Origin of the sequence: Pseudomonas sp. Irchel s3f7 (genome assembly GCF_900187615.1) — a bacterium.
Classification (GTDB): domain Bacteria; phylum Pseudomonadota; class Gammaproteobacteria; order Pseudomonadales; family Pseudomonadaceae; genus Aquipseudomonas.
The window spans coordinates 1-57671 of record NZ_FYDO01000028.1 but is presented as its reverse complement, the minus strand read 5'-3'; the positions used below and the strand labels follow the sequence as shown (position 1 = coordinate 57671).

Below are 57671 nucleotides of genomic sequence, written 5' to 3'. Positions count from 1 at the left end.
GCTCTCCGGCAACATCTGCCGTTGTGGCACGTATCCAAGGATTCGTGCGGCAGTCAAGCGCGCGTCCGAGCTGGGTTGAGGGATCGAATCATGAACGACATCAACGCTGTCTCGCGCCGTGGTTTCCTCAAGGGCGGTGCCGTGCTCTGCGGGGGACTGGTGGTGGCCTTTGTCATTCCCGGCGGCCACCGTTTTGCCCTCGGTGCCGAGAATCAGGGCAATGTGTTCGCGCCGAATGCCTTCCTGCGCATCGGCAATGACAACAGCGTCACCGTGTTGCTCGGGCATTCCGAAATGGGCCAGGGCATCTGGACCGGCCTGACCATGCTGATCGCCGAGGAACTGGACGCCGACTGGTCGAAAATCCGTGTGGTGCATTCACCAGCATCGGCGGCCGATTACGGCATGGCCGGGTTTGGCGGGATGCAAATCACCGGCGGCTCGACCTCGATCTGGATGGAGTTCGATCGCTACCGCCAGGCCGGTGCGGCGGCACGCCTGATGTTGATCGACGCGGCGGCCAAGCGCTTCAACGTTGCACCCTCCGAAATCCACACCGAGCCGGGCGTGGTCATCGCCGGTGAACACCGCGCCACGTATGGCGAATTGGCCGATGACGCGGGCAAGCTTGCGGTCCCGGCTCCGGCGTCGATCAAACTCAAGGAGCCGAAGGACTGGCGACTCATCGGCAAACCCACCCCGCGCCTGGACACGCCGGAAAAAATCACCGGCCGGGCGAAATTCGGCATGGACGTGCAATTCGATGGGCTGATGACTGCCATGGTTGCCCGTTCGCCGGTATTCGGCGGCACCGTCAAATCCTTTGAAGGCGCCGAGGCGCTGGCGATTCCCGGGGTGCACAAAGTGGTGCAGGTGCCGACCGGTGTGGCAGTGATTGCCGATCACTATTGGGCGGCGAAACTGGGGCGCGATGCGCTGAAAGTCGATTGGGAACCGGGGCCGAACGCTGGACTCGACAGCGAGACATTGTTGGAAACCTTTCGCAAACTCGCCACGACGCCCGGTTTGAATGCCGGGCAGGCGGGGGATACCAAGGCTGCACTGGCGAAAGCGACGAAGACGATCGACGCCGAATACAGCGTGCCGTACCTGGCACACGCGCCAATGGAACCGCTCAATTGCACGGTGCGCATCACCCAGGACAAATGTGAAATCTGGACCGGTACGCAGTTCCAGACGCTGGACCAGATGATCGCGGGGAAAATCACCGGGCTCAAACCCGAGCAGGTCGAGATCCACACCGAGTTCCTCGGTGGCGGTTTCGGGCGGCGGGCCAATCCGACCTCGGACTTCGTCAGCGAAGCGGTGTACGTCGCCAAGGCAGCGGGCGGGCCGGTGAAAACCGTGTGGGCGCGGGAGGACGATATCCGTGGCGGTTATTACCGCTCGGCATTTTTGCACCATGCACGCATCGGTTTGGGCGCCGACGGGCTGCCGTTGGCCTGGAAACATGTGATGGTCGGGCAATCGATCATGGCCGGGACTTCCCTCGAAGCGACCATGGTCAAGGACGGCATCGACAAAACCTCCGTCGAAGGCGTGGCCGACAGCCCTTATATCGTGGGGTTGGCTAACCATCAGGTCGAATTGCACTCGCCAACCACCGGGATCAGCGTGCTGTGGTTGCGCTCGGTGGGGCACACGCACACCGCGTTTGTCATGGAATCGTTGATCGATGAGCTCGCAACGGCGGCGGGCAAAGACCCGGTCGAGTACCGACGAGCGTTGCTCAAGGACCACCCTCGCCATCTCGGCGTGCTGAACCTGGCCGTGGAGAAAGCCAACTGGAAGGCACCGCTGCCGGACGGCCACGCATTGGGCGTGGCGGTGCATGAGTCCTTCGGCAGCTACGTGGCGCAGGTGGCCGAAGTGTCCCAGGACAACCTGCACATCCGCGTGCACCGCGTGGTGTGCGCGGTGGACTGCGGCATTGCGGTCAACCCGCAAAGCATTGCCGCGCAAATGGAGTCGGGCATCACCTTTGGCCTCAGCTTCACCTTGCACAGCAAGCTGACCCTCAAGAACGGGCAGGTGGAGCAGTCCAACTATCACGATTACCAAGTGCTGCGACTGAACGAAATGCCGGTGGTCGAAGTGCATATCGTGCCCAGCAGTGACAAACCCGGCGGCGTCGGCGAGGTCGGCGTGCCACCCACGGCGCCAGCGGTGGCCAACGCGGTGTTTGCCCTGACCGGGCAGCGCTTGCGGGAGCTGCCGCTGCAACTGTCGGGGGTGTGAGATGAAACGACATCTGGTTCTCGCTGCCGTGGTGTTGATCGGCCTGGCCGGCTATGCCTCGGACCTGTTTGCGGATGACCGGGAAGCCTTGAAGGCATTCGATACCGTGCAGAAAGTCTTCCAGAGCCCGCGTTGCCAGAACTGCCACATTCCCGGGGATTCGCCGCTGCAATTGGATGCCGGCGTGCCCCATGCCATGAACGTCGTGCGCGGCCTCGACGGTAAGGGCTCGGCGGGATTGCCCTGCGCGACGTGCCATGCCCAAAGCAATCCACCGGCCAGTTACGGCCCCAACGCGCCACCCGGCGCCCCGCACTGGAGCCTGCCACCGGCCGCCCATCGCATGGCCTGGATCGGCCTGCCGCCAGATCGCTTGTGCGCGATGATCAAGGATCGCTCCAGCAATGGCGATCGGGATTTTGCCGCCCTGATCAAGCACGTCAGCGACGACAAACTGGTGTTGTGGGGCTGGAACCCGGGCGGTCATCGCGCACCGGTGCCGGTGCCCCACGACATTTTCGTCACACAGTTCAAACAATGGGCAGACGCGGGAGGACCGTGCCCGGTGGCGGGAAGCTGACCAACGGCGCGTGAACAGGGAGTCAATACGGTTATGGGCGACTCTAAAGTGCATAACCGCCAAGGGAGTCAACGATGTTAATTCCAGGCAAACCGGGCAAACCCGGTCGATATGCGACGCTGTTGCTCACGCCGCAGCAGGCGCGTGAACGACTGCGTGATCTGGCGCGTCAGGCCGAGCAGGAATTGATGGGCGTGCAGATGGCGAGCATGGACGAGCTGACGCTGCTGTCCAATCGCCACGGCTTCATCGCACTGGCCCAGCTGGGGCTCGACGCGTGTGAGCAGCTGGAAATTCCGGCAACGCTGATGTACTTCACCCTTGATGAGTTCAAACACATCAACTACCTCTATGGGCGGGTCGAAGGCGATGACGTGCTCAAGACCTTCGCCGATGTGCTGCGCATCGGATTCCGCGAAAACGACGTTGTCGGACGCCTCGGGGGCGACCGGTTTGTTGTGTTGTTGACCGGTTCCAGCACCGTGGAGATCGAATCGATAAAGACGCGACTCAAGGAAATTCTCGACGAACGCAACGCCACGGCGAGCCGCAGTTATGACATTCGGTTCAGTGTGGGGCAGGTTGAGTACGATTCGGCGCTTCAGGGTTCGGTGGAGCAATTGTTGGCCGAGACGGAGCGGGTGATGGGCCTGTAGTGCGATGCTGTCTGGGCGGGCCTCTTCGCCGGCAAGCCGGCTCCTACAGGGGTACGCATTTCAAATGTGGGAGATTCTATGTTGTCCGGCAACCTTGAACTCTCAGGCTGACAGGTATTTGCTCTGATTTTTCATAAGAGCAAATGCCACCCACGGCATTGGTGTGAGCGGCTTCCTGGGACGCGTTCTTCGGCGCCAGGTGAATCACCAGCTGATGGCCGAAGAAATTGAAGTCGACCCAGTGGTCGCTGGACCGTCCTTCTTCCAGGCCGAATACCGAGCCGTAAAAATGTCGCGCTGCGGCCAGGTCGTAGACGGGGATGGCCAAGTGAAAAGGGGATAGCTGCATTGTGCATGCCTCGACGATGGATTGAGTTGATAAAAAACAATAGTCGATCAAACACAATTCCTGTAGGAGCAAGCTTGCTCGCGATAGCGGTGTCTCAGCCACCACCGAGGGTGAATGTGCTGACATCTTCGCGAGTAGCTTGCTCCTACAGGGATTCCACAGCGTTCAATAAATCACAGGCATAAAAAAACCCGCCAGGCTTGGCGGGTTCTTTATTTGGCTAGCCGAAGATTACTCTTCGATGTTGCCCATGGCCGTGGTGTTGAAACCACCGTCCACGTACATGATTTCACCGCTGATGCCAGACGCCAGGTCCGAGCACAGGAAGGCGCCGGCGTTGCCGACTTCGTCGATGGTGACGTTGCGGCGCAGCGGAGTTTGCGCTTCGTTCGCGGCCAGCATCTTGCGGAAGTTCTTGATGCCAGAAGCGGCGAGGGTGCGGATCGGGCCAGCCGATACGCAGTTGACGCGGGTGCCGTCCGGGCCCAGGGAGCCGGCCAGGTAACGAACGCCAGCTTCCAGGGAAGCCTTGGCCATGCCCATCACGTTGTAGTTCGGCATGGTGCGCTCGGCGCCCAGGTACGACAGGGTCAGCAGGCTGCCGTTGCGGCCTTTCATCATTTCGCGGCCGGCTTTGGCCAGGGCCACGAAGCTGTAGGCGCTGATGTCGTGAGCAATGCGGAAACCGTCGCGGGTGGTGGCTTCGGTGAAGTCGCCGTCCAGTTGGTCGCCCGGGGCGAAGCCGACGGAGTGCACGATGCAGTCCAGGCCGTCCCACTTCTTGCTCAGTTCTTCGAAGACCTTGGCGATTTCTTCGTCGCTGGCCACGTCGCACGGGAAGCACAGCTCAGGGCTCGAGCCCCAGCCTTGTGCGAACTCTTCGACACGACCCTTGAGTTTGTCGTTCTGATAAGTGAAGGCAAGCTCAGCGCCCTCGCGATGCATGGCGGCAGCGATGCCGGATGCGATGGACAGCTTGCTGGCGACACCGACGATCAGTACGCGCTTACCGGCGAGAAAACCCATGTGTTGCTCCTCTTTTCAGGTTATTGCGCAGTGGCTGGTGCCAAAAAAGCGGCTTCCAGCAACTGCTGTGTATACGGATGTTGGGGGGCGGCAAAAATGCTTTGCGCGTCTCCCTGTTCGACCACTTGGCCATGCTTGACCACCATCAACTGGTGGCTCAGCGCTTTCACCACAGCCAGGTCATGGCTGATAAACAGATACGTCAGGTTGTACTTGGTTTGCAGTGAACGCAAAAGCTCCACCACCTGGCGTTGTACGGTGCGGTCGAGGGCCGAGGTCGGCTCGTCCAGCAAAATCAACGCCGGTTTTAACACCAATGCCCGGGCAATGGCGATTCTCTGCCGTTGCCCGCCGGAAAATTCGTGGGGGTAGCGGTGCCGGGTTTCCGGATCCAGACCTACCTCCTTCAATGCCGCAATAATCGCCGCTTCCTGTTCTTGCGCGGTGCCCATCTTGTGAATCCGCAGGCCTTCGCCAACGATGTCGCTGACGCACATCCGCGGGCTCAGGCTGCCAAACGGGTCCTGAAACACCACCTGCATCTCCCGACGCAACGGGCGAACCTCGTTCTGCGTCAGGCAGTCTAGCTGCTTGCCCTCAAAACGAATGACGCCTTTGCTGCCGATCAGCCGCAAAATCGCCAGGCCCAGCGTCGATTTACCGGAACCGCTTTCTCCCACAATCCCCAAGGTCTGACCCTGGGGCAGGCTGAAATTGATGCCGTCGACCGCTTTGACGTAATCCACCGTGCGTTTGAGCAGGCCTTTCTTGATCGGGAACCAGACTTTCAGGTCCTCGACCGCCAGCAACGGCGGGCCAATCACATTGGTCGCCGGCGTGCCGCTGGGCTCCGCCGCCAGCAGTTCTCGAGTGTACGGATGCTGCGGCGCGCGGAACAACTCTTCGCACGATGCCTGTTCGACGATGCAACCTCGCTGCATGACACATACGCGATGCGCAATTCTTCGCACAAGGTTCAAATCGTGGCTGATCAGCAGCAATGCCATGCCCAGGCGAGCCTGCAATTCCTTGAGCAGTTCGAGGATTTTCAGCTGAACGGTCACGTCCAGCGCGGTGGTCGGCTCGTCGGCGATCAGCAGTTCCGGCTCGTTGGCCAGGGCCATGGCGATCATCACACGCTGACGCTGGCCACCGGACAACTCGTGGGGCAGGGCCTTGAGGCGCTTGTGGGGTTCGGGAATGCCGACCATCTCCAGCAACTCCAGCGTGCGTTTGGTCGCCACTTTTCCCGTCAGACCCTTGTGGATGCCGAGCACCTCGTTGATCTGCTTCTCGATCGAATGCAGCGGATTGAGCGAGGTCATCGGCTCCTGGAAGATCATCGCAATCCGGTTACCGCGGATATGACGGATGGTCTTTTCGTTCAGGTCCAGCAAGTTTTTCCCGTCATATTCGATGGTGCCGGACGGGTGACGGGCCAGCGGGTAGGGCAACAGGCGCAGGATCGAGTGCGCAGTCACCGATTTGCCCGAGCCACTTTCGCCGACCAGGGCCAGTGTCTCGCCACGCTTGATGTCGAAACTCACGCCTTCGACCGCGCGTTGACAACGTTTGCCGACGACGAATTCGACGGCCAGGTCGCGCACTTCAATCAGATTGTCCTGATTCATTTCACTTCCTCGGGTCGAAGGCATCGCGAGCGGACTCGCCGATGAACACCAGCAAACTCAACATCAACGCGAGCACCGCAAACGCGCTGATGCCAAGCCACGGCGCTTGCAGGTTGGATTTGCCCTGGGCCACCAGTTCCCCCAGCGACGGGCTGCCCGCCGGCAAACCGAAACCGAGGAAATCCAGGGCCGTGAGCGTGCCGATGGCGCCGGTCAGGATGAACGGCATGAAGGTCATGGTCGAGACCATCGCGTTGGGCAGAATGTGGCGGAACATGATCGCACCGTTCTGCATGCCCAGGGCGCGGGCGGCGCGCACGTATTCGAGGTTACGCCCACGCAGGAACTCGGCGCGCACCACGTCCACCAGGCTCATCCAGGAAAACAGCAGCATGATCCCCAGCAGCCACCAGAAGTTGGGCTGCACGAAACTCGCGAGGATGATCAGCAAGTACAACACCGGCAACCCGGACCAGATCTCCAGAAAGCGCTGCCCGGCCAGATCGACCCAGCCACCGTAGAAACCCTGCAAAGCCCCGGCGATCACACCGATGATTGAGCTGAACACGGTCAGCGTCAGGGCAAACAATACCGAAATCCGGAAGCCATAAATCACCCGGGCCAGCACATCGCGACCCTGGTCATCGGTGCCCAGCAGGTTGTCCGCCGAGGGCGGTGCCGGGGCCGGGACTTTCAGGTCGTAGTTGATGCTCTGGTAGTTATAGGGAATCGGCGCCCACAGCACCCAGGCGTCCTTGGCCTTGAGCAATTCGCGGATGTACGGGCTCTTGTAGTTGGCTTCCAGCGGAAATTCGCCGCCGAAGGTGGTTTCCGGGTAGCGCTTGAGCGCCGGGAAATACCAGTTGTTGTCGTAGTGCACCACCAACGGCTTGTCGTTGGCGATCAACTCGGCGCCGAGGCTGGCGCCGAACAGGATCAGGAACAGCCACAGCGACCACCAGCCACGCTTGTTGGCCTTGAACAGCTCGAAACGCCGGCGATTGAGAGGGGACAGGTTCATCTCAATGCTCCCGGCTTTCGAAGTCGATGCGCGGATCGACAAAGGTGTAGGTGAGGTCGCCGATCAGTTTCACCACCAGCCCCAACAGGGTGAAGATGAAGAGGGTGCCAAACACCACCGGATAGTCGCGGTTGATCGCCGCTTCGAAACTCATGAGCCCGAGGCCGTCGAGGGAGAAAATTACCTCCACCAGTAACGAACCGGTGAAGAAGATCCCGATGAACGCTGACGGGAACCCGGCGATCACCAGCAGCATGGCGTTGCGGAACACATGGCCGTACAACACGCGGTGATTGGTCAGGCCTTTGGCCTTGGCGGTGACCACGTACTGCTTGTTGATCTCGTCGAGGAAGCTGTTTTTGGTCAGCAAGGTCATGGTCGCGAAGTTGCCGATCACCAGTGCGGTCACCGGCAGCGCCAGGTGCCAGAAGTAATCGAGGATCTTGCCGCCCATGCTCAGTTCATCGAAGTTGTTCGAGGTCAGCCCGCGCAACGGGAACCAGTCCAGATAGCTGCCCCCGGCGAACACCACAATCAGCAGGATGGCAAACAGGAACGCCGGGATCGCATAACCGACGATGATCGCCGAGCTGGTCCAGACGTCGAAGTGGCTGCCGTGTCGCGTGGCCTTGGCGATCCCCAGCGGGATCGACACGAGGTACATGATCAACGTGCTCCACAGCCCGAGGGAAATCGACACCGGCATCTTTTCCTTGATCAGGTCGATGACCTTGGCGTCGCGGAAGAAGCTGTCGCCGAAATCCAGACTCGCGTAGTTCTTGACCATGATCCACAAGCGTTCCGGCGCCGATTTGTCGAAGCCGTACATGTGCTCGATTTCCTTGATCAGCGCCGGGTCCAGGCCTTGGGCGCCGCGATAGGCCGAGCCGGCCACCGAGACTTCGGCACCGCCACCGGCAATGCGGCTGGTGGCGCCTTCGAAGCCTTCGAGCTTGGCGATCATCTGCTCCACCGGACCGCCCGGCGCGGCCTGGATGATCACGAAGTTGATCAGCAAAATACCGAACAAGGTCGGAATGATCAGCAACAGTCGCCGAAAAATATACGCCAGCATCTGATTACTCCGTGCCCGCAGGATTGGCCTGCAATGTGGTTTCGACTTCTACCGCAGGTTTCGCATCAGGCTTGACCCACCAGGTGTTAATGCCGATGTCATAGTCGGGAGAATTTTTCGGGTGACCGATGTGGTTCCAGTACGCCACGCGCCAGGTCTTGATGTGCCAGTTGGGGATCACGTAGTAGCCCCATTGCAGCACGCGGTCCAGCGCCCGGGCGTGGGCCACGAGGCCTTTGCGCGAGTCGGCATTGATCAGGTTTTCGACCAGTTGATCGACGACCGGATCCTTCAAACCCATGGTGTTGCGGCTGCTGGGCTTGTCGGCGGCGGCGCTCATCCAGAATTCGCGCTGTTCGTTACCTGGTGAGTTGGACTGCGGAAAACTGCCGACGATCATGTCGAAATCACGGGAGCGCACACGGTTGATGTACTGCGAGACATCGACACGGCGGATCACCAGATTGATGCCGAGGTCACTGAGGTTGCGCTTGAATGGCAGGAGCACGCGTTCAAATTCGGTCTGGGCCAGCAGGAATTCGATGGCCACCGGTTTGCCCGTGGCGTCGACCATTTTGTCGTCGACGATCTTCCAGCCGGCCTCTTGCAGCAATTGATAGGCCTCGCGCTGCTGATTGCGGATCATGCCGCTGGCGTCAGTCTTCGGATTTTCGAAGGCTTCGCTGAACACCTGAGCGGGCAGCTTGCTGCGAAACGGCTCGAGGATCTCCCGTTGATCGGCGTCCGGCAGGCCGGTGGCGGCCATTTCCGAATTCTCGAAGTAACTGCGGGTGCGCACGTAGGCGCCGTTGAACAGTTGCTTGTTGGTCCATTCGAAGTCGAGCAGCAGGCTCAGCGCCTGGCGCACCCGCACATCCTGAAACACCGGACGGCGCAGGTTGAAGACAAAACCCTGCATGCCGGTCGGGTTGCCGTTGTGAATCTGTTCCTTGATCAACCGACCTTCGGTGACTGCCGGAATGTTGTAGGCGTTGGCCCAGTTCTTCGCGGTCATTTCCAGCCAGTAATCGAACTGCCCGGCCTTCAGCGCTTCGAGGGCGACGGTGTTGTCGCGGTAGTAATCGGTGGTCATCGTGTCGAAGTTGTAGAAGCCACGATTGACCGGCAGGTCCTTGCCCCAATAGTCCTTGACCCGCTCATAACGCACTGAGCGACCGGCCTTCACGTCGGCCACTTTGTACGGGCCGCTGCCGAGCGGAATTTCCAGATTGCCCTTGTTGAAATCGCGGTCGACCCACCAATGCTTGGGCAGCACCGGCAACTGGCCGAGGATCAGCGGCAGTTCGCGGTTGTTGCTGTGCTTGAACTTGAACAGGACTTTGAGCGGGTCTTCGGCGATGACTTCGGCCACATCGCTGTAGTAGCCGCGAAACAGCGGCGAGCCTTCCTTGGTCAGCGTGTCGAAGCTGAACACCACGTCTTCGGCGCGCACGGGATGACCGTCGTGGAAGCGCGCTTCGGGGCGCAGGTAAAAGCGCACCCAGCTGTTGTCCGGCGCTTTTTCGATCCTGCCGGCGATCAGTCCGTACTCGGTGAAGGGTTCGTCGAGACTGTGCCGGGTCAGCGTGTCGTAAATCTGGCCGATGTCATCGGCCGGTACGCCTTTGTTGATGAACGGGTTGAGGCTGTCGAAGCCGCCGAACCCGGCCTGGCGGAAGATCCCGCCTTTGGGGGCGTCCGGGTTGACGTAATCAAAGTGCTTGAAATCGGCCGGGTATTTCGGCGGCTCGTTGTACAGGGTCACGGCATGTTGCGGAGCGGCGCAGGCCAGTCCGGCGAACAGCAGACCGCTGGCCTGCAGGAGCAGGGCGCGTACGGGTTTCATCGATCTTTCTCCGAAGACTTCAGCCACCACGCGCTCAGGCCCAGGGTGTAGGGCGGCGTCGTGACAAAGGCCAACCGGTTGCGGTAGGCCAGTCGGTGATAGTTGAGGTACCAATTGGGAATGATGTAGTGCTGCCACAGCAGCACACGGTCGAGGGCCTTGCCGGCGGCGACCTGGTCATCGCGGGTCTGGGCGGCGAGCAGTTGCTCCAGCAGGTGATCGACCACCGGGTTGGCGATGCCGGCGTAATTCTTGCTGCCCTTGACCCCGGCCTGGCTGGAATGAAAGTACTGCCATTGCTCCAGGCCCGGGCTGAGGGTCTGGTTGAGGGTCATCAGAATCATGTCGAAATCGAACTGGTCGAGGCGTTGCTTGTATTGGGCGCGATCGACCGTGCGCAGGTGGGCGTCGATGCCGATACTGGCGAGGTTCTCGATGTAAGGTTGAAGAATGCGTTCCAGGTTCGGATTGACCAGCAGGAGTTCCAGGCGCAACGGTTGCCCGGTCGCGTTCTGTAAACGCTGGCCATTAAGCTTCCAGCCGGCTTCAGCGAGCAGGCCGAGGGCTTTGCGCAGGGTTTCCCGGGGGATGCCGCGCCCGATGGTCTGCGGCAGGCTGAACGGCTCTGTGAACAGCCTGGCCGGTAATTGTTCCCGGTAGGGCTTGAGCAGCAGCCATTCATGTCCGACCGGCAACCCGGTCGCGGAGAATTCGCTGTTGGGGTAGTAACTCATGGCGCGTTTGTAGGCGCCGCTGAACAGCGTGCGGTTGGTCCACTCAAAGTCGAACATCAGCCCCAGGGCTTCGCGGACCTTGGGATCAGCGAACGTCGGGCGACGGCTGTTCATGAACAATCCCTGGCTCTGGGTCGGGATCTGGTGCGCAATCTGCGCCTTGATCACCTCGCCGCGACGTATCGCCGGGAAGTTGTAACCGGTGGCCCAATTCTTTGCCTGATGCTCGATGTAAATGTCGAATTCGTCCGCCTTGAAGGCTTCGAATGCCACGTCACTGTCACGGTAATACTCGACTTCCATGCGGTCGACATTGTATTTGCCGCGATTGACCGGCAGGTCCTTGCCCCAGTAATCCTTGACCCGTTCGAAGACGATTTGTCGCCCTGGCGTGACCGATGTGATGCGATACGGTCCACTGCCCAGCGGCGGTTCGAAGGTGGTGGCTTTGAAGTCTCGGCCCTTCCAGTAATGCTGCGGCAGCACCGGCAACTCGCCCAGACGCAGGATCAACAGCGGATTGCCGGCACGCTTGAACACAAAACGAATGCGCTGCGGATTGAGGATGTCGACCCGCAGCACTTCCTGGAGGCTGGTGCGGTACAGCGGATGACCTTCCTTGAGCAGCAACCGGTAGGAGAACGCGACGTCGTACGCGGTGATCGGCGTGCCGTCGTGGAAGCGCGCTTCGGGGCGCAGATTGAACACCACCCAGCTGCGGTCTTCGCTGTACTCCACCGACTGGGCAATCAGGCCGTAACTGGACGCCGGTTCATCCCCGGATGGCGCGTACTGGCCGGTGCCGACCATCAGCGGTTCGTTGAGCTCGTTGATGCCGTACTGCAGGAAGCTCGGCGTGGTGACCGGGCTGGTGCCCTTGAACGTGTAAGGGTTGAGCGTATCGAACGTGCCAAACGCCATTACCCGCAACGTTCCGCCTTTGGGCGCTTGCGGGTTGACCCAGTCGAAATGGGTAAATCTGGCCGGATACTTGAGCGTGCCGAACTGCGCATAACCATGGCTTTCGCTGATCGTCGCGCTTGCGGTGGAGCTCAAGGCCAGGCTGATCAGGAAGAGGAGGGGACGCTTCAAATAGGGGATCCGATCCAGGCGGCTTGGGCTTTGTGGACCGTACAGTAACAGCTTGTCAGGACAGGAAAAAGACAGGGGATCAATCAGTCATTTCGGCTGGACGACAATCCCTGTAGGAGCGAGCTTGCTCGCGATGACGGTGTGTCAGTCGCCATCGATGCAAACTGACAAGCCCTCATCGCGAGCAAGCTCGCTCCTACAGGTTTTGTGCTCGCCATGAAACTGTGCAGGCATAAAAAAGCCCCTGAATTCAGGGGCTGTTTTTTTAGCGCGGATTGGCAACCGTCAACATTTGTCCGGGCTTCAACGCCTGGCCGACACGAGGGTTCCAGCGTTTGAGATGCTGCATCTCAACGTTGAAGCGCTTGGCCACGATGTACAGCGAATCGCCTTGCTGGACCTTGTACTTGGTCTGCTGCTTGTTGCTTTTGGCGGTTTTGCTGTTGGCGGCGACCACGGTATTGACGCGACCGGAGCTGTTTTTGCTTTTGCGGGTGTCCTGCATGACCAGGGTCTGGCCGGCCTTGAGGTTCTTGCCGCTGAGGTTGTTCCAGCGTTGCAGATCCTTGACGTCGACGTTGTTGGCCTTGGCAATGGAGCCGAGGTTGTCGCCGCGCTTGACCCGGTAGTTGCGTTTGGCACTGGCGACGACCGTATCGTCCGCACCGTCGAAGACAGGCTTGAGTGGCTTCTTGCTGATCAGCTCTTCAGGGCGCATGGTCTGCAGGCTGGTGGTCAGCAGTTGTGCCTTGGAAGTCGGCACCAGCAAATGCTGCGGGCCATCCAGGGTGGTGGTGCGCTGCTTGAAGGCCGGGTTCAGCTGGAACAGTTCGTCTTCGTCGATGTTGGCGACTTCAGCGACTTTGGACAGGTCCATGCGCTGATTGATTTCGACAGCCTGGAAGTACGGTTCGTTGGCGATCGGGTTCAGGTTCACGCCATAGGCGTTGGGAGCCATGACCACTTGCGACAGCGCCAGCAACTTTGGCACGTATGCCTGGGTTTCGGACGGCAGCGGCAGGTTCCAGTAATCGGTTGGCAGGCCGAGCTTTTCATTGCGCTCGATGGCCCGGCTGACGGTGCCTTCACCGGCGTTGTAAGCCGCCAGGGCCAGCATCCAGTCGCCGTTGAACATGTCATGCAGGCGGGTCAGGTAATCCAGCGCGGCGGTGGTCGACGCGGTGATATCACGACGGCCATCATACAGACGGGTCTGGCGCAGGTTGAAGTAACGCCCGGTGGAAGGGATGAATTGCCAAAGACCCACCGCGTTGGACCGGGAATAGGCCATCGGGTTGTAGGAGCTTTCAATCACTGGCAGCAGCGCCAGTTCCAGCGGCATGTTGCGCTCTTCGAGGCGCTCCACGATGTAGTGCATGTAGAGACTGCCACGTTCGCCGGCGTTTTCGAGAAACGACGGGTTGCTGGCGAACCACAGGCGCTGTTGCTCGATACGTGGGTTGACGCCCAGCCCGTCCTGCAACTGGAAGCCCTGGCGCATGCGCTCCCAGACGTCCTGTGGAACTTGCGGGCTAGGTTGTTCAGTGAGCCAGATCGGCTTCTGTTTGGCGCGTGCAGCGATGTTCTGGGTGTGCGTCGCATCAGTCTGCGGCGCATTGCTGGAACAGCCCGCCAATGTGGCGGACACAGCCACCGCGATGGCTTGAGCCAAGCGGGTCAATGCGTCTGAATTGATGGCTTTACGAATAGGTGACGACATTGGCTGGAAGTTAGTTCCGGGCAAAAATGTCGGGCGATTCTAGAAAGCGTACCCCCTGCGGTCAACCATTCAGCGATATCAGACCCGCGAGCAAGCTCTTTAGAACCCGTCTTTCCAAGCCCTGAGCGCAGCAAAAACCATATCGGGCGCCAAGTTATCGCTGCCGGTCCGTTCGTCCATTTTTTCTTTAACAGATGTTTCACTGACACGCAAAAACGGATTTGTGAGATTTTCCAGCGCCAGTGTCGAAGGCAACGTCATGATCCCGGATTCCCGTTGTCGGGTGACTTTGGCCAGGCGTTCGGCAGTGTCGGGATTGTTCGGTTCGACGGCGGCGGCAAATTTCAAATTGCTCAGGGTGTATTCGTGAGTGCAGTAGACCAGCGTGTCCTCCGGCAGCGCGGCCAAACGGGTCAGCGAGGCGTACATCTGCTGTGGCGTGCCTTCGAACAGACGCCCGCAGCCCGCGGCAAACAGCGTGTCACCGCAAAACAACAGACCATGGTGATAGTAGGCAATATGCCCCAGCGTATGGCCCGGGACGGCAAGCACATCGAAATCCCATCCGAGCACGCTGACACGGTCGTTGTCCTTGAGCGCAACGTCCCGCGCGGGAATGCTTTCGCTCGCCGGGCCATAGACCTTCGCGTTTGTCGCTTCCTTCAACTGTTCGACACCGCCGACATGGTCATGATGGTGGTGAGTGATCAGAATGTCGCTTAATACCCAACCGGGATTGACCGTCAGCCAGGCTTGCACGGGCGCGGCATCACCCGGATCGACGACGGCGCAGCGCTTGCTGCCGTGGTCTTGTAACAACCAGATGTAGTTATCGGTGAAGGCGGGCAGGGCAGTGATCTGTATCATCGTCGGATTCGCCAAGCAGAAAACAAAGGCGCATCTTAGAACTTCCTGGCGCGTTGGAGAATGCAATGACTGACAAAGCGTTCGCACAGGCTGATCCGGACTGGCTGGCGTTGATCAGCGCAGCCCGCGACTGGCTGTCCGGGCCCATCGGGCAATTTTTGCTGGACGAAGAGCGGCGCATGCTCGAAGACGAGCTGGGGCGCTTTTTCGGCGGTTACCTTGTGCATTACGGCCCGTCTGCCCAGACGCCGCCGTCGGCGCCACAGGTGCAGCGCAATGTGCGTCTTGGTGCGCCGTTGCCGGGGGTCGAGATTGTCTGCGAGGAACAAGCCTGGCCACTCAGCGAACATGCCGCCGACGTGGTGGTGTTGCAGCATGGGCTGGATTTCTGCCTGTCGCCCCACGGTTTGTTGCGCGAAGCGGCCAGCAGCGTGCGGCCCGGTGGGCATCTGCTGATCATCGGCATCAATCCCTGGAGCACTTGGGGCTTGCGGCATATGTTTGCCCATGACGGGATGCGCAAGGCGCGCTGCATCTCTCCATCGCGGGTTTCGGACTGGCTGAACCTGCTGGGTTTCGCGCTGGAGAAACGCCGCTTCGGGTGCTATCGTCCGCCGCTGGCTTCGCCTGCCTGGCAGACCCGTCTGGCCGGATGGGAACGCAGGGCCGGCGCCTGGCAACTGTCGGGCGGTGGTTTCTACTTGCTGGTGGCGCGCAAGATCGTGGTCGGTCTGCGGCCGCTGCGGCAGGAACGCCGTGAGCCGATGGGCAAACTGATTCCGCTGCCGATGGCCAAGGTCAACCGGCGCAACATCGAGCCGTAAACCCTTCTTTAATTTCGGCCGGGCGTGTCCCGGCTTTGGGCGTCGTCGATCCTCGATCGGCGGGCCACCGCATTTTCTGGATAGATTGGCATGAGCGATAGCGTAGAACTCTTTACCGACGGCGCCTGTAAAGGCAATCCCGGCCCTGGCGGCTGGGGCGCCTTGCTGGTGTGCAAAGGCGTTGAGAAAGAACTCTGGGGCGGCGAAGCCAACACCACCAACAATCGCATGGAGCTGATGGGCGCGATCCGAGGCCTGGAAGAACTCAAGCGTCCGTGCGAAGTGCTACTGGTGACCGACTCCCAGTACGTGATGAAAGGCATCAATGAATGGATGGACAACTGGAAGAAGCGCGGCTGGAAAACCGCTGCGAAAGAACCGGTTAAAAACGCTGACCTTTGGAAGCTGCTGGACGAGCAGGTCAACCGCCATAAAGTCACCTGGAAATGGGTGCGCGGGCACATCGGCCATCACGGCAACGAACGGGCCGACCAATTGGCTAACCGTGGCGTGGACGAAGTGCGCGGCTACAAACAGACTTGATTTCCTGCTGATACACCGTGGTGCACTCATCGCCAGCAGGCTGGCTCCCACAGGAGATTTGTGAATGACGCAGATCAAGAGTGGGAGCTGGCCCGCCAGCGATCGGGACGGCACGGTCCACCTGAAAGACCCCGTCCAGCGTGTTAACATTCGCGTTTTTACATGATTGACCGATTGAGAGCTGAGCACTGATGGCCACCAGATCCGTTGTACTCGATACCGAAACGACCGGCATGCCGGTAACCGACGGCCACCGGATTATCGAAATCGGTTGCGTCGAGTTGATCGGCCGGCGGCTGACGGGGCGGCACTTTCATGTGTACCTGCAACCGGACCGCGAAAGTGACGAAGGCGCCATCGGCGTCCACGGCATCACCAACGAATTCCTGGTGGGCAAGCCACGTTTTGCCGAAGTGGCCGAAGAATTCTTCGAGTTCATCAAGGGCGCGCAGCTGATCATCCATAACGCGGCGTTCGACGTTGGTTTCATCAACAACGAATTTGCCTTGATGGGCCAGCACGAGCGTGCGGACATCACGCAACACTGCTCGATCCTCGATACCTTGATGATGGCCCGGGAACGCCACCCAGGGCAGCGCAACAGCCTCGATGCGTTGTGCAAACGCTATGGCGTCGACAACTCCGGCCGTGAACTGCACGGCGCCTTGCTCGACTCCGAGATTCTTGCCGACGTCTACCTGACCATGACCGGTGGCCAGACCAGCCTGTCCCTGGCGGGTAACGCCTCCGATGGCAATGGTTCCGGTGAAGGCGCGGACAACTCGGCCACGGAAATCCGTCGCCTGCCTGCAGACCGTCAGCCCACACGCATCATCCGCGCCAGCGAAGACGACCTGGCCCGGCACGCGGCTCGAATGGAAGTCATCGCAAAATCCGCTGGCGCTCCGGCGTTGTGGGTGCAGCTGGCTGAGGCGCAGGCGTAGTTCCTTCGTGAAGATCGAGCTCCTACGAGGGAATGCGTAATCCTGTAGGAGCTGTCGAGTAAAACGAGGCTGCGATCTTTTGAAAACCAACCCGCACCCCGACAAGTAGCTGCCGACCCATTTTAGTGCGTCGCGCTCGCCACATCCGCTTCAACCCTCTACCCTGAGGTGATTGGCAGGCTCTGGTCTGCCGCCTCAGGACACTGAGCCCCATGTATAAAGATTTGAAATTTCCCGTTCTGATCGTGCATCGCGACATCAAGGCTGACACCGTCGCCGGTGATCGCGTGCGCGGCATTGCCCGGGAACTGGAGCAGGAAGGTTTCAGCATCGTATCGGCGGTGGACTACACGGAGGGGCGGCTGGTTGCCTCGACTTATCACGGTCTGTCCTGCATGTTGATCGCGTCCGAAGACGCCAGCACTCATTCCCATTTGTTACAGAACATGGCCGAGCTGATCGGTCTGGCACGGGTCCGTGCGCCCGATCTGCCAATCTTCGCCCTGGGCGAAAAGGTCACTCTGGAAAATGCGCCGGCCGATGCCATGGCCGAGCTCAACCAGTTGCGCGGCATTCTTTACCTGTTCGAAGACACGGTGCCGTTTCTCGCCCGACAGGTGGCGCGTGCCGCGCGCAAGTACCTTGATGGCCTGTTGCCGCCGTTTTTCAAGGCGTTGGTGCAGCATACCGCCGACTCCAATTACTCCTGGCACACCCCGGGGCACGGCGGTGGCGTGGCGTATCACAAGAGTCCGGTAGGACAGGCGTTTCACCAGTTTTTCGGTGAAAACACCCTGCGTTCGGATTTGTCGGTTTCAGTGCCGGAACTCGGTTCGCTGCTGGATCATACCGGCCCCCTGGCCGACGCCGAGGCCCGTGCGGCCCGCAACTTCGGCGCCGATCACACCTTTTTCGTGATCAATGGCACGTCCACTGCCAACAAGATAGTCTGGCACTCGATGGTTGCTCGCGATGATTTGGTGCTGGTGGATCGCAATTGCCACAAATCGGTGCTGCACTCGATCATCATGACCGGCGCCATACCGCTTTATCTGTGTCCGGAGCGTAATGAACTGGGCATCATCGGCCCGATTCCACTGAGTGAATTCAGCCCGGCATCGATCCAGGCCAAGATCGATGCGAGCCCGCTGACCAAGGGCCGGGCGCCGAAGGTCAAACTCACGGTCGTCACCAACTCGACCTACGACGGCCTCTGCTACAACGCCGAACTGATCAAACAGCAATTGGGCAACAGCACCGAGGTGTTGCACTTCGACGAGGCCTGGTACGCCTATGCGGCGTTCCATGAGTTTTTTGCCGGACGTTACGGCATGGGCACATCCCGCACTGACGACAGCCCGCTGGTGTTCACCACCCATTCCACCCACAAACTGCTGGCGGCATTCAGCCAGGCGTCGATGATCCATGTGCAGGATGGCGGTGCGCGGCAACTGGACCGTGATCGCTTCAACGAAGCGTTCATGATGCACATCTCCACGTCGCCGCAGTACGGCATCATTGCCTCGCTGGACGTCGCCTCAGCGATGATGGAAGGCCCGGCCGGACGTTCGCTGTTGCAGGAGATGTTCGACGAGGCCCTGAGTTTTCGTCGAGCGCTGGCCAATCTGCGTCAGCACATCGCCGCTGATGACTGGTGGTTCTCGATCTGGCAACCACCGTCGGTGGAAGGTATCGAGCGGGTGACCACCGAAGACTGGCTGTTGCAGCCTGATGCCGACTGGCACGGCTTTGGCGGCGTGACCGATGATTATGTGTTGCTCGACCCGATCAAGGTCACGTTGGTGATGCCGGGTTTGACGGCGGGCGGCGCCCTTAGCGAGCGCGGGATTCCGGCAGCGGTGGTCAGCAAATTCCTCTGGGAGCGTGGGCTGGTGGTCGAAAAGACTGGGCTCTATTCGTTCCTCGTGTTGTTCTCCATGGGCATCACCAAGGGCAAATGGAGCACGCTGCTCACCGAGTTACTGGAGTTCAAGCGCAGCTACGATGCCAATGTCAGTCTGATCAATTGTCTGCCCTGCGTGGCGCAACAGAACGTTGCACGCTATCAGGGCATGGGCCTGCGGGATTTGTGTGATCAGTTGCACGCCTGCTATCGCAGCAATGCCACGGCCAAACACCTCAAGCGTATGTACACGGTATTGCCGGAAGTCGCGATGAAGCCGGCGGACGCCTATGATCAGTTGGTGCGCGGTGATGTTGAGGCGGTGTCCATCGATGCGCTGGACGGGCGCATCGCGGCGGTGATGCTGGTTCCGTATCCGCCAGGCATCCCCTTGATCATGCCCGGCGAGCGTTTTACCGAGGCAACCCGCTCAATCATTGACTATCTGGCGTTTGCCCGAACGTTCGATGCCAGTTTCCCGGGATTCGTCGCCGATGTGCACGGATTGCAACATGAAGACGAGGGCAATGGGCGGCACTATACCGTCGATTGCATCAAGGAATGAGGACCTTTCCCAGTATGCAACCGGTCATGAATCCTACTCATCCAGGGCTGTCGGTGCGTGTTGCCGACGAAGGTTTCGCTCCCTATATCTGGGGCAGTGATTTCAGTTTTGAAGTTGCCGCTTACGGCGCGCCGGAAATAGGTCAGCCCGTGGAGCGATGGCGGGTCACGCCGATTACCCCTTATCGCAAGTGTTATGGCATTGATCCTGAGGAGTTCAGCAGTTTTCGCGATGCTCCGGACAGCGCGATTTTCATGGCGTATCTGGACGATGAGCCGGTGGGGCATCTGGTGGTCAGCACCAACTGGAACGGCTTTGCCCATATCGACGAATTGGCAGTGCATGCGCCTGCCCGGCGACATGGCGTCGCCAAGGCGCTGCTGGATGTGGCGCAGTTCTGGAGCCGCAAGAAAAAACTGCCGGGCATCATGCTCGAAACCCAGAACAATAACCTGGGCGCCTGTCGACTCTATGAACGGTGTGGTTACGTGATCGGCGGGATCGACCATCTGCGTTATCGCGGTATCGACCCGAACACCGCCGAAGTGGCGTTGTTCTGGTATCGAATGTTCGAAAACCAGCTGGAAAACCCGATCAGTTCACCAGCATCGCCGCGGCTTGTTCCGTGATGATGCTCAACAAAGCCTGAACCGCGGCAGAAGGCTCACCGTTTTTCAGGGTCAAGGCGTACAGGCTGATCGGCACGGCCGGCGCCAGCGGGCAGACATCCAGCCCCGTCGTTTTGGCCCCGAGAGCCGTGAACGGATCGACAATGGCCAAGCCTTCCCCTGCCTCGACCATGCTGCGCATCATCTGATGGGTCTGGACGCGGGTCTGAATAACCGGCGCCGGACGCAAGGCGTGCAGTTTGTTTTCCAGGGCCGGGCTCAACGGGTCGTGGCCTTCCAGGCCGATCATCGATTGACCGGCCAGATCCTGCACCGAGATGTATTTCTGTTTCGGTTGCAGCCAGCCATGGGGCGCGAGCAGTTGCAACTTGCCTTGGGCAATCACCTGGCAGTCGATTTCAGTGCGTTCGGGGTCATGCAGGCTCAGCCCCAGATCGCTTTCGCGCAGCAACAGGCTTTTGACGATGTCTCGGGTGGGCTGGCTCAGAAGGGTGCAGGGCGCGTCGGGCAGGCGTCGACGCAGGGCGGCGATGCTGTGCGGCAATAATTGCTGGGCCAGGGGCGGGGTGCAAATGATGCGCAGCGGTGGCGCCAGATATTGTTTGAGGCTATTGGCCAGGCGCTGAACCGGTTCGAGCGCATCGTAGACCCGTTCGATTTCGACCTGCAGTTCCCGCGCCTCGCGGGTGGCCTGCAAGCGCCCGCGCACGCTGGCAAACAACATGAACCCCAGCTGATCCTCGGCGTCGCGCAGCAAATGCTCGACATCGGCCACCGGCATCTGCAGCCATTCGGCGGCGGTGCCCAGGTGACCGGTCTGCAGGAGCGCCTGGATCACTTCGATATGGCGTAAGCGCATGCATGAAGTCCATGTTCAGCAGGTGAAGGAGTCAGCGTTTGAATCCTAACCCAAGTCCGTGCATATGACTTCTACCCATAACATCGAGTTATGACGCAACGGTGGGTTCCGGCTCCCGGACGAGCGTAACGCCCGATTGCACCAGCTGAAACTCGTTGTCATCGATCTTGTTCAGGCGATCGCCAATGGCTGTTTTGTAAGTGGTAACCGTCCCTGGTACGTCTGCCGCCGGCGTGGATTCAAACTCATGCACGGAATAAATGCGGCCTTCCGCGTCTCTTGCATGGAACTGACCGACGAGTACTGCTGCCATCTGCTTAGAACCTCTGGAGATAAATCACTCAATTTGCGGCTCTGTAGACCGTGCTTGTGCGAAGTAAGTTTTCTTACATGAAAAAAATAGTCAGGTGCGGTGTTTTCGGCCGCCTCCGGGTAAAACGTCATCTATAACTACAAGCTCTTTCCACCGGACAGTCGAGAATCTCCCATGAGCAACGTCTATACGATCGCCGTCGTGGTCGGCAGCTTGAGAAAGGAATCGATCAACCGCAAGATCGCGTTGGCCCTGGCTGAACTGGCGCCTGCCAATCTCAAGCTCAACATCGTCGAAATCGGCGATCTGCCGCTCTATAACGAAGACATCGATGGTGCGTCACCGCCGGCAGCCTACAGCACTTTCCGACAACAAGTGAGCACATCCGACGCGGTGCTGTTCGTGACGCCTGAATACAACCGTTCTGTACCGGCGCCGATGAAGAATGCGATCGATGTGGGGTCGCGCCCGTACGGCAAAAGTGCCTGGAGTGGAAAGCCGGGCGCAGTGATCAGCGCGTCACCGGGTGCAGTCGGTGGATTTGGTGCGAACCATCACCTGCGTCAGTCCATGGTTTTTCTCAATGTGCCAATGATGCAGCAACCCGAGGCTTATCTGGGTGGTGCCGGTAAAGCGTTTGATGAGGCGGGTACGCTGTCCGAATCGGTGAAGCCTTTCCTGCAGAGTTTCATCAATGCCTATGCGCAATGGGTGGAGCAGCACAAGAAAGTTTGAGTTTGCGGGCAACCTGGTGTTGCGGGTGAATTTGGCGGCGCCGGTTGTGAGGTTATTCATTTAAACCGGGTTGGCCCTATCGCGAGCAAGCTCGCTCCTACAGAGGAATGCATTTCAGCCTGTGGGAGCCTGCTCGCGAAGGGGCCGGCTCAGGCAATGCAAGGCTCAACCTTGTCCCGGCACATTCGGCCAAAGATCCGCCACCAGAAACAACCGCTCGGCTTCTTCCCAGTCGCCACTGGCGTTTTCCGTCAGCCGCACCAGCAATTGCGCCGGGGCCAGCGGCTCCAGATCGCTCAACCACGCTTGCAGCTGCTCTGCATTCCAGGTGTGTTCCGCGGTGTAGTGCGCCGGGGCCAGCCAGGCATGGCGGGGCAGGGGCTGCCAGCGGCCAGCCGGGCTTTGCGCAACAAACGCCGCCCAATCCTTTTGATGCAACCAACGCCCACGCAAATGTTGTGGATGTGCGCCCTGCGGGGAATCGGAAGGGCCCGGCCACGGATAAAGCAGATAGCCACCCAACCATAAATGCGCGCTGAACTGGCGGATATCCAGTGCTGCGAGCACTTCGCGGCTCTCGGGACGTGCGGAGATCGGCAGTTGATGTTCGCTCAGGTGCTTCAGTTTGCGGTCCAGTCGGTCATGGCAACCTGGGCCGAGCCATTGTGCGGTGTCGTGGCCATCGCCGGATTGCGGGCCGAGGTAAAGCTTGATTGCCAGTTCCAGGTGATGCACGCCGTCGCGATCACGCAGCAACATGTCCAGCTCGCCCAAGGTGTGGCCCTCGCGGCGGATCGGCATGTTGGCGGCAATCAATTCGATGCCCGGCGCATGCTGCACGGCGAATTGCCACAGTCGCTCGTAATACAAGCCCAGGCGCCGGGTGCGGGCCTGGGCCAGCCAGTGCAGCAACCCGTAACTGTCCCGGTCGAGCTGTCGCAGCCAGTGTTCCAGGTGCTCCGGCGTCTGCACCCAATCGCTGCCGGCCAGCGGATGCCGCTGTGGCCACGGCGTATCGCCAAGCATCGGCGGTGCGAGGATGACCCACGCCAGGTCGCGCACTTCAGGGTGGCGCAACTGGTGGGGTAGCTGGAGCAAATCTGGAAATAGGATCATCTTGCGAGCATAGCCCGAAACCCGAGCACACCCTTGAAGCTGAAAGGATTTTGTCTACGGCCGGGTTTCGCCCATAATCGTGTTTTTCGCGCCACACAGATCCCGCAGGAGCCCCATGGAGCAATTTCGCAATATCGGCATCATCGGTCGCCTGGGCAGTTCTCAGGTGCTGGATACCGTCCGCCGACTGAAACGGTTTCTGCTCGATCGTCACCTGCATGTGATCCTCGAAGACACCATCGCCGAAGTCCTGCCGGGGCATGGCCTGCAAACGTCGTCGCGCAAGATGCTCGGTGAAGTCTGCGACATGGTCATCGTCGTCGGGGGCGATGGCAGCCTGCTCGGCGCCGCACGGGCACTGGCCAAGCACAATATTCCGGTACTCGGGATCAACCGGGGCAGCCTGGGTTTCCTGACTGATATCCGTCCCGATGAACTGGAAGTCAAAGTCGCCGAAGTGCTCGATGGGCATTATCTGGTGGAAAACCGCTTCCTGCTCCAGGCCGAAGTCCGCCGTCATGCCGAGGCCATCGGCCAGGGCGATGCACTGAACGACGTGGTGCTGCACCCCGGCAAATCGACGCGGATGATCGAGTTCGAGCTGTACATCGACGGCCAGTTCGTCTGCAGCCAGAAGGCCGACGGCCTGATCGTCGCCACGCCGACCGGTTCCACTGCGTATGCGCTGTCCGCCGGCGGGCCGATCATGCACCCCAAGCTCGACGCCATTGTCATTGTGCCGATGTACCCCCATACCTTGTCGGGTAGACCCATTGTGGTCGATGGCAACAGTGAGCTGAAAATCGTCGTGTCCAAGGATATGCAGATTTACCCGCAAGTCTCGTGTGACGGGCAGAACCACTTTACCTGCGCGCCCGGCGACACCATTACCGTCAGCAAGAAAGCCCAGAAGTTGCGGCTGATTCATCCGCTCGACCACAACTACTATGAAGTCTGCCGGACCAAGCTCGGCTGGGGCAGCAGGTTGGGTGGTGGAGGCGACTGATGCTCGATCCCGCGCGTAGCTACGACCTGATCGGTGACGTGCACGGTTGCGCAATGACCCTTGAGCATTTGCTCGACCGGCTCGGTTATCACAAGCAGGGTGGTGTCTGGCGACACGCATCGCGCATGGCGGTGTTCGTCGGCGACATCATCGACCGCGGCCCGCGGATTCGCGAGGCGCTGCATATCGTTCACGACATGGTCGAGGCCGGTCAGGCGCTGTGCATCATGGGCAACCATGAATTCAATGCGTTGGGCTGGGTCACGCCGGCGCTGCCCGGCAGCGGCAAGCAATTCGTGCGCGAGCACACGCCGCGCCATGCCCGCTTGCTGCACGAAACCCTGACTCAGTTTGAACACCATCCCGGCGACTGGCACGACTTCCAGCAGTGGTTCTACGAACTGCCGCTGTTCCTCGATGCCGGGCGTTTTCGCGTGGTGCACGCGTGCTGGGATGCAGGCTTGATCGAGCCGTTGCGGGCACTGTTTCCCAATGGTTGCGTCGACGAGCATTTTCTTCAGGCGTCGGCGGAACCGGGTTCGTTTGCCTGCACCGTATTCGATCGCCTGCTGCGTGGCACCGACATGCGCTTGCCCCATGGCTTGACCATGACCAGCGGCGACGGACTGGTGCGTTCGTTTTTCCGCACCAAATTCTGGGAAGACGACCCGAAAACCTATGGAGACATTGTGTTCCAGCCAGACGCCTTGCCTGAACCCGTCGCGCAAACGCCATTGACCTCTACCGAAAAGAACAGCCTGCTGCGCTACGGTATCGATGAGCCGCTGTTGTTTGTCGGCCACTATTGGCGCAGCGGCAAACCAGCGCCGATCCGGCCAAACCTGGCCTGCCTGGACTACAGCGCGGTGCTCTACGGCAAACTGGTCGCGTATCGACTGGACCAGGAAACCCGCCTCGATCCACATAAATTCGTCTGGGTCGATGTCGAGCGGCCGGAGGTGCTGCAATGAGTGCTGTCGCGGTCTTGCGTCTGCCATTGGCGGTGGACCTGAGCGGGTTCGTCCAATTGCTCAAACGCATGCAAGTGCCCCATCGGGTCAGTGAAGAGTCCGGTGAGCAAGTGTTGTGGGTGCCGCAGAACATCAGCGAAGACGTCCGTGCTCTGTACGAGCGCTTTCCGGCGGGCGATCCCGACCAGCAACTGGATATCCCGGTGGCGCAAACGGTCAAGCGTCCGGGGTTTGTCGAGCAGGTGAAATACGCCAAGGCCACCGCGCTGATATTGCTGCTGAGCGTGATCGTCGGCGCGCTCACGCTGCTGGGCGACAACCTGGAAACGATGCGCTGGCTGACCTTCCTCGAATTCCGCGTGGTCGGTGAATACATTCATTTCACGCCTCTGGCCGACAGCCTGGCGGCCGGGCAGTGGTGGCGTCTGGTGACGCCGATGCTGATCCACTTCGGCATCCTGCACCTGGCGATGAACGGCATGTGGTACTGGGAGCTGGGGCGACGAATTGAATCGCGTCAGGGCAGCATCAATCTGATCGGCCTGACCTTGCTGTTCAGCCTCGTGTCCAACTTCACCCAATATTTGTTCAGCGGGCCGTCCCTGTTCGGTGGGCTGTCCGGCGTGCTGTACGGGTTACTCGGGCATTGCTGGATTTTCCAGCTGCTCGCGCCGAACCCGGCATATCGCTTGCCCCGTGGCGTGTTGGTGATGATGCTGGTGTGGCTGTTGTTGTGCCTGTCCGGCCTCATCTCGATGATCGGCTTCGGCGAAATCGCCAACGCGGCCCATGTCAGCGGGTTACTCATCGGATGCTTCACCGGTTTGTTGGGTGGTTTGTACAACCGCCGTAAACTGGCCGTCTAAATCAGATATGCAATAAAGAGCGCGGAGACCCAATGTCCTCTTTTAACGAAATGATCAAGAACATCACCCCTGATATCTACGAGAGCCTGAAACTGGCCGTGGAAATCGGCAAATGGTCCGATGGTGGCAAACTCACCGCCGAACAGCGTGAACTGTCGCTGCAAGCGATGATCGCCTGGGAAATCCAGAACCTGCCCGAAGACCAGCGCACGGGCTACATGGGCCCGCAGGAATGCAGCTCCAAGTCGATTCAAGTGCCGAATATCCTGTTCAAGTCGGATGCCATCCATTGATCGAGATTGGCCGCGGTGCAATCAGCAAAATGTCGGCGCGCCTTGACGGGCCGAACGTGCAATACGCATTTCGTCTTGGCGAAACCGAGGTGCCGGTCAATCCGTTGATCGGGACCACGGTGCGCCTTGAATACCTGGGTGCGATCCACTGCATCCATTGCGGACGCAAAACCAAAACCAGTTTCAGCCAGGGTTACTGCTACCCGTGCATGACCAAACTGGCCCAGTGCGACGTGTGCATCATGAGCCCGGAACGCTGCCACTTTGACGCCGGTACGTGCCGGGAGCCGGAGTGGGGCGAGAAGTTCTGCATGACCGACCACGTGGTGTACCTGGCCAATTCGTCGGGGGTGAAAGTCGGGATTACCCGAGCGACCCAGCTGCCGACCCGCTGGCTCGATCAGGGCGCCAGCCAGGCATTGCCGATCATCCGCGTCTCGACCCGACAGCAGTCCGGTTTTGTCGAAGACCTGTTCCGCAGCCAGGTGGCCGACAAGACCAATTGGCGTGCTTTACTCAAGGGCGATGCGGCGACGGTGAATCTGGCCGAGGTTCGCGATCAGCTGTTCGCCAGTTGCGCAGAAGGTTTGCAAACGCTGCAGGAACGATTTGGCCTACAGGCGATCCAGACTATTTCTGACGTTGATCCGCTCGAAATCCGCTACCCGGTCGAGCAGTACCCGGCGAAAATCGTCAGCTTCAACCTGGACAAGAACCCGATCGTCGAAGGCACGCTGATGGGCGTCAAAGGTCAATACCTGATTTTCGACACCGGCGTGATCAATATTCGTAAATACACGGCTTACCAGCTCGCCGTGCATCAGTAAGGATTCCAGCATGCGCACCGAACAACCGAAGATGATCTACCTGAAGGACTATCAGGCGCCCGAGTACCTGATCGACGAGACGCACCTGACCTTCGAGTTGTACGAGGACCACAGCCTGGTCCATGCGCAACTGGTAATGCGCCGCAACCCCGAGCGTGGCCCGGGCCTGCCGCCGCTGGTGCTGGATGGCCAGCAGCTCGAGTTGATGTCGGTCACTCTGGCTGATCGTGAGCTGGACGCCGCCGACTATCAATTGACCGAAAATCACCTGACCCTGCACCCGGCCAGCGCCACCTTCACGGTCGACACCAGCGTCAAGATCCACCCGGAAACCAACACCGCGCTGGAAGGCCTGTACAAGTCCGGCACGATGTTCTGCACCCAGTGCGAGGCCGAAGGCTTCCGCAAGATCACCTATTATCTCGACCGTCCGGACGTGATGAGCACCTTCACCACCACCGTGGTTGCCGAACAGCACAGCTATCCGGTGTTGCTGTCCAACGGCAACCCGATTGCCTCCGGTCCTGGCGAAGACGGCCGGCACTGGGCGACCTGGGAAGACCCGTTCAAGAAACCGGCGTACCTGTTTGCGTTGGTGGCCGGTGACCTGTGGTGCGTTGAAGACACGTTCACCACCATGACCGAACGCACTGTGGCGCTGCGTATTTATGTCGAGCCGGAAAACATCGACAAGTGCCAGCACGCCATGAACAGCCTGAAGAAATCCATGCGCTGGGACGAAGAGGTCTACGGTCGCGAGTACGATCTGGACATCTTCATGATCGTCGCCGTGAACGACTTCAACATGGGCGCGATGGAGAACAAGGGCCTCAACATCTTCAACTCCAGCGCCGTGCTGGCCCGCGCCGAAACCGCCACCGACGCCGCGCACCAGCGGGTCGAGGCGATCGTCGCTCACGAATATTTCCACAACTGGTCGGGCAACCGCGTGACCTGCCGCGACTGGTTCCAGCTGTCGCTGAAGGAAGGTTTCACCGTGTTCCGCGATTCGGGCTTCTCCGCCGACATGAACTCGGCCACGGTCAAGCGTATTCAGGACGTCGCCTACCTGCGCACCCACCAGTTCGCCGAAGACGCCGGTCCCATGGCCCACGCTGTGCGCCCGGACAGCTTTATCGAGATTTCCAACTTCTACACCCTGACTGTGTACGAAAAGGGTTCGGAAGTCGTGGGCATGATCCATACCTTGCTCGGCGCTGAAGGTTTCCGCAAAGGCAGCGATTTGTACTTTGATCGCCACGACGGCCAGGCCGTGACCTGCGATGACTTCATCAAGGCCATGGAAGATGCCAACGGCGTCGACCTGACCCAGTTCAAGCGCTGGTACAGCCAGGCGGGCACACCGCGTCTGTCCGTGAGCGAGTCTTACGACGCGGCGGCAAAAACCTACAGCCTGACGTTCCGCCAGAGCTGCCCGGAAACCCCGGACAAAGTTGAAAAACTGCCGTTCGTGATTCCGGTCGAACTGGGCCTGCTCGATAGCAAGGGCGGCGAGATTGCCCTGCGTCTTGCCGGTGAAGCCGCCGCCCAAGGCACGACCCGCGTGATCTCGGTGACCGAAGCCGAGCAGACGTTCACCTTCGTCGACATCGCTGAACAACCGTTGCCGTCGTTGCTGCGTGGTTTCTCGGCGCCGGTGAAACTGAGCTTCCCGTACAACCGCGATCAGTTGATGTTCCTGATGCAGCACGACAGCGACGGTTTCAACCGCTGGGATGCCGGGCAGCAACTGTCTGTGCAGGTGTTGCAGGAATTGATCGCCCAGCAGCAGAAGGGCGAAGCGCTGGTGCTGGATCAGCGTCTGGTCACCGCGTTGCGCACTGTGCTGTCGGACGAATCGCTGGATCAGGCGATGGTCGCGGAAATGCTCTCGTTGCCGAGCGAAGCGTATCTCACCGAAATCAGCGAAGTGGCGGATGTCGACGCCATCCACACCGCCCGTGAGTTTGCCCGTAAGCAACTGACGGACGCCTTGTTCGAAGGCCTGTGGCTGCGCTATCAGGCCAATCGCGAATTGTCGAAGCAGACGCCGTACATGGCCGAGGCCGAGCATTTCGCCCGTCGCGCCTTGCAGAACATTGCGTTGTCGTACCTGATGCTCAGCGGCAAACCGGAAGTATTGGCGGCAACCCTGGAGCAGTTCGACGCGTGCGACAACATGACCGAGCGTTTGACCGCACTGGCGGTGTTGGTCAACTCGCCGTTCGAAGAACAGAAGGCCACGGCGCTGGCGAGCTTCGCCGAGCACTTCAAGGACAACCCGCTGGTCATGGATCAATGGTTCAGCGTGCAGGCCGGCAGTGTATTGCCTGGCGGTCTGGATCGGGTGAAGGCGTTGATGCAGCACCCGGCCTTCAACATCAAGAACCCGAACAAGGTGCGGGCGCTGGTCGGTGCGTTTGCCGGGCAGAACCTGATCAACTTCCATGCGGCGGATGGTTCCGGGTATCGCTTCCTCGCCGATCTGGTGATCGAGTTGAATGGCTTCAATCCGCAGATTGCTTCTCGCCAGTTGGCGCCTCTGACTCGCTGGCGCAAGTACGACAGTGCCCGTCAGGCTTTGATGAAAGCTGAGCTGGAGCGCATTCGTGCGTCGGGTCAGTTGTCCAGCGATGTGTTTGAAGTGGTCAGCAAGAGTCTGGCCTGAGTCTGCTGTTGACCTTGGCGGCCTTCGGGCCGACCAATTTCTTTTTCTTTCAGATGTACTCAATCCCTGTAGGAGCTGGCTTGCCAGCGATGGCGGTGTGTCAGCTGCAGCAGGGTTGGCCGAGATGGCGCCATCGCCGGCAAGCCAGCTCCTACAGGGAGGTGTGTACAGCCTGACGAACAGGCCGGCCGGTAGGCCGCCTCGCTTTGGCTTTTGGTTTTCTTACCCCCCTCGATAGGCCCACGGCGAGGCACCAAATGTAAGGGGCCAAGCGCTTTGGTTACTTTCGCCTGGGCCGGCATTCCGGCTCTTCGAACGTGACCCGCCGTAAGGGCGGAACCAATAGCGGCCGTAACCGCAGCAACGGATATGTACACCAATCACCAAAACCCCAATCACCCCACCTGATACCCAACCATTCAGAACAACCCCCATCCCCCCCGGTTAACAAAAGATAACGTGGCGTCGATTGTCAGACATTCAAAAACACCGATAGGATAAGCCAGCTTCCGAAGGGGCTCTGGATTGCGGGTTTCAGGACTATGTTCTGAAACTGCCGGTCCAGACACGCACCCTTACGGCGCCCAGAAAGGTTGAATGACCTAACAATAATAATGGGGGAAGGTCTATGAGTGAGCCTGTCATGGGTGTGGGTATCTGCCGCCCGCCGGCATTACGCAAAATCGCGTTGCTGGCTACAGCGCTCTCGCTGTTGGGCTCGGCCATGCTGTCGGCACCTGTGCTGGCCGCAGCGACGCCAGCATCCGACGTTGTTTATGCCACTGAATCTGCCAAGGCGGTCAAAAGCCTGATGCTCGATGTCGTCCACGCCGGCAAGCGGCTGGTGGCGGTTGGGGATCGCGGGCACATCCTTTATTCCGATGACCAGGGTACCAGCTGGGCGCAGGCCAAGGTGCCAACCCGGGCACTGCTGACGTCGGTGTTTTTCGTCGATGACAAACACGGCTGGGCCGTCGGCCATGACGCACAGATCCTCGCCAGCGAGGACGGCGGCGCCACCTGGACCAAGCAATTCGAAGATCTCCAACGCGAGTCGCCGCTGCTCGATGTCTGGTTCAAGGACGTCAACAGCGGCTTCGCCGTGGGTGCTTACGGCGCGCTGCTTGAAACCACCGATGGCGGCAAACACTGGGAAGACGTCAGTGACCGCATGGACAATGAAGACCAGTACCACCTGAACGCAATCGCAGCGGTCAAGGACTCCGGTCTGTTCATCGTTGGCGAGCAGGGCAGCATGTTCCGCTCTGCCGACTGGGGCCAGACCTGGGAAAAACTCGAAGGTCCGTACGAAGGCTCGTTGTTCGGCGTGATGGGCACGGCTCAACCTTCCACGCTGCTGGTTTACGGTCTGCGCGGCAATCTCTACCGTTCCACCGACTTCGGCAGCAACTGGGAGCAAGTCGAGCTCAAGGCTGAACGCGGCGACCTGGAGTTCGGTCTGTCCGGTAGCACGCTGCTCGATGACGGTTCCATCGTGATCGTCGGCAACGGCGGTTCGGTGATTCGCAGCAGCGACGATGGCGAAACCTTCAAAGTGGTCAACCGTGCGGATCGCATTTCCGTCTCGGCGGTCACCGCTGCAGGCAATGGCAATCTGGTTCTAGCCGGGCAGGGCGGCGTTCGCGTCACCTCGCCGAATGGCACCGAGTCGGGCAAATGAGCCGGGTTAATAATAAGAAGGCGCAGCTATGACTTCCTTGAGTACTCATCAACAGGACAAGGCGACGTTCCTCGAACGCCTGATCTTCAACAACCGCCCGGCAGTGATCACGATCTGCCTGCTGGTCAGCATTTTCCTGTTCTGGCAGGCGACGCTGATCCGTCCTTCCACCAGTTTCGAAAAAATGATCCCGCTGGAGCACCCCTTCATCCAGAAGATGATGGAGCACCGCAATGATCTGGCGAACCTGGGCAACACCGTGCGGATTTCGGTGGAAGCCACCGATGGCGACATCTTCTCCAAGGAGTACATGGAGACCCTGCGTCAGATCAACGACGAGGTGTTCTACATCTCCGGTGTCGACCGTTCGGGCCTCAAGTCGCTGTGGAGTCCGAGCGTTCGCTGGACTGAAGTGACGGAAGAGGGCTTTGCCGGCGGCGAAGTCATTCCGCAGAGCTACAACGGCTCCCAGGCCAGTCTCGACCTGCTGCGCAACAACGTGCTCAAGTCCGGGCAAGTCGGGCGGCTGGTGTCCAATGACTTCAAGTCGAGCATCGTCGACATCCCGTTGCTGGAGTCCTACCCGGACCCGCAAGACCAGGGCAAGTTGCTGGCGCTGGATTACCGCAAGTTCTCCCACGAGCTGGAAGACAAGATCCGCGACAAGTTTGAAAAACAGAACCCCAACGTCAAGATCCACATCGTCGGTTTCGCCAAGAAAGTCGGTGACCTGATCGATGGCCTGGTGATGGTGGTGATGTTCTTCGGCATTGCCTTCGTCATCACCCTGATCCTGTTGCTGTGGTTCACCAACTGCCTGCGCAGTACCGTGGCCGTGTTGAGCACGACGCTGGTGGCGGTGGTCTGGCAGCTGGGCTTGATGCACTTCTTCGGCTTCGGGCTCGATCCTTATTCGATGCTCGTTCCGTTCCTGATCTTCGCCATCGGTATTTCCCACGGCGTGCAGAAGATCAACGGTATCGCCTTGCAATCCAGCGAGGCGGACAACGCCCTGACGGCAGCACGACGTACGTTCCGTCAACTGTTTCTGCCGGGGATGATTGCGATCCTTGCGGATGCGGTGGGTTTCATCACGCTGCTGATCATCGATATCGGCGTGATCCGCGAGCTGGCCATCGGCGCGTCCATCGGCGTGGCGGTGATCGTGTTCACCAACCTGATCCTGCTGCCGGTGGCGATTTCCTATGTCGGCATCAGCAAGCGTGCCGTCGAACGCAGCAAGAAAGATGCGGTGCGTGAACACCCGTTCTGGCGTCTGCTGTCGAATTTCGCCAGCGCCAAAGTGGCCCCGGTTTCCATTCTGCTGGCATTGATCGCCTTTGGCGGTGGCCTCTGGTACAGCCAAAACCTGAAGATCGGTGACCTCGATCAGGGTGCTCCCGAGTTGCGTCCGGATTCGCGCTACAACAAGGACAACAACTTCATCATCAACAACTACTCCACCAGCTCCGACGTTTTGGTGGTGATGGTCAAGACCAATTCCGAAGGTTGCTCGCGCTACGAAGCCATGGCGCCGATCGATGAGTTGATGTGGAAGATGCAGAACACCGAGGGCGTGCAGTCGGCGATTTCTTTGGTGACTGTGTCCAAGCAGATGATCAAGGGCATGAACGAGGGCAACCTGAAATGGGAAACCCTGTCGCGTAACCCAGACGTACTGAACAACTCCATTGCCCGGGCCGATGGCCTGTACAACAACAGTTGCTCGCTGGCGCCGGTGCTGGTGTTCCTCAACGATCACAAGGCCGAAACCCTGGATCGTGCGGTGCATGCGGTGCAGGAATTCGCCAAGGAAAACAACAAGGATGGCCTGGAATTCATCCTCGCTGCCGGTAACGCGGGGATCGAGGCGGCTACCAACGAGGTGATCAAGAAGTCCGAGCTGACCATCCTGATCCTGGTGTACATCTGTGTGGCGGTCATGTGCATGATCACCTTCCGCTCTTGGGCGGCGACCTTGTGCATCGTGCTGCCGCTGGTACTGACATCGGTGCTCGGCAACGCCCTGATGGCCTTCATGGGTATCGGCGTGAAAGTCGCGACCCTGCCGGTGGTGGCGCTCGGGGTGGGGATTGGCGTGGACTACGGCATTTATATCTACAGCCGTCTGGAAAGCTTCCTGCGTGCCGGTCTGCCGTTGCAAGAAGCCTACTACCAGACGCTGAAATCTACCGGTAAGGCCGTACTGTTCACCGGTCTGTGCCTGGCCATCGGCGTGTGCACCTGGATCTTCTCGGCCATCAAGTTCCAGGCCGACATGGGGCTGATGCTGACCTTCATGCTGCTGTGGAACATGTTCGGCGCACTGTGGCTGTTGCCGGCACTGGCGCGGTTCCTGATCAAGCCGGAGAAACTGGCTGGGCAGAAGGGTAATTCGCTGTTTGCCCACTGATCCAGGCTGAAATGAAAAAGCCGCAACCGCATGTTGCGGCTTTTTCATGCCCGATGGTTTTTCCTTGAAGCCTGTGGGAGCAAGCTCACTCCCACTGGAAAGGTAGTGCTTGCGCTATCATTGCGTCTTTCCCATTCAAAGATTGACTGCCATGACGACCGCAACCGACACCCTGCTCAACGTCCTCGAACACTGCGATATGGTGGAGATCGACGGCTTGCACGCTTTCGAATTCTCCCTCGATGAGATCGATAACCTGCACATTGAATGCATGGATGGCCGTGCGGCCAAACACTGGGAGTTCACGCCAGCGCAAATCCAGGCGGCGACCTTCGATCCAACCCTGCAAAGCTGGCTGATCACCGGTGACTCAGGCGAACACCGACTGGTGTGCTTAACAGCATTTCGTGGCGACAACGACGACGAAGACGCAAGTAACGATGCGTAATCTCTGGCCGCTGTTGATGGCCGGCAGCATTGGCGCCATGGGCGTACAAACGGCGATGGCCGAGAATGTCGAATTGCTCGTGGGTTCGTACACGGCAGGCTCGAGCCAGGGGATTTACCGTTTGGCGTTCGACAACGCCACCGGGCAAATCAACCCCGTCCCCCTGCAAGTGGTCAGCAGCGAAAACCCGTCATGGCTGACCCTGTCCAAGGATCAGCGGCACCTGTTTGTGGTCAACGAAAACGGACCGGGCCAGACCGATCCGGTAGGGCGCGTCAGCAGTTTTGCCATTGATCCCAAGACCCATGAACTGAGCCTGACAAGCCATTTGCAAAGCCTGGGCAACGAGCCGACCCATTCGAGCCTCAGCGCCGATGGCAGCCACTTGTTCGTCAGCAATTACTCGGTGGCCGAAGACCCGGGCGGTACGCTGGCGGTATTGCCGGTGACCGCCGATGGCAAACTTGAAGCAGTGGTGCAGATGAGCAGCCATCCGGCGAGTCGGGTCAATCCCGAGCGGCAGATGTCGTCGCACGTGCATTCCACGGTGTCATCGCCGGACGGCAAGTACGTGTTTTCCAACGATCTGGGCGCGGATAAGGTCTTTGTCTATCGCTTCGACCCCAAGGCGAATCCCGAGCTGCCATTGACCCCGGCCACCCCGGCATTTGTGCAACTGCCACCCGGCAGCGGGCCGCGTCATCTGTTGTTCAGCGCCGATGGCAAGCACGCGTGGCTGACCATGGAAATGAGCGCGCAGGTCGCGGTGTTCGATTACCGCGATGGCAAGCTTGAGCAGACGCAGATGGTCGATCTGGCGGCCGGCCAACCGATTTCAGACAAGGCAGCAGCGGCGTTGCACGCTTCGGTCGATGGCAAGTTTCTGTATGTCAGCAACCGTGGCACGGCCAACCAGTTGTTGGTGTTTGCCGTGGATCCGGCGACTGGACATCTCAAGGAGCTGCAGCGCAGGGCGGTTGAAGGTGATCATCCTCGGGAGTTCAGCCTCGATCCGAGTGGCAAGTTCCTGCTGATCGCCAACCAGAAGAGCAACCAGATTGTCGTCGTCGAGCGCGATGCCAAGACCGGGCTACTGGGCAAAACCGTGCAAAAACTGCCGATGGATGCCCCGAGCGATCTCAAGTTCTTGGTGCGTCAATAGGCCGCAGGCCCCGGTTGATGGGGCCTGCATCCTTTTATCAATTGCGCTGATATGTGGTACTGCTACAAAGCATTTCAAGGCTCCCATCCTCCACGGTTAAGTTTGCTTCACGGCCCCACCGGGCAAACAAGCCAACTGAATCCGAGGAATACCGCCATGAACTTCAACCTCTTCTCCGTCATCGCCGCTTCCGCCATTTCTGCCACCGTTGCGCTGCCAGCCAGCGCCAACGTTGAAATCAGCGACAAAAAAAACCACACCCAGAGCTACACCCAGAAATACCTGCAACAAAGCGCCAATTTCTACGCCGCGCTGGATCACAAGACTCACGCCTGAAATTTCAGCCCTGCACCTGTTATGCAGGAGCGAACTCACTGGATGATCGACGACTGAAATGTCGAAAACCATCAGAGTGATGTCGCTCCTGCATAGCGCGTTTACGACAGTGTCAGTTGGCCATCAATGTAGCGCTTGATATCACAAGGCCATACGCTTAAATTTGACGCCGGTTTTTCGACTTCCCCTTGAGCAAGGATCGACAACATGGCGATGCGTGTGGCATTGGTTTTCCTGTTTCTCTATTCAGCCCCCATTCTTTCCTCCGTGGAGACTGTTTCCGGTGAACCGGAAGCGGCCCGCGAACGCTTGATGAGTTTTATCGAAGGCTGAAACAGTTCAACGGGCTGGGGTTTTTTGTGGCGAGGGAGCTTGCTCCCGTTGGGTTGCGAAGCGACCCTGTTTTTTTCAGGTATACCCAGTTAGCCAATTTGCGGCTGCTACGCAGCCGAGCGGGAGCAAGCTCCCTCGCCACAGAGCCACAGAGCCACAGAGCCACAGAGCCACAGAGCCACAGAGCTACAGAACCACATTGTTTACTTGCGCATTACGCCGGTAAATAACTCCGAGTCCAGAAACCGCTGCAACCAGTCCTGCAAGCGCCGATACGGCGTCTGCGCGAACCAGTCACGGTCGACGTGGGCGAACTGGCGCACGAACGGCATCAACGCCACATCGGCCAGGCTTGGATGGCTGGCCAGCAAATAATCACGTCCCTCCAGCAATTCATCCAGCCTTTGCAAAAACACCTCGCCCTCGCCGCGATAAACCTCCATCGGCTGCTCGGGATAACGCTCGGCGTACTTGTAGCGATTCAAGTGCACCTTGAACACCTGATCGTTCTGTTCGATCAAAGGGGCGATTTGCACCGCTGCGCCAGGATCATCCTTGAGCAACCAGTCCTGCGGGTCGTTCTGCGCCAGCGCCCAACGCATGATGTCGAGGCTTTCGTCGATCACACGGCCATCTGCATTCAACACCGGCACCGTGCCTTTGCCCGATAGCGCAAGCATCTCGTCAGGCTTGGCCTTGAGGCTGACTTCGACAATGTCCACGGCCACGCCCGAATAGCGCAGGGCCATGCGCGCCCGCATCGCGTACGGGCAACGGCGGAAGGAATACAGCGTGTTCATTTCACCTCCACGGTGCTCAGGCCGTTGCCCTGGCGGCGGACCTGAATCTGCACTGGAATCCGTTCATGCATTTCCTGTACGTGGGAAATCACCGCGACCTTGCGCCCCTGCGCCTGCAAGCCGTCGAGGGCGTCCATGGCCAGTTGCAGGGATTCCGGATCGAGGCTGCCGAAACCTTCGTCGATGAACAACGATTCGATCTTCAAGGTGCTCGACGCCATCGACGCGAGCCCGAGCGCCAGTGCCAGCGACACCAGGAACGTTTCGCCTCCTGATAACGAGTGCACCGAGCGCAGTTCGTCGCCCATTTCGGTGTCCATCACCAGCAGGCCCAACATGCTGCCGCCGCGCTTGAGGCGATAGCGGCGCACCAGTTGGCGCAATTGCACGTTGGCGTGGTGCACCAGCAAGTCGAGATTGTAAGCCTGGGCGATCTTGCGAAAGGTGTCGCCGGTGGCCGAGCCGATCAATGCATTGAGACGTGCCCAGCGCTGGTACTCGCTGTAGGCATCGGCGATTTGCTGCGCCAGGGCCTGATTGGCGTTTTGCCGGCGCTGGTCTTCGGCCTGCTCTGCGCGCAATTCGGCGCAACGCTGTTCGCTGGTTCCGAACAGGTGCTGCAAGTCCGTCAGTGCGGTGGCGAGTTGCTCGGCGTCGAGGTTGCCGTTGTGCTGTGCCTGATGCTCCGCCAGGCGCTTATCGCGTTCCTGAAGCAGGACTTTGGCTTGCTCGATGGCTTTTTCGCTTTGCTGCAAGCGATGACGCAAGTCACTGACCTGCTGGTCGTCGATACTCAGCAGTTCATCGAGACCGCCGTCGTCGAGCTCCGGGTGCAAGGCTCGCCAGTCGGCGATCTTGCCGCTCAAGGCTCGATTTTCGGTTTCCAGTGCCAGCAGGCGTTCTTGCTGGGCCTTGAGTTCCGCGGCCAGTTGCACCAGTGACGTACGAACCGTTTGCAGTTCCTGGGCGGCGGCGGATTCCGCCGAGCGTGCCAGAGCGACAGCCTGATCGAGTTGCTGCTGCCATTGTTCAGCTGTGGTGTGCTGACCGAGCAGTTGCAAGAGCTTCTGCTGGATGGCGTGTTGCTGTTCGTTGAGCGCGGTGAACTGTTGGCTGGTTGCGTCCAGTTGCTGAGTCCGGGTGAGCTGGCGGTCCTGCTCCTTTTCCAGTGTCTGCTGGCGCTGTTGCTGTTCGTCGAGCTCTTCGCGCTGTTGATCAAGCTGTTCCAGGCGCTGGGCGATCTGCCGGTCGAGCTGCATGAACGTTGCGGCAGGTTCGTCGCGCAGCGCTTGCAGGGTGTCGGCGGGGAGCAGGGTGCTGAACGCGGTCAGTTCTTCGTCCAGACGCTGGCGATCGCTGGTCAATTCGCGTTGCTGGTTGAGCAGATGCTGGGTCGCTTGCTGACTGGCCGTTTCAGCGTTGCGCAGTTGCAGAGCCAACCGTGCAGCATCCTGTTGCAGGGTGAGCAGGGCGCTCTGGCGTTGTTCGTCGTCGGCGATGCTCTGGTTCAACTGGCTGTTTTGTCGCGCCAGCCAGGCATCGCGTTTGGCGGCGTCCTGGCCCAGCAACTGCCCCGACAGCGGATGTGCTTCCAGACTCGGCGCCAGGCTCTGCTGCTGAATCGCCAGTTGTTCCTGTTGTTGCAGCAGTTCTTTTTGTCGGGCGATCACGCCGCCGACTTCCGCACGCAGGTCGGTGAGCTTCTCCTTGAGCAGGTCCACGGCTTTCTGCGCAGTGGCCTGTTCATTTTCATCAAAGCGACCGAGGCTTTGCAGCAGCGCTTCGGGCTGATGATACGGATGCTCGGCGCTGCCGCAGACCGGGCACGGTTGATCGTCTTGCAGCTGGGTGCGCAACTCTTCAACGCTGGCGCTGCGGGCCAGACGCTGACGTTCAAGTAACTCGCGGGTGACGCTCAAGGTCTGTTCGGCGACCGCCAGTTCATGCTTGGCCTGCACGCCGTCCTGGGTCAGGCGTTCACGGTCTTGCTGCGCCGTCAGTTGACGTTGTTGCAATTCGCCGCTGCGCTGGTCCAGTTCCTGCTGGCTGGCCCACAGCCGTGTCAGTTCTTCGAAGGCGCGCAATTGCTTGCGGTTGTCCTGCAACAGGCTGCCAAGAATCTGGATCTGTTCGGCTACCGCTTCGGGCTCGGCGCCGGCCTCTTTGTAGAGCACTTCCAAATGTTGCTTTTGCGCGGCCAGTTCTTCGGCGGCGCGGGTGGCGCTGAGTTCCAGCGCGGCCAGTTCGGCCTGGCCTTTGTTCAGGCGGTTGCCCACCAGCATCAACTGTTGCAGGCGATCCCGGTAAGCGTTCCAGGCATCGCTCAACGGTGCCAGATGAGCGCTTTGCTCAAGCTCGGTGCCGATCCGTTGCAAGCGCTCGGCAACCAACTTCTGCTGTTCGAGCAGGCCTTGAATCGTGGTTTGTCCCTGCGTGCAGGCCAATTCGGCTTGCTGCTTGAGGTCCGCACTCAGGCGGGTGTCTTTGACCAGGCGGGCGAGGGTGTTTTGCTCGTCGAAGGCCTGGCGCAGCAGTGGTGCGTTGGCGCTGTGTTGGCTTTGCGCTTCGGTCAGGGCGGATTGAGCGGCAATCTGGCTGGCTTCGAGCTGGGCCTGGCGCGCCTGCGATTGCTCTTGCTGCGCCGTGTGCTGCTGAATCTGCGCTGCCAGAGGCGTGAGCTGGGCAGTGAGTTCGGTCTGGCGCGCGAACTGGTGGCGTTGCGGCGCCAGTTGTTCCAGGCGGGTCAGCTTCAAGCGTTCGCCGGCCAGACTGTCCCAATGCTGTTGGGCTGACTGCAATTGTTCGGTGGCGGCCCGTTGCTGGTCCTGCAATTGGCGCAGGTCCTTGAGCCAGGTGTGTTGCAGCTCGAGTTGCTTGAGCTGTGCCTGCTGGGTCTTGAGTTGTTGCTGTGCCTCACCGAAACGCTGGTCCAGTTCGGCACGGGCTTCGGGCGAAAGCGGTGTGACACCGCTGGCCTTATCCTGCAGCAGTTTGTGGGCCTCGCGGGCTTCTTTGGTCTTGTCGAAAGCCCGGCGACCGAGACGGGTGTACAGCGCGGTGTCGGTGAGTTTTTCCAGCAGCTCGCTGCGGTCGTTGTCATCGGCCTTGAGGAAGGCGCTGAATTCGCTTTGCGCCAGCAGCACGGCGCGAGTGAACTGTTCGAAGTTCAGGCCCAGTGCGGCTTCGAGCTGGGTCTTGTACTCGCCTTTCTGGCTGGCGAGCAGTTGATCCTGATCGATGTCACGCAAGCTTTGGCGGCTGGCTTGCAGTTTGCCGGCGGCTTTGTCGCGGGCGCGGTTGGCTTCCCAGCGCGCCCGATAGCGGCGGCCGTCGATACCGACGAAATCCACTTCGGCATAACCTTCGCCGGTACCGCGTCGCAGCAGGGTGCGCGGATCACCGGTGCCGATTTCGCCATCGGCGTCCGGCACCTTGGCGTCACGACCGGTGTTGTTCAGGCGGGGTACGGCACCGAACAACGCCAGGCACAAGGCATCGAGCAGGGTACTTTTGCCGGCGCCGGTCGGGCCGGTGATGGCGAACAGTCCGGCACTGGCCAAGGGTTCGGCAGTGAAATCGATTTCAAACGGCCCGGCCAGCGAGGCGAGGTTTTTCAGGCGGATCGCGAGAATTTTCATGGCTGTTCGCTCTCCATTTGTACGTCCTGCAACAGCTCGGCAAAGTCCTTGAGGGTCTGTTCGTCGACCTCGCTGCCGTAATTGTCTTGCCAGGCACGGCTGAACAGTTCCTGGGGCGTGAGCTGGTCCAGTTCGATCAACGCGTTGCCATCGTCTGCACCGTCACGGCTGCCGTTGCCGGCGTACTCGGCGGCGATGCGCACCAGGCGCACGGCTTTGCCTTGCAGGGCGGTTTCCACTTGGTGGCGCAAGTCCGGCTGCGGCTCGTCAAGATGCACCCGTACTTCGAGCCACGGTTGACGCTGGAGATCGGCCAGCAGGTCGATGTTCGGCAGGTCCGCCAGTTGCAGGAGGATGTCCGCCAGCGGTGCCGGGCCGATGCGCTGCAAATTGACTGCGCGGGGAATCAGTTTCGGCTCGACGCTGACCAGGGTTTCGCCGTCGAGCGTGACGTGAAGAATCTGATGCTGATAACCGATCTCGGAAAACGACAACGGAATCGGCGAACCGCAGTAGCGAATGCGTTCTTCGCCGTTGACCTTCTGTGGCTTGTGCAAGTGACCGAGGGCGACGTAGCTGATACTCGGCCCGAACAGGCTGGCGGGCAGGGCCTCGGCGTTGCCGATGATCAGGCTGCGCTCGGAGTCTTCCGATACCGATCCGCCCGCCATGTGCGCGTGGCTGATGGCGATCAGGGCCTGACCCTTCTGGCGTTTGGCATTGGCCGCTTCGATCAGCCATTCATGCACCTGGCCGATGCCGCGCAAATAATTGTCGCCCAAATGCGCGCCGGTGACTTCGGCGGGCCGCAGGAACGGCAACGCCAGGCACCAGCCGGTGATTTCACCACTGGCATCGGGCAAGGGCAGCAACAGGCGCTCGGCGTCCAATTGACCGTCATCGAGCCACAACACCCGACCCAACGCATGGGTACGCAAACGGCGCATCAACGGCGCGGGCAGTTCGATGCGCGAGCCGGAATCGTGGTTGCCGGCAATCATCACGATGGTCAGTAACGGCTGTTGTTCGTGGGCGCTGACGATGAAGTCGTAGAGACGCTCCTGGGCTTTGACCGGCGGGTTGACCGTGTCGAAGATATCGCCGGCAATCAGCAGCGCATCAGGCTGGTCCAGCTTCAATTGACGCAGCAGCCAGTCGAGGAAACAGCCGTGTTCGAAATCGCGATCCTGGCCGTGCAGGTTCTGCCCGAGATGCCAGTCGGAGGTGTGAAACAAGCGCAAGGCGGACTCCGCTACAAAATAGGTGATGGCCGCGTGGAAAATGAAGGCGGCGAAAGGGGAGGAGTTTACTGGCAAAAAAGTCCTGTCGCTCGGTGGATGTTTTGGAACCTTATGCCTGTGGCGAGGGAGCTTGCTCCCGCTGGGCGGCGAAGCTGCCCCCTTGAGACCTTTGATGAATATTGTGCGAGCCGAATGACGACTGCTGCGCAGCCGAGCGGGAGCAAGCTCCCTCGCCACGGAAAAACATCTGATCCCAGCCAAAATTCATTGCCATCAGGATGGGGGCTATTTCGGATAAAGCGGCGGCAACCCACTGTCACCCACCGGATCCTGAACCCGCTCGGCAATCGGAATCGCCTTGATCGCACGCCACAGCTCTTCGCCTTGCCAGTGCTGGCCGGTTTCGCTGTAGAGCGCGCCGTTCAGGCCGTCGAGGGCGTCGGACAGGGGGACGAATCGTGCGGCCATGTCGGCCAGGGTTTCCGGTTGTTGCCGGGCCCAGGCATCGAGGGCCTGGCGGGTGGCGTGGGAGTCGTTGGCCTGGCAGGCGCGCTTGAGGTCGTCGAGCACGGTGCGCGGGCTCGGGCCGGTTTGGGCCGTGCGCAGGAGCGCCGGTTTCCAGCGACCGCGCCACCAGAGACCGAAGCCGAGCAGGGTGGTGCAGGCGAGGATCAGCGTACTGAGTTTCCAGCGCCAGAGTGTTCCGCTGTCGGCACTGGATTCGACGGGTGAGGTGCTGGCCGGTGTATCGACTACAAGGCTCGGATTGACCGCCACAAGCAGCGTGCGGGCGGGCAGGCTGCTGTGTTCCAGATGATCTTCAAAGGTGTTCCACCACACCACGTCGACGCCGGGCAGGTCAACGGCGCCGGTACGGGTCGGCACCAGGGCTTCACGGTCTTCCCGACTGCCGACCAGACCCCGTTCGGTGTTCTGGTTGCCGAGCACCGGCTGATCGGGGTAGCGGCGCAGCCCGGCGACCTCTGTGCCGGGCAAGGGCGGCAATTGCGTGCTGGCCAATCCATCGGCTTTCACGATCAGGCTGCGGGTCAGCGAGTCGCCGACCTGTGCGCGATCCGGTTCCGGATTCCAGCTTTCGCTCAGGGACAGGCTGCGCGCAGGCAGCCAAGGGGCGTCGGCCGGATAGGTCGCGGGTTTGGCCTTGACGGTCAGCAGCAACTCAGTGGAACTGACGCGCATCAGTTTGCCGGACCTCGGATCCTGAGCGCCAGAGTCGTGTTGCGCCTGTGCGGCAACGAGCGCGGCACTGAAGTTCTGGGCCGGAATAATCAGCTCACCGCTGTGTTGCGGGTAGATTGCATAGCGCTTTTCGATCACCCCGTGGCGCAGGCCGTCGATGTCTTTTTCGTAGGTGCGCGGGTCACCCAGTGATTCGATGCGCGCGTCGGGAATTTGCAGAGGCGGCAGGCTACTGTCGTCGTACAGAGACACCGAATGGTAGACGCGCAGGGTCAATATGGCCTGAGCCTGCACGTAGACGCTGCTTTGATCGAGGCTGGCGTCAATGAACACCGGCGCGCGTTTGTTCGGGTTATCGGGTGTTTCGCTCTCGATCACTTGCAGGGTGATCGGCTGGCTCTGGAGGTCGCCCAGTTGCAGTGAGGGAATGACCACGCTGCCATTTTGGCGGGGCAGCAGGGTGATGATCCATCGCGTGGTGGCCCGATTGTCACCATTGAGGGTATTCAACTGGTTGACCTGGCGAGTGCCGCGCACGTCGAACAGCGGTTCCAGTGGTATCAGGTCAGGTTTGCCGAACTGTGTGACATCGGTGGATTCCAGGGTCAGTTCGACTGTTTCGCCTGAACTCAGGCGACTGCGATCCACACTGGCAACCAGCTCCCCAGCCTGGGCCTGTACTGCCCAAATCAGCAGGGCGAGCAATAAAGCGGTGAAGCGGGTCATCGAGTATTTTCCTGATCCTGATGTTGTTGCTGTTCGTACCAGAATTTGCGCCTGAGCAATTCACCGGGGTCATCCGGGATCTGCCGTAGCCATTGCTCCAGTGCCTGGCGCTGCTCACCTTCAAGGCTGTCGGTGACGGGACGCAAGGGCGGCGTGGTGTGTTGCTCATCACCCAGTTCGCTGCCCGGGACTTCATTGGAACCGGGTTTTGGCGGTGCGGTGGGCGGTGGCTCGTCGCCCGGCTCGGCTGGTTTGCCCTCGGCACTGGCTTCGTCGCTGTTCGATGGCTCGATGGCGGCGCTTGGTGGTGCAGGGGGCGGATCGATATCGGGCTGGGTGCTCGGGGTTTTCTCCGGTTCAGGGGCCGTCGGATCGATTTTCAGCTTGAGCAGACTTTCTACCAACGCCTTGTTGGTCAGGGCCGGGCGCAAATCCGGTTGCCGTTCCAGTGCCTGTTCATAAGCGTCGAGCGCAGCCTCCAGCTCACCGCTTCTTGCGAGGGCGTTACCCCGATTGTAGTGGGCGTGGGCGTCATCGCCTTCGGCGAAGCGTTCGGCGGCTGCGGCGTAATCACCGGCTTCATAGAGTGCCACGCCTTGCCATTGATGGTCTTCGAAATGCTGCGCAGCTTCAGCCGGCTGTTTTTTCTTGAGCAAATGCAGGCCTTGCTGATCGGGGCGCAGCCACAGGTCTTCGAAATCGAATGCATAGACGGGTTGCGGCAACGCGAACAGCAGCGGCAGGCAGAACAGCCAGCCACGGCGACCCGCGCATGCCGCGAGCAGCAACAGCGGAAGCAGCAGCCAGTAACCCTGATCCGCCCAAGTGTCGAGGCGCAACGTCTGGCCATCGTTTCGCAGGGTGCGCGGACCGTCGAGCAGGCCGAGGGCGCGCAAGTCGCTATCACTCAGGCGCGCGTGGCGATAGCGTCCATCCAGGTCGTTGACAAAGGACTTCAAGCCCGGCTCGTCCAGACGTGACACCAGGATCGCGCCCTGTTCGTCCTTGAGGAAGCTGCCGTCCTCCTGAGTGATCGGCGACCCTTCGGCGGTGCCGATGCCAAGCATCAAAAACTCTGTCGATTGACCGCGCATTGCCCGGCGAATGCCCTGGCGCTCCTGTTCCGTCAGTGACGAGCCAATCAACAGGATCCGACCGTCACCGAGGGCGCCCTGTTGCAGCAGGTTCAGGGCCTTGTCCACGGCCAGGTCGGCGCGATGGCCGGCCTCGGGCATCAGTGATGGCTTGAGCGCATCGAGCAGGTTGCGGCTGGTGGACAGGTCATCCGACAGCGGCACCAGCGTGTGCGCACTGCCGGCGTAGACGACGATCGCGGTCTGGGCGTCGCTGCGGGCCTGCAACAGGTCGAGCAGTTTGCGTCGGGCCTGTTCCAGTCGATTCGGCGTCACGTCGGTGGCGAGCATTTCCGGCGTCAGTTCAAGAATTACCACCAGTGGGTCGGCGGGTTTCTGGCTGGTCTGTTCGACGCGAGTCCAGCCCGGCCCCAACAGGGCGAGTACGGTCAACATCCACGCCAGACCCAGGGCGATCCATGGCAACTTGCTGTCGCGGCCGTCGCCGCCACTGAGCAGCGCGGCATGAAAGGCAGGCGGCAGAATCATTTGCCAGCGCCCGGCGCGCTTCTTGCGGTGCCAGAGTTGCCACAGCAGCCAGCCAAGCAGCGGCAACAACAGCAACCACCAGGGTCGGAACCAGAACGGCCACAACGCACTCATCTTCGCCTCCGAAGACGCAGGCGTTTGAGTCGTTCGCGCCAGTCAGGCAACAGTTGCGTTTGAGCGAACATTTGTTTGGTCATCAGGCGTTGCAGCGGATTGTCCGGCCAGAGCGTGCGGCCCACCAGCAACAGGCTCAACCACAGCGCCAGGGCCAGCGGCCAGTGATACAACGCTTGGGCCGGGCGGGCCTGGGTCGGTTGCTGAGTCACCGGTTCCAGCTGGTCGAGGGTGTCCTTGATCGCCTGCAACTCCTTGGCATCGTGGGCACGGAAATACTGGCCGCCGGTGGCCGCAGCGATGGCCTGAAGGGCCGGTTCGTCCAGGTCCAGGCTCGGATTGACGCCGAGAAAACCGACGGTACCGCTTTGTTCCGGATCGGCGCCGATGCCGATCGGGTAGATTTTTACACCTTCTTTGGCGGCCAGTCGCGCAGCGGTGAGCGGGTCGATTTCGCCGCCATTGTTGGCGCCGTCAGTGACGAGAATCAGCACACGGCTTCGCGCCGGGCGTTGGCGCAGGCGTTTAAGGGCTAGACCGATGGCGTCGCCGATGGCGGTATTTTTGCCAGCGATGCCGATGCGCGCTTCATCGAGCCACACGCGAACAGTGCGTCGATCGAACGTCAGCGGTGCCTGCACGTAAGCCTGACTGCCGAACAGGATCAGACCGACGCGATCGCCCTCACGGTTTTCAAGGAAGTCGCCGAGCAAGTGCTGAACCAGCTCAAGCCGGCTGACCTCTTCGTCCTGCCACTTCATGTCCGGGAAGTCCATCGAGCCGGAGACGTCCACAGCCACCAGCAAATCACGGCCACTGGCGGCAATGGGTAGTGGCTCGCCGAGCCATTGCGGGCGCGCCGCGGCCACCAACAGAAACAACCAGATCAGCATGAACGGTGCCTGTTGCCGCCACGCTGGCAGATTGGCCCGGGCACGGCGCCCGGCGAGGCCTTCGAGGTCGCTGAGGAAACTGACCTTGAGTGCGGGTTCGCCGCTGTCGGCCACCGGCAACACCAGGCGCATCAGCCAAGGCAACGGCAACAGGGCGAACATCCACGGCCAGGCGAATTCAAACATGCTTGCGAATCCATGTGTCGACGGCTTGGGTCAGGCCAGCGATGGCCTTGTCGTCGAGTTTGCATTCGGGTTTGTAGGCGCCTTCCACCAGCACCATCCAGCGCGTCAGTCCCGCCGCGGGGCAGCGGTTATCGAGGAATGCCAGCCATTTACGTCCGTTGAGCGTGTGGCTCTGGCTGTAGGGGTAATGGTTGCGGCACAAACGCTTGAGCAAGCCGTTCAGTTGCTGCAACCACGCACCGGCGGGCGCGCCATCGTAGGGTTTTGGCATCAGCGCCAGTTCCGCCAGCGCGGCGAGACGCACTGGGTCGAGCGATTGTTCGGCGCGTACCACAGGCTGCTTTTTCGGAAAGAAACTCGGCAGCTTCCACACACCGAAACCTATCAGTGGCAGCAATAACAACAGCAACCACCAGCCCGGCGCCGGCGGCCAGAAACCGATCGGAGGCGGGAGAATCAGCGGTTGCAGTTGATCGAGTCCGCTCATCGTCCTTTCCCCGCATTCTGTGGGTTCAGGTACTCGCGCAGTTGCTCGACCATCTCGCTTTGGGTGCTCAAAGGCATCATCAATACGCGCAATTTCTGCGCCAGCAGTTCCCAGCGGGCGATCCGCACTTCGGCCTGGGCGCGATACGTCTGGCGCAGTTCGAAATTGAGGGTGTCGAGTTCCAGTTGCGCGCCGCGCTCGGCGAAGCGCAAAAGTCCGGCGGCGGGGAGGGCATGATCCAGCGGATCGGACAGTGGCAGCAGCAACAGGTCGCAATGTCGCGACAACAGGCTCAATTGTTGTTCGGCACTGTCTGAAAGGGCACGTTCGTCGCAGATCACGATCACCAGACTGCCCGGGCGCGAAACCTCTCGGGCGCGGCGCAGGGCAATGCCAAAGGCATCGCGGTCCGGCTCACTTTCGGTGTGCAGTGACTGGTTGACCCGCACGAGCCGGTTGAGCAGTTGCAGCAGGCTTTGTTTGCTGCGTCGGGGCTTGATCTCGTAGTGCTCGTTGTCGCCGAACACCAGCCCGCCGACCCGGTCGTTATGACCCAGCGCGGCCCAGCCGATCAGGCTCGCAGCTTGAGCGGCGAGCACGGATTTGAACATCAGCCCCGAGCCGAAAAACAGTCGGCGGCTTTGTTCGACCATGATGAAAATCGGCCGCTCGCGCTCCTCATGGAACAGCTTGGTATGTGGCTCCTGCGTCCGGGCAGTCACGCGCCAGTCGATGGTGCGCACATCGTCGCCGGCCTGATAGACCCGCACCTGATCGAAGTCCACACCGCGTCCGCGCAACTTGGAGTGGTGCAGGCCAATCAGCGGGCTGCGCTGGCTCGGTGTGGAGAACAACTGCACTTCACGCACGCGATGGCGCATCTCGATCAGCTCGGCGAGGCTGACGCGGATGCCCGGTTCGGGCGGCAGGATCGCATTCATCGGGGTCAAGCGACGGCTACGACGTCGAGAATCCGCTGGACCACCCGGTCCTGATCGATGCCGGCGGCTTCGGCTTCAAAGGAAAGAATGATGCGGTGGCGCAGTACGTCGAACAGCACGGCCTGAATGTCTTCGGGGCTGACGAAGTCACGACCGGCCAGCCAGGCATGGGCGCGGGCGCAGCGGTCCAGGGCAATGGAGCCGCGAGGGCTGGCGCCGTAGGCGATCCACTCGGCCATTTCCGGGTCGAACTTGGCCGGGGTGCGCGTGGCCATGACCAGTTGCACCAGGTATTCCTCCACGGCGTCGGCCATGTACAAACCGAGGATTTCCTTGCGTGCGGCGAAGATTGCCTGCTGACTGACCCGGCGCTCGGGTTTGGTTTCGCCGTTCAGGGCTTCGCCCCGGGCCTGCTGCAGGATGCGGCGTTCGACGGTGGCATCGGGGAAACCGATTTTGACGTGCATCAGGAAACGGTCGAGTTGGGCTTCGGGCAGCGGATAGGTGCCTTCCTGCTCGATCGGGTTCTGCGTGGCCATCACCAGAAACAGCGGTGACAACTCATACGTGCTGCGCCCGACACTGACCTGACGCTCGGCCATGGCTTCGAGCAATGCCGACTGAACCTTGGCCGGAGCACGGTTGATTTCGTCCGCCAACACCAGGTTGTGGAAAATCGGGCCTTGCTGGAACACGAAGCTGCCGGTTTCCGGACGATAGATTTCCGTGCCGGTGATGTCGGCCGGCAACAGGTCCGGAGTGAACTGGATGCGATGGAACTGGGCTTCGATGCCTTCAGCGAGTTCTTTGATGGCCTTGGTCTTGGCCAGGCCAGGGGCACCCTCGACCAGCATGTGGCCGTCGGCAAGCAGGGCGATGAGCAAGCGCTCGATGAGTTTTTCCTGGCCGAGAATCTGCGTTGAAAGAAAGGTTCGCAGCGCTAGCAGCGCCTCACGATGTTCCATCGATGACTGTTCCTGGAAAAGGGTGGCCGAGGCGTTCGAAATACGCCAAGGCTGGGGGCGTTACTTTAATCCATCGCGGGGGGCGGCGACTAACGGCATTTTGTGCAATTTGCAGGGATTTGAACCTGTTCGCGCCCTTCGCAGGGAAAAGGGATCAGCCATGCAGGTAATGCTCCTCTGTTTGAAGGTCGCTCAGCAGCAGTTTTACGGCTTTGCGTTTGACCAATTCACACCACGGACCGTCGTCAACAATGGCGCCCTCCTGCATGACGATGACTCGATCAAAGCGATGCAGATGCCGGACATCATGGGTTACACAAATCAGTCCATGCGCGGCAAATGTTTCAAACAACAAATCCCACACTGGCGTAGCGAGCTTCGGCTCGATCGATGCACTGGGTTCATCGAACAAATTGAACCGCCCTGGCCTGTTGATCACGCGCAGCAATGACAATCGTTTGCCCTCTCCACCCGATATGTTGGATGCGTTTTCGCTGATGTTGCGATGGGAAACGATATCTTCAAGGTCAAGCCGTTGTATTGCATCGCTCAGATGGGGGGAGGGAGGCATTCCGAACAATACGGAGATATCGAATTGACCCTCCAGAAACTGCGGTAATTGAGGGCAATACCTCAGCGAGTTCAAATGGGCCTCGGCGCTTAAGCGGGAGATCGGTATGTCATCAATGCTCAAGTGATTCCTCACTGAAGCATTTAACCCGGCCAGCGTCTCAAGCAATGTGGATTTACCCGCACCGCTGGGCCCGGTAATGGCTACTGACTGGCCTTGAGAGAAAGTAACGCTGCTCTCAATTGAGAGTCGGGTTGTGTCGGCGTCGCCCACCACACAAGGCTCAAGGACCAGCTTCGAGACGCGTCGGGATTGGATGTCGGTCTGGCGATTACTATCGTCAAAGTTTGGCAGTGCCAAAAGCTGCTGCATGCGTCGTTGATCCGCCAGAAACTGATCAAGTACCCGATAACCCTCCGTCAACGCAGTGATGTTCAGCAAAAAGCTTCCAGCAATGGAAAAAATGGCAACCAGTTGCCCAACGCTGATACCAGGTTCGCTTGAAAGCTGACCGAGAACCCCCCAACTGAGGAGCCCTCCCGTAGAGAGACTTACAAACAGGACTTTCGCTCCGTTCAGGAAACCGCCAGAGCTTGCCGCGATAACCGCGGCTTCGGCGTATTGGACGAAGGCCCGGTTCAGAGGCTTTGTTGCGGTGTGCTCTGCGCGTTCCAGTTTTATAGACTTGCCAATGTTGATGGTGTTGAACAAGACGCCGCTCAGCTCATCCTCTTGTTCATTGACTGCATCGATGTGCTTTCGGCGCCACCTGATGATCTGGTGAGCCACGAAGAGATAGACAATGCCAAGAGAGGTCATTGCCAGAAAAATTCCGGTGCCACCCATGTAGACAAAAGCACTGGCGACAATCAGAAACTCCACGCACAGAGGAAGGCCAACGGTCACAAAAAATGTCAGCAGTTGCTCATTTGCCGTTATCCCACGCTCAACTGACTTTATAAAGTAACCAATACGCCAAGAACTGAATTGAAGGAATTCTTTGCGCATAAGTTGGGCAATCCACTCGATGGATGCATTCATTACGGCCTGCTGTACCAACTTGGACAGGAAGAAAATTTGCAGTGGGTGAATGATTGCCTGAATACATCCGGCCAGTGTGAAGCCTGCTGTTAACAATAAGAGTGTGTTGAGTGTGGACGGATTGCTGCTGTTCAGGGTGTCGACAATTTTACCCAATAGTAATGGTGGGGCTAGCGACATTATTTTTAGTGCGAATATAGTGGTGCATGTTGAGATCAGCAATGCAGTGTATTTTTTGCAGGTTGTTCTAATAATTGTCTGCATGGGTTGCCTGAAAAACAAGTGGGTTTCGAGGTTGGCGTAGGATTCGTTGTGGGGCGACCAGGCTCCCATTTCTTATGATGTTGAAGCGTTCAAGGCCAGGAATATAAGCCTGGCAGACAATGCCGTCATCAGCGTATTGAGTGACGACTCTGTGGTAAATGGTCCTGTTGGTCGCCAATAGATTTTGTCTCAGCGCGTCTAGTTGCGAAGGAACACTTGCTACGTAAGCTCTGAGAGGGAGGTCCAGCAGTGGAAGTCTCAGGTTTTTTACGGGGTTCAGGTCGATAAGGCATCGTAATATTTTTGAATTCGCTAGAAAGTTTAGTGTTTTTCTGTCTTTGGCTTCTTGTGTGTCGTCATAAAGTGCGTCGACTTGAAATTGTTCTGTTACGGCTTTTTTTCGGAAGTGATTAATTAATAGCAGTGAGTTTGTGGTGCGGACAGTTCATCACTTCCTAAGCCGATGTAGGCCCGCTCTTGGCGGGATGTAGGATGAAAGTCGTCAATTTTCTGATTGTGTTGTTGTATCGTTTTTTTTGTTTTTGATTCAATGGGATGGCGTGTTTAGTTTTGTACTGGGAAGGAAGCGGAATGTAGTCCGTACTTACGGACATCCGACTTTTTAGGGGGAGTGATGAAGGGATCTCGCTGGCACCTTTGTTGGCAAGCCTGTTCCTACGGGTCTAATGCGATGCAAATCGACTGTAGGAGCTGGCTTGCCAGCGAAAGCGGTCTGTCAGGCCAGCTGGCTGATATACGTTCCAGTCCCTTTCAGAATGTTCTGCAAGGTTTCTTCCACTTCAGCCAGATCCACCATGTCAGCATCAAAGGTGATCTCCAGCACATCATCCCCATTCAGCGCATCGGCATCCGCCGCCGCGATTTCGATCTTCAGCAGCGTAGGGCTAAGGGTCACTTTGACGCCATCGAGGGTCGAAGGCTCGCCATCGAGGGTGATCTCCAGCTCGTCTTCATCCGGGTAGCGGCTCATCAGGAACATCTCGCCCTGGGCGCTGTGGCAGCAGACCATGGCCATGTTGTCTTCTTCGTCGTCGCAAGGGTTGACGATCAAGAGGGCGGTTTTCATTTTCATGGGAAATTCCTGGCTCGACGAGCGTGGTAAACGCAACAAAGGGCAATTCTGCCAGCCCGCACACATTTCTGCTCGTTGAGCGTCAATGTCCCGCTAACGGACAGTCAGTGTGTTACCGGTCATTTCTAGTACGTACGTCCCGTAAAACCGCACAGAAAACCGTCATTTTCCTGTGCGAATGCTAGTGTTGTTCCAAGCGTACGCCTTGAGCTGCGTACCGTTGACCGAATATGTCGCAGCACCGCAAGCACGGGCCTTGCCGCTCTGGTTAAGCTGCGCAACGGATGAGCACCCGTAAAGGCATTGCGCTGTTCGCAGCCCAGTCGTTTTTGCAGATGCCCATTCACGGAAGGTGAATGTGACCCGAGTGTCCCGTCCAGCTTCACCCACCTGTCACCCTGTTTCCTCTGCCCGAGAATCAGGAGCGGGGTGACGGGTAGCCCCGAACAGGGGTTTTGCACGCGACGCTTCCATCAATAACAAGCCCAAGCGGAGTACCACAGATGGCGTTCTTCACCGCAGCCAGCAAAGCCGACTTCCAGCACCAACTGCAAGCGGCACTGGCGCAGCACATCAGTGAACAGGCACTGCCACAAGTGGCGCTGTTCGCTGAACAATTCTTCGGCATCATTTCCCTGGACGAGTTGACTCAACGTCGGTTGTCCGACCTCGCTGGCTGTACTCTTTCTGCGTGGCGCCTGCTTGAGCGCTTCGATCACGCGCAACCCCAAGTGCGCGTCTACAACCCCGATTACGAACGCCACGGCTGGCAGTCGACCCACACTGCGGTCGAAGTGCTGCACCACGACCTGCCATTTTTGGTGGACTCGGTGCGCACCGAGCTGAACCGCCGCGGTTACAGCATCCACACCCTGCAAACGACCGTGCTCAGCGTGCGTCGTGGCAGCAAGGGCGAGTTGCTGGAAATCCTGCCGAAAGGCACCCAGGGCGACGACATCCTGCAAGAGTCGTTGATGTACCTGGAAATCGACCGTTGCGCCAATACCGCCGAACTCAATGTGCTGACCAAAGAGCTGGAGCAAGTGCTCGGCGAAGTCCGCGTTGCAGTGGGCGATTTTGAGCCGATGAAGGCCAAGGTTCAGGACATCCTGACCAAACTGGACAACAGCCAGTTCGCCGTCGATGCCGACGAAAAGAACGAAATCAAGAGTTTCCTGGAATGGCTGGTGGGCAACCACTTCACCTTCCTCGGCTACGAAGAATTTGTGGTCAACGACGAGGCCGATGGCGGCCACATCGTCTACGACAAGGACTCCTTCCTCGGCCTGACCAAACTGCTGCGCGCCGGCCTGACCTACGATGACCTGCGCATCGAAGACTACGCCGTGAACTACCTGCGCGAACCGACCCTGCTGTCGTTCGCCAAGGCCGCACACCCAAGCCGTGTACACCGTCCGGCTTACCCCGATTACGTGTCGATCCGTGAAATCGACGCCGATGGCAAGGTCATCAAGGAATGTCGTTTCATGGGCCTGTACACCTCGTCGGTGTATGGCGAGAGCGTGCGGGTCATCCCGTTCATCCGCCGCAAGGTCGAGGAAATCGAACACCGTTCGGGCTTCCAGTCCAAGGCTCACCTGGGCAAGGAATTGGCGCAGGTGCTCGAAGTGCTGCCGCGCGATGACCTGTTCCAGACCCCGGTCGACGAGCTGTTCAGCACCGTGATGTCGATCGTGCAGATCCAGGAACGCAACAAGATCCGCGTGTTCCTGCGCAAAGACCCGTACGGCCGTTTCTGCTACTGCCTGGCCTACGTGCCGCGTGACATCTATTCCACCGAAGTGCGCCAGAAGATCCAGCAAGTGCTGATGGATCGCCTGAAAGCTTCGGACTGCGAGTTCTGGACCTTCTTCTCCGAGTCCGTGCTGGCCCGCGTGCAGTTGATCCTGCGTGTTGATCCGAAAAACCGCCTGGATATCGACCCGCTGCTGCTGGAAAAAGAAGTGGTTCAGGCCTGCCGCAGCTGGCAGGACGACTACGCCGCACTGACCGTCGAAAGTTTCGGCGAAGCCCACGGCACCAACGTGCTGGCCGACTTCCCGAAAGGCTTCCCGGCCGGTTATCGCGAGCGTTTCGCAGCGCATTCGGCTGTGGTCGACATGCAGCATCTGCTGAGCCTCAACGAAAAAAATCCGTTGGTGATGAGCTTCTATCAGCCGCTGGGCCAGGTGTCCGGTCAGCGCATGCTGCATTGCAAGCTGTATCACGCCGACACCCCGCTGGCGCTGTCTGACGTACTGCCGATCCTGGAAAACCTCGGTCTGCGCGTGTTGGGTGAATTCCCGTATCGCCTGCGCCACAACAGTGGCCGCGAGTTCTGGATTCACGATTTCGCGTTCACTGCTGCCGAAGGCCTGGAACTCGACATCCAGCAACTCAATGACACGCTGCAGGACGCCTTCGTCCACATCGTGCGCGGCGATGCCGAAAACGATGCGTTCAACCGCCTGGTGTTGACCGCCGGCCTGCCATGGCGTGACGTTGCACTGCTGCGTGCTTACGCCCGCTACATGAAGCAGATTCGTCTGGGCTTCGACCTGGGTTACATCGCCAGCACCCTGAACAACCACACCGACATCGCTCGCGAGCTGACCCGGTTGTTCAAGACCCGTTTCTACCTGGCGCGCAAGCTGAGCAGCGACGACCTCGAACAACGTCTGGAACACGCCATTCTGGCCGCGCTGGACGACGTCCAGGTGTTGAACGAAGACCGTATCCTGCGTCGCTACCTTGATCTGATCAAAGCGACCCTGCGTACCAACTTCTACCAGACCGATGCCAACGGCCATAACAAGTCGTACTTCAGCTTCAAGTTCAACCCGCACTTGATTCCTGAGTTGCCGAAGCCGGTTCCGAAGTTCGAAATCTTCGTTTACTCGCCGCGCGTCGAAGGCGTGCACCTGCGCTTCGGCAACGTCGCTCGGGGTGGTCTGCGCTGGTCCGACCGTGAAGAGGACTTCCGTACCGAAGTCCTGGGCCTGGTAAAAGCCCAGCAAGTGAAGAACTCGGTCATCGTGCCGGTGGGTGCGAAGGGCGGCTTCCTGCCGCGTCGCCTGCCACTGGGCGGCAGCCGTGACGAGATCGCGGCCGAGGGCATTGCCTGCTACCGCATCTTCATTTCCGGTCTGTTGGACATCACCGACAACCTGAAGGACGGCGCACTGGTTCCGCCGGCCAACGTCGTGCGTCATGACGACGATGACCCGTACCTGGTAGTGGCCGCGGACAAAGGCACTGCAACCTTCTCCGACATCGCCAACGGCATCGCCATCGACTACGGCTTCTGGCTGGGCGACGCGTTTGCGTCCGGTGGTTCGGCCGGTTACGACCACAAGAAAATGGGCATCACCGCCAAAGGCGCGTGGGTTGGCGTTCAGCGCCACTTCCGCGAGCGCGGCATCAACGTCCAGGAAGACAGCATCACTGTCGTCGGCGTCGGCGACATGGCCGGTGACGTGTTCGGTAACGGCCTGTTGATGTCCGACAAGCTGAAACTGGTCGCAGCGTTCAACCACCTGCACATCTTCATCGATCCGAACCCTGAGCCGGCGTCGAGTTTCGCCGAACGTCAGCGCCTGTTCGACCTGCCACGTTCGTCGTGGTCGGATTACGACACCAGCCTCATGTCCGAAGGTGGCGGCATCTTCTCCCGTAGCGCGAAGAGCATTGCGATTTCCCCGCAGATGCAAGAGCGCTTCGACATCAAGGCCGACAAACTGACCCCGACCGAACTGCTCAATGCCTTGCTCAAGGCACCCGTGGATCTGTTGTGGAACGGCGGTATCGGTACTTACGTCAAGGCCAGCACCGAAAGCCACGCCGATGTCGGCGACAAGGCCAACGATGCACTGCGCGTGAACGGCAACGAACTGCGCTGCAAAGTCGTGGGCGAGGGCGGTAACCTCGGCATGACCCAACTGGGTCGTGTGGAATTCGGTCTCAATGGCGGCGGTTCCAACACCGACTTCATCGACAACGCCGGTGGCGTGGACTGCTCCGACCACGAAGTGAACATCAAGATCCTGCTGAACGAAGTGGTTCAGGCTGGCGACATGACCGACAAGCAACGTAATGAGTTGCTGGCGAGCATGACCGACGAAGTCGGTGGTCTGGTGCTGGGCAACAACTACAAGCAGACTCAGGCCCTGTCGTTGGCAGCCCGCCGCGCATTGCCGCGGATTGCCGAATACAAGCGTCTGATGAACGATCTGGAAGGCCGCGGCAAGCTGGATCGCGCCATCGAGTTCCTGCCGGCTGAAGAGGCCATCAACGAACGCATCGCTGAAGGCCATGGCCTGACCCGTGCCGAGTTGTCGGTGTTGATCTCCTACAGCAAGATCGACCTCAAGGAGCAGTTGCTGGGCTCCCTGGTGCCGGACGACGACTACCTGACCCGCGACATGGAAACCGCTTTCCCGCCGACGCTGGTGAGCAAGTTCTCCGCGGCCATGCGCCGTCACCGTCTGAAGCGCGAAATCGTCAGCACCCAGATCGCCAACGACCTGGTCAACCACATGGGCATCACCTTCGTTCAGCGACTCAAAGAGTCGACCGGCATGAGCCCGGCGAACGTGGCTGGCGCTTATGTAATCGTGCGTGACATTTTCCATCTCCCGCACTGGTTCCGTCAGATCGAAGCCCTGGACTACCAGGTCTCCGCCGACGTGCAACTGGAGCTGATGGACGAGCTGATGCGTCTGGGCCGTCGCGCCACGCGCTGGTTCCTGCGCACCCGTCGCAACGAGCAGAACGCTGCCCGTGACGTCGCGCACTTCGGTCCGCATCTGGCAGCGCTGGGCCTCAAGCTCGACGAACTGCTGGAAGGCCCGACCCGCGAAGGCTGGCAGACCCGTTACCAGGCTTACGTCGCGGCTGGCGTGCCTGAGTTGCTGGCGCGCATGGTTGCAGGTACGACTCACCTGTACACCTTGCTGCCAATCATCGAGGCTTCCGACGTGACCGGCCAGAACGCCGCCGACGTAGCGAAGGCTTACTTCGCCGTGGGCAGCGCGCTGGACATCACTTGGTACCTGCAACAGATCAGCGCTCTGCCGGTTGAAAACAACTGGCAGGCCCTGGCCCGTGAAGCGTTCCGTGATGACGTCGACTGGCAGCAACGTGCGATCACCATCTCGGTCCTGCAACAGGGCGACGGCACCCAGGACGTGGAAGCACGCCTGGCGCTGTGGATGGAGCAGCACGCGAGCATGATCGAGCGCTGGCGCACCATGCTGGTGGAAATCCGTGCCGCCAGCGGCACCGATTACGCCATGTACGCGGTCGCCAACCGCGAACTGCTGGACCTGGCGTTGAGCGGGCAGGCGGTTGTACCTGCCGCTGTCGCTGCTGAGCTGGAACCGGCGGCCTGATCAGGCGCTGAATGAAAAAACCCGCATCGAGAGATGCGGGTTTTTTTTGCCTGCAGGTTTTGTGGTGTTTGATCGGGCCTCATCGCGAGCAGGCTCGCTCCTATGTATGGACTCGCCCCCACTGTCTACCTGCTTTTTAAACACTGCTACCCGGTTGCATCTATGTATAAGGCCTATTCGAGGAAGCCATCTTTGGCTTCTGGCCAAC

The 57671-nt window shown here is 59.8% G+C and carries 45 protein-coding genes and 1 pseudogene (1 of these 46 running past the window's edge); 23 read left to right on the top strand and 23 right to left on the bottom strand.

Annotated elements, in window-relative coordinates:
- The 4 genes from CKW19_RS22405 to CKW19_RS22390 all read left to right on the top strand — a co-directional run.
- Positions 1 to 79 carry the 3' end of a (2Fe-2S)-binding protein gene (locus CKW19_RS22405; RefSeq protein WP_095059908.1) on the top strand. It extends 377 nt beyond the left edge of the window, so 79 of the gene's 456 nt are visible here — the last part of the coding sequence; its start codon lies off the left edge, out of view; its stop codon occupies positions 77 to 79.
- Positions 80 to 90: 11 nt separating this feature from the next.
- On the top strand, positions 91 to 2259 hold the full coding sequence (locus CKW19_RS22400) for a xanthine dehydrogenase family protein molybdopterin-binding subunit (RefSeq protein WP_095059907.1): 2169 nt from the start codon (positions 91 to 93) through the stop codon (positions 2257 to 2259).
- 1 nt (position 2260) lies between these two features.
- Positions 2261 to 2839, top strand: coding sequence for a hypothetical protein (locus CKW19_RS22395; RefSeq protein ID WP_095059906.1), 579 nt, complete (start codon positions 2261 to 2263; stop codon positions 2837 to 2839).
- A 74-nt stretch (positions 2840 to 2913) separates the two neighbouring features.
- Complete coding sequence (locus CKW19_RS22390; protein ID WP_095059905.1) at positions 2914 to 3495, top strand: GGDEF domain-containing protein; 582 nt, start codon at positions 2914 to 2916, stop codon at positions 3493 to 3495.
- A gap of 145 nt (positions 3496 to 3640) precedes the next feature.
- On the opposite strand, the pseudogene CKW19_RS22385 reads toward CKW19_RS22390, so the two are convergent.
- The 9 genes and pseudogenes from CKW19_RS22385 to gloB all read right to left on the bottom strand — a co-directional run.
- Positions 3641 to 3844, bottom strand: a pseudogene (locus CKW19_RS22385) (VOC family protein); the annotation flags it as partial.
- Positions 3845 to 4075: 231 nt separating this feature from the next.
- Entirely contained in the window at positions 4076 to 4870 is a 795-nt protein-coding gene (gene fabI, locus CKW19_RS22380; RefSeq protein WP_095059904.1) for an enoyl-ACP reductase FabI, read from the bottom strand.
- 20 nt (positions 4871 to 4890) lie between these two features.
- Positions 4891 to 6501, bottom strand: a complete 1611-nt coding sequence (locus tag CKW19_RS22375; protein WP_095059903.1) for an ABC transporter ATP-binding protein — start codon at positions 6499 to 6501, stop codon at positions 4891 to 4893.
- Position 6502: 1 nt separating this feature from the next.
- Positions 6503 to 7522, bottom strand: coding sequence for an ABC transporter permease (locus tag CKW19_RS22370; protein ID WP_095059902.1), 1020 nt, complete (start codon positions 7520 to 7522; stop codon positions 6503 to 6505).
- Between the two features lies 1 nt (position 7523).
- Complete coding sequence (locus CKW19_RS22365) at positions 7524 to 8597, bottom strand: microcin C ABC transporter permease YejB (protein ID WP_034146535.1); 1074 nt, start codon at positions 8595 to 8597, stop codon at positions 7524 to 7526.
- A 4-nt stretch (positions 8598 to 8601) separates the two neighbouring features.
- Positions 8602 to 10443, bottom strand: a complete 1842-nt coding sequence (locus CKW19_RS22360) for an extracellular solute-binding protein (RefSeq protein WP_095059901.1) — start codon at positions 10441 to 10443, stop codon at positions 8602 to 8604.
- Positions 10440 to 12269: an extracellular solute-binding protein gene (locus CKW19_RS22355; protein WP_095059900.1), complete on the bottom strand. Its 1830-nt coding sequence runs from the start codon at positions 12267 to 12269 to the stop codon at positions 10440 to 10442. The genes CKW19_RS22360 and CKW19_RS22355 overlap by 4 nt, the downstream gene beginning before the upstream one ends.
- A 265-nt stretch (positions 12270 to 12534) precedes the next feature.
- Positions 12535 to 13989 (bottom strand): transglycosylase SLT domain-containing protein, encoded by a 1455-nt coding sequence (locus CKW19_RS22350; RefSeq protein ID WP_095059899.1) that lies wholly within the window; start codon positions 13987 to 13989, stop codon positions 12535 to 12537.
- 99 nt (positions 13990 to 14088) lie between these two features.
- On the bottom strand, positions 14089 to 14856 hold the full coding sequence (gene gloB, locus CKW19_RS22345; RefSeq protein ID WP_095059898.1) for a hydroxyacylglutathione hydrolase: 768 nt from the start codon (positions 14854 to 14856) through the stop codon (positions 14089 to 14091).
- A gap of 65 nt (positions 14857 to 14921) precedes the next feature.
- Here gloB and CKW19_RS22340 point away from each other — a divergent pair, with 65 nt between their 5' ends.
- The 5 genes from CKW19_RS22340 to CKW19_RS22320 all read left to right on the top strand — a co-directional run bounded on the left by CKW19_RS22340 (position 14922) and on the right by CKW19_RS22320 (position 20264).
- Entirely contained in the window at positions 14922 to 15680 is a 759-nt protein-coding gene (locus CKW19_RS22340; RefSeq protein WP_095059897.1) for a class I SAM-dependent methyltransferase, read from the top strand.
- A 90-nt stretch (positions 15681 to 15770) separates the two neighbouring features.
- On the top strand, positions 15771 to 16223 hold the full coding sequence (gene rnhA / locus CKW19_RS22335) for a ribonuclease HI (protein WP_095059896.1): 453 nt from the start codon (positions 15771 to 15773) through the stop codon (positions 16221 to 16223).
- 191 nt (positions 16224 to 16414) lie between these two features.
- The gene (gene dnaQ, locus CKW19_RS22330) at positions 16415 to 17167 is read left to right on the top strand and encodes a DNA polymerase III subunit epsilon (RefSeq protein WP_095059895.1); all 753 of its coding nucleotides are present in this window, start codon (positions 16415 to 16417) and stop codon (positions 17165 to 17167) included.
- Positions 17168 to 17379: 212 nt separating this feature from the next.
- Positions 17380 to 19635 (top strand): arginine/lysine/ornithine decarboxylase, encoded by a 2256-nt coding sequence (locus CKW19_RS22325; protein WP_095059894.1) that lies wholly within the window; start codon positions 17380 to 17382, stop codon positions 19633 to 19635.
- 14 nt (positions 19636 to 19649) lie between these two features.
- Positions 19650 to 20264 (top strand): GNAT family N-acetyltransferase, encoded by a 615-nt coding sequence (locus tag CKW19_RS22320; RefSeq protein ID WP_095059893.1) that lies wholly within the window; start codon positions 19650 to 19652, stop codon positions 20262 to 20264.
- Here CKW19_RS22320 and CKW19_RS22315 read toward each other — a convergent pair.
- Positions 20230 to 21123 (bottom strand): LysR substrate-binding domain-containing protein, encoded by an 894-nt coding sequence (locus tag CKW19_RS22315; RefSeq protein ID WP_095059892.1) that lies wholly within the window; start codon positions 21121 to 21123, stop codon positions 20230 to 20232. The genes CKW19_RS22320 and CKW19_RS22315 overlap by 35 nt on opposite strands.
- 88 nt (positions 21124 to 21211) lie before the next feature.
- A complete protein-coding gene (locus CKW19_RS22310) occupies positions 21212 to 21436 on the bottom strand; it encodes a hypothetical protein (RefSeq protein WP_095059891.1) in 225 nt (74 codons plus the stop codon).
- 174 nt (positions 21437 to 21610) lie between these two features.
- On the opposite strand from CKW19_RS22310, the gene CKW19_RS22305 reads away from it, so the two are divergent.
- Positions 21611 to 22171 (top strand): NADPH-dependent FMN reductase, encoded by a 561-nt coding sequence (locus CKW19_RS22305; protein WP_095059890.1) that lies wholly within the window; start codon positions 21611 to 21613, stop codon positions 22169 to 22171.
- A 165-nt stretch (positions 22172 to 22336) separates the two neighbouring features.
- Here the strand turns inward: CKW19_RS22305 and CKW19_RS22300 are convergent, their stop codons facing one another.
- Positions 22337 to 23287 carry a DUF1853 family protein gene (locus CKW19_RS22300; RefSeq protein ID WP_095059889.1) on the bottom strand — a complete coding sequence of 317 codons (951 nt, stop codon included), beginning with the start codon at positions 23285 to 23287 and terminating at the stop codon, positions 22337 to 22339.
- A 115-nt stretch (positions 23288 to 23402) separates the two neighbouring features.
- On the opposite strand from CKW19_RS22300, the gene CKW19_RS22295 reads away from it, so the two are divergent.
- The 12 genes from CKW19_RS22295 to CKW19_RS29195 all read left to right on the top strand — a co-directional run bounded on the left by CKW19_RS22295 (position 23403) and on the right by CKW19_RS29195 (position 36291).
- A complete protein-coding gene (locus CKW19_RS22295; protein WP_053158802.1) occupies positions 23403 to 24293 on the top strand; it encodes an NAD(+) kinase in 891 nt (296 codons plus the stop codon).
- Positions 24290 to 25264 (top strand): metallophosphoesterase, encoded by a 975-nt coding sequence (locus tag CKW19_RS22290; RefSeq protein ID WP_371856278.1) that lies wholly within the window; start codon positions 24290 to 24292, stop codon positions 25262 to 25264. The genes CKW19_RS22295 and CKW19_RS22290 overlap by 4 nt, the downstream gene beginning before the upstream one ends.
- A complete protein-coding gene (locus tag CKW19_RS22285) occupies positions 25261 to 26130 on the top strand; it encodes a rhomboid family intramembrane serine protease (RefSeq protein WP_095059887.1) in 870 nt (289 codons plus the stop codon). Before CKW19_RS22290 ends, CKW19_RS22285 begins: the two co-directional genes overlap by 4 nt.
- Before the next feature lie 32 nt (positions 26131 to 26162).
- A complete protein-coding gene (locus tag CKW19_RS22280; protein ID WP_053158810.1) occupies positions 26163 to 26423 on the top strand; it encodes a YeaC family protein in 261 nt (86 codons plus the stop codon).
- A complete protein-coding gene (locus CKW19_RS22275; RefSeq protein WP_095059886.1) occupies positions 26420 to 27250 on the top strand; it encodes a DUF2797 domain-containing protein in 831 nt (276 codons plus the stop codon). Before CKW19_RS22280 ends, CKW19_RS22275 begins: the two co-directional genes overlap by 4 nt.
- A gap of 10 nt (positions 27251 to 27260) precedes the next feature.
- Positions 27261 to 29918, top strand: a complete 2658-nt coding sequence (gene pepN / locus CKW19_RS22270; protein WP_095059885.1) for an aminopeptidase N — start codon at positions 27261 to 27263, stop codon at positions 29916 to 29918.
- Positions 29919 to 30546: 628 nt separating this feature from the next.
- Complete coding sequence (locus CKW19_RS22260; RefSeq protein ID WP_095059884.1) at positions 30547 to 31599, top strand: YCF48-related protein; 1053 nt, start codon at positions 30547 to 30549, stop codon at positions 31597 to 31599.
- Positions 31600 to 31627: 28 nt separating this feature from the next.
- Complete coding sequence (locus tag CKW19_RS22255; RefSeq protein ID WP_095059883.1) at positions 31628 to 34012, top strand: RND family transporter; 2385 nt, start codon at positions 31628 to 31630, stop codon at positions 34010 to 34012.
- A 151-nt stretch (positions 34013 to 34163) separates the two neighbouring features.
- Positions 34164 to 34460: a DUF5629 family protein gene (locus CKW19_RS22250; RefSeq protein ID WP_095059882.1), complete on the top strand. Its 297-nt coding sequence runs from the start codon at positions 34164 to 34166 to the stop codon at positions 34458 to 34460.
- Entirely contained in the window at positions 34453 to 35622 is a 1170-nt protein-coding gene (locus tag CKW19_RS22245; protein ID WP_095059881.1) for a lactonase family protein, read from the top strand. Before CKW19_RS22250 ends, CKW19_RS22245 begins: the two co-directional genes overlap by 8 nt.
- 156 nt (positions 35623 to 35778) lie before the next feature.
- Positions 35779 to 35958: a hypothetical protein gene (locus CKW19_RS22240; protein WP_095059880.1), complete on the top strand. Its 180-nt coding sequence runs from the start codon at positions 35779 to 35781 to the stop codon at positions 35956 to 35958.
- Positions 35959 to 36165: 207 nt separating this feature from the next.
- Positions 36166 to 36291 carry a hypothetical protein gene (locus CKW19_RS29195; RefSeq protein ID WP_256580366.1) on the top strand — a complete coding sequence of 42 codons (126 nt, stop codon included), beginning with the start codon at positions 36166 to 36168 and terminating at the stop codon, positions 36289 to 36291.
- 203 nt (positions 36292 to 36494) lie between these two features.
- On the opposite strand, the gene CKW19_RS22235 is transcribed toward CKW19_RS29195, so the two are convergent.
- The 11 genes from CKW19_RS22235 to CKW19_RS22185 form a co-directional block, all read right to left on the bottom strand.
- Positions 36495 to 37091: a glutathione S-transferase gene (locus CKW19_RS22235; RefSeq protein ID WP_095059879.1), complete on the bottom strand. Its 597-nt coding sequence runs from the start codon at positions 37089 to 37091 to the stop codon at positions 36495 to 36497.
- Positions 37088 to 40729, bottom strand: a complete 3642-nt coding sequence (locus CKW19_RS22230; protein WP_095059878.1) for an AAA family ATPase — start codon at positions 40727 to 40729, stop codon at positions 37088 to 37090. Before CKW19_RS22230 ends, CKW19_RS22235 begins: the two co-directional genes overlap by 4 nt.
- The gene (locus CKW19_RS22225; RefSeq protein WP_095059937.1) at positions 40726 to 41970 is read right to left on the bottom strand and encodes an exonuclease SbcCD subunit D C-terminal domain-containing protein; all 1245 of its coding nucleotides are present in this window, start codon (positions 41968 to 41970) and stop codon (positions 40726 to 40728) included. The genes CKW19_RS22230 and CKW19_RS22225 overlap by 4 nt, the downstream gene beginning before the upstream one ends.
- A gap of 285 nt (positions 41971 to 42255) precedes the next feature.
- Positions 42256 to 43896 (bottom strand): BatD family protein, encoded by a 1641-nt coding sequence (locus tag CKW19_RS22220; RefSeq protein ID WP_095059877.1) that lies wholly within the window; start codon positions 43894 to 43896, stop codon positions 42256 to 42258.
- The gene (locus CKW19_RS22215) at positions 43893 to 45632 is read right to left on the bottom strand and encodes a VWA domain-containing protein (RefSeq protein WP_095059876.1); all 1740 of its coding nucleotides are present in this window, start codon (positions 45630 to 45632) and stop codon (positions 43893 to 43895) included. The genes CKW19_RS22220 and CKW19_RS22215 overlap by 4 nt, the downstream gene beginning before the upstream one ends.
- Entirely contained in the window at positions 45629 to 46711 is a 1083-nt protein-coding gene (locus tag CKW19_RS22210) for a VWA domain-containing protein (RefSeq protein ID WP_095059875.1), read from the bottom strand. The genes CKW19_RS22215 and CKW19_RS22210 overlap by 4 nt, the downstream gene beginning before the upstream one ends.
- Positions 46704 to 47198 (bottom strand): DUF4381 domain-containing protein, encoded by a 495-nt coding sequence (locus tag CKW19_RS22205; protein WP_095059874.1) that lies wholly within the window; start codon positions 47196 to 47198, stop codon positions 46704 to 46706. Before CKW19_RS22205 ends, CKW19_RS22210 begins: the two co-directional genes overlap by 8 nt.
- The gene (locus tag CKW19_RS22200) at positions 47195 to 48139 is read right to left on the bottom strand and encodes a DUF58 domain-containing protein (RefSeq protein WP_095059873.1); all 945 of its coding nucleotides are present in this window, start codon (positions 48137 to 48139) and stop codon (positions 47195 to 47197) included. Before CKW19_RS22200 ends, CKW19_RS22205 begins: the two co-directional genes overlap by 4 nt.
- 5 nt (positions 48140 to 48144) lie before the next feature.
- A complete protein-coding gene (locus CKW19_RS22195) occupies positions 48145 to 49104 on the bottom strand; it encodes a MoxR family ATPase (RefSeq protein ID WP_053158878.1) in 960 nt (319 codons plus the stop codon).
- A gap of 154 nt (positions 49105 to 49258) precedes the next feature.
- Positions 49259 to 50980 carry an ATP-binding cassette domain-containing protein gene (locus CKW19_RS22190; protein WP_095059936.1) on the bottom strand — a complete coding sequence of 574 codons (1722 nt, stop codon included), beginning with the start codon at positions 50978 to 50980 and terminating at the stop codon, positions 49259 to 49261.
- Positions 50981 to 51716: 736 nt separating this feature from the next.
- On the bottom strand, positions 51717 to 52073 hold the full coding sequence (locus CKW19_RS22185; RefSeq protein WP_095059872.1) for a hypothetical protein: 357 nt from the start codon (positions 52071 to 52073) through the stop codon (positions 51717 to 51719).
- Positions 52074 to 52576: 503 nt separating this feature from the next.
- On the opposite strand from CKW19_RS22185, the gene CKW19_RS22180 reads away from it, so the two are divergent.
- On the top strand, positions 52577 to 57463 hold the full coding sequence (locus CKW19_RS22180) for an NAD-glutamate dehydrogenase (protein ID WP_095059871.1): 4887 nt from the start codon (positions 52577 to 52579) through the stop codon (positions 57461 to 57463).
- The last annotated feature ends 208 nt before the right edge of the window (positions 57464 to 57671 follow it).

What these genes read in the sequence shown, in the direction of transcription:
- CKW19_RS22205 (WP_095059874.1), bottom strand. Translation starts at nt 47,198, where the DNA reads ATGAGCGGACTCGATCAACTGCAACCGCTGATTCTCCCGCCTCCGATC.
- CKW19_RS22190 (WP_095059936.1), bottom strand. Translation starts at nt 50,980, where the DNA reads ATGCAGACAATTATTAGAACAACCTGCAAAAAATACACTGCATTGCTG.
- CKW19_RS29195 (WP_256580366.1), top strand. Translation starts at nt 36,166, where the DNA reads ATGGCGATGCGTGTGGCATTGGTTTTCCTGTTTCTCTATTCAGCCCCC.
- CKW19_RS22255 (WP_095059883.1), top strand. Translation starts at nt 31,628, where the DNA reads ATGACTTCCTTGAGTACTCATCAACAGGACAAGGCGACGTTCCTCGAA.
- CKW19_RS22185 (WP_095059872.1), bottom strand. Translation starts at nt 52,073, where the DNA reads ATGAAAATGAAAACCGCCCTCTTGATCGTCAACCCTTGCGACGACGAA.
- gloB (WP_095059898.1), bottom strand. Translation starts at nt 14,856, where the DNA reads ATGATACAGATCACTGCCCTGCCCGCCTTCACCGATAACTACATCTGG.
- CKW19_RS22250 (WP_095059882.1), top strand. Translation starts at nt 34,164, where the DNA reads ATGACGACCGCAACCGACACCCTGCTCAACGTCCTCGAACACTGCGAT.
- CKW19_RS22260 (WP_095059884.1), top strand. Translation starts at nt 30,547, where the DNA reads ATGAGTGAGCCTGTCATGGGTGTGGGTATCTGCCGCCCGCCGGCATTA.
- CKW19_RS22305 (WP_095059890.1), top strand. Translation starts at nt 21,611, where the DNA reads ATGAGCAACGTCTATACGATCGCCGTCGTGGTCGGCAGCTTGAGAAAG.
- CKW19_RS22245 (WP_095059881.1), top strand. Translation starts at nt 34,453, where the DNA reads ATGCGTAATCTCTGGCCGCTGTTGATGGCCGGCAGCATTGGCGCCATG.
- CKW19_RS22235 (WP_095059879.1), bottom strand. Translation starts at nt 37,091, where the DNA reads ATGAACACGCTGTATTCCTTCCGCCGTTGCCCGTACGCGATGCGGGCG.
- CKW19_RS22195 (WP_053158878.1), bottom strand. Translation starts at nt 49,104, where the DNA reads ATGGAACATCGTGAGGCGCTGCTAGCGCTGCGAACCTTTCTTTCAACG.
- rnhA (WP_095059896.1), top strand. Translation starts at nt 15,771, where the DNA reads ATGAGCGATAGCGTAGAACTCTTTACCGACGGCGCCTGTAAAGGCAAT.
- CKW19_RS22310 (WP_095059891.1), bottom strand. Translation starts at nt 21,436, where the DNA reads ATGGCAGCAGTACTCGTCGGTCAGTTCCATGCAAGAGACGCGGAAGGC.
- CKW19_RS22395 (WP_095059906.1), top strand. Translation starts at nt 2,261, where the DNA reads ATGAAACGACATCTGGTTCTCGCTGCCGTGGTGTTGATCGGCCTGGCC.
- CKW19_RS22400 (WP_095059907.1), top strand. Translation starts at nt 91, where the DNA reads ATGAACGACATCAACGCTGTCTCGCGCCGTGGTTTCCTCAAGGGCGGT.
- CKW19_RS22300 (WP_095059889.1), bottom strand. Translation starts at nt 23,287, where the DNA reads ATGATCCTATTTCCAGATTTGCTCCAGCTACCCCACCAGTTGCGCCAC.
- CKW19_RS22280 (WP_053158810.1), top strand. Translation starts at nt 26,163, where the DNA reads ATGTCCTCTTTTAACGAAATGATCAAGAACATCACCCCTGATATCTAC.
- CKW19_RS22240 (WP_095059880.1), top strand. Translation starts at nt 35,779, where the DNA reads ATGAACTTCAACCTCTTCTCCGTCATCGCCGCTTCCGCCATTTCTGCC.
- dnaQ (WP_095059895.1), top strand. Translation starts at nt 16,415, where the DNA reads ATGGCCACCAGATCCGTTGTACTCGATACCGAAACGACCGGCATGCCG.
- fabI (WP_095059904.1), bottom strand. Translation starts at nt 4,870, where the DNA reads ATGGGTTTTCTCGCCGGTAAGCGCGTACTGATCGTCGGTGTCGCCAGC.
- CKW19_RS22315 (WP_095059892.1), bottom strand. Translation starts at nt 21,123, where the DNA reads ATGCGCTTACGCCATATCGAAGTGATCCAGGCGCTCCTGCAGACCGGT.
- CKW19_RS22360 (WP_095059901.1), bottom strand. Translation starts at nt 10,443, where the DNA reads ATGAAACCCGTACGCGCCCTGCTCCTGCAGGCCAGCGGTCTGCTGTTC.
- CKW19_RS22180 (WP_095059871.1), top strand. Translation starts at nt 52,577, where the DNA reads ATGGCGTTCTTCACCGCAGCCAGCAAAGCCGACTTCCAGCACCAACTG.
- CKW19_RS22375 (WP_095059903.1), bottom strand. Translation starts at nt 6,501, where the DNA reads ATGAATCAGGACAATCTGATTGAAGTGCGCGACCTGGCCGTCGAATTC.
- CKW19_RS22200 (WP_095059873.1), bottom strand. Translation starts at nt 48,139, where the DNA reads ATGAATGCGATCCTGCCGCCCGAACCGGGCATCCGCGTCAGCCTCGCC.
- CKW19_RS22320 (WP_095059893.1), top strand. Translation starts at nt 19,650, where the DNA reads ATGCAACCGGTCATGAATCCTACTCATCCAGGGCTGTCGGTGCGTGTT.
- CKW19_RS22220 (WP_095059877.1), bottom strand. Translation starts at nt 43,896, where the DNA reads ATGACCCGCTTCACCGCTTTATTGCTCGCCCTGCTGATTTGGGCAGTA.
- CKW19_RS22230 (WP_095059878.1), bottom strand. Translation starts at nt 40,729, where the DNA reads ATGAAAATTCTCGCGATCCGCCTGAAAAACCTCGCCTCGCTGGCCGGG.
- CKW19_RS22350 (WP_095059899.1), bottom strand. Translation starts at nt 13,989, where the DNA reads ATGTCGTCACCTATTCGTAAAGCCATCAATTCAGACGCATTGACCCGC.
- CKW19_RS22340 (WP_095059897.1), top strand. Translation starts at nt 14,922, where the DNA reads ATGACTGACAAAGCGTTCGCACAGGCTGATCCGGACTGGCTGGCGTTG.
- CKW19_RS22285 (WP_095059887.1), top strand. Translation starts at nt 25,261, where the DNA reads ATGAGTGCTGTCGCGGTCTTGCGTCTGCCATTGGCGGTGGACCTGAGC.
- CKW19_RS22390 (WP_095059905.1), top strand. Translation starts at nt 2,914, where the DNA reads ATGTTAATTCCAGGCAAACCGGGCAAACCCGGTCGATATGCGACGCTG.
- CKW19_RS22365 (WP_034146535.1), bottom strand. Translation starts at nt 8,597, where the DNA reads ATGCTGGCGTATATTTTTCGGCGACTGTTGCTGATCATTCCGACCTTG.
- CKW19_RS22215 (WP_095059876.1), bottom strand. Translation starts at nt 45,632, where the DNA reads ATGAGTGCGTTGTGGCCGTTCTGGTTCCGACCCTGGTGGTTGCTGTTG.
- CKW19_RS22370 (WP_095059902.1), bottom strand. Translation starts at nt 7,522, where the DNA reads ATGAACCTGTCCCCTCTCAATCGCCGGCGTTTCGAGCTGTTCAAGGCC.
- CKW19_RS22295 (WP_053158802.1), top strand. Translation starts at nt 23,403, where the DNA reads ATGGAGCAATTTCGCAATATCGGCATCATCGGTCGCCTGGGCAGTTCT.
- CKW19_RS22325 (WP_095059894.1), top strand. Translation starts at nt 17,380, where the DNA reads ATGTATAAAGATTTGAAATTTCCCGTTCTGATCGTGCATCGCGACATC.
- pepN (WP_095059885.1), top strand. Translation starts at nt 27,261, where the DNA reads ATGCGCACCGAACAACCGAAGATGATCTACCTGAAGGACTATCAGGCG.
- CKW19_RS22210 (WP_095059875.1), bottom strand. Translation starts at nt 46,711, where the DNA reads ATGTTTGAATTCGCCTGGCCGTGGATGTTCGCCCTGTTGCCGTTGCCT.